At 35.8% G+C, this 57,671-nt stretch carries 60 protein-coding genes, 1 tRNA gene and 1 riboswitch (2 of these 62 cut by a window edge); of the genes, 39 read left to right on the plus strand and 22 right to left on the minus strand.

Going from position 1 to position 57,671, the window contains the following annotated elements; translation table 11 throughout:
- A protein-coding gene (locus tag P2Q73_RS03690) for a DUF1672 family protein (RefSeq protein ID WP_275784041.1) crosses the window boundary here: on the minus strand, positions 1–351 show its beginning. 525 nt of this gene lie to the left of the window's left edge; 351 of the gene's 876 nt are visible here — the first part of the coding sequence; it begins with the start codon at positions 349–351; its stop codon lies off the left edge, out of view.
- A gap of 370 nt (positions 352–721) precedes the next feature.
- On the opposite strand from P2Q73_RS03690, the gene P2Q73_RS03695 reads away from it, so the two are divergent.
- On the plus strand, positions 722–1,024 hold the full coding sequence (locus P2Q73_RS03695; protein WP_345798826.1) for a DUF1292 domain-containing protein: 303 nt from the start codon (positions 722–724) through the stop codon (positions 1,022–1,024).
- 362 nt (positions 1,025–1,386) lie between these two features.
- Here P2Q73_RS03695 and P2Q73_RS03700 read toward each other — a convergent pair whose 3' ends face one another.
- Positions 1,387–1,671 carry a hypothetical protein gene (locus P2Q73_RS03700; RefSeq protein ID WP_275784043.1) on the minus strand — a complete coding sequence of 95 codons (285 nt, stop codon included), beginning with the start codon at positions 1,669–1,671 and terminating at the stop codon, positions 1,387–1,389.
- Between the two features lie 115 nt (positions 1,672–1,786).
- On the opposite strand from P2Q73_RS03700, the gene P2Q73_RS03705 reads away from it, so the two are divergent.
- Positions 1,787–1,966, plus strand: coding sequence for an H-type small acid-soluble spore protein (locus P2Q73_RS03705; protein WP_275784046.1), 180 nt, complete (start codon positions 1,787–1,789; stop codon positions 1,964–1,966).
- A 415-nt stretch (positions 1,967–2,381) separates the two neighbouring features.
- The gene (locus tag P2Q73_RS03710; RefSeq protein WP_275784048.1) at positions 2,382–3,632 is read left to right on the plus strand and encodes an MFS transporter; all 1,251 of its coding nucleotides are present in this window, start codon (positions 2,382–2,384) and stop codon (positions 3,630–3,632) included.
- Between the two features lie 356 nt (positions 3,633–3,988).
- Here P2Q73_RS03710 and P2Q73_RS03715 read toward each other — a convergent pair whose 3' ends face one another.
- Together P2Q73_RS03715 and P2Q73_RS03720 are read right to left on the minus strand one after the other, a co-directional pair.
- Positions 3,989–4,210, minus strand: a complete 222-nt coding sequence (locus P2Q73_RS03715; RefSeq protein WP_053591798.1) for a TM2 domain-containing protein — start codon at positions 4,208–4,210, stop codon at positions 3,989–3,991.
- A gap of 145 nt (positions 4,211–4,355) precedes the next feature.
- Positions 4,356–4,652 (minus strand): DUF3915 family protein, encoded by a 297-nt coding sequence (locus P2Q73_RS03720; protein ID WP_056830511.1) that lies wholly within the window; start codon positions 4,650–4,652, stop codon positions 4,356–4,358.
- Between the two features lie 266 nt (positions 4,653–4,918).
- Between P2Q73_RS03720 and P2Q73_RS03725 the strand changes: the two genes are divergently transcribed.
- The 5 genes from P2Q73_RS03725 to P2Q73_RS03745 all read left to right on the plus strand — a co-directional run bounded on the left by P2Q73_RS03725 (position 4,919) and on the right by P2Q73_RS03745 (position 7,871).
- Positions 4,919–5,350 carry a GNAT family N-acetyltransferase gene (locus P2Q73_RS03725; RefSeq protein ID WP_056830513.1) on the plus strand — a complete coding sequence of 144 codons (432 nt, stop codon included), beginning with the start codon at positions 4,919–4,921 and terminating at the stop codon, positions 5,348–5,350.
- 62 nt (positions 5,351–5,412) lie between these two features.
- Positions 5,413–5,694, plus strand: a complete 282-nt coding sequence (locus tag P2Q73_RS03730) for a hypothetical protein (RefSeq protein WP_056830515.1) — start codon at positions 5,413–5,415, stop codon at positions 5,692–5,694.
- Positions 5,695–5,815: 121 nt separating this feature from the next.
- Entirely contained in the window at positions 5,816–6,157 is a 342-nt protein-coding gene (locus P2Q73_RS03735; protein ID WP_275784054.1) for a hypothetical protein, read from the plus strand.
- A gap of 306 nt (positions 6,158–6,463) precedes the next feature.
- The gene (locus P2Q73_RS03740; protein ID WP_275784056.1) at positions 6,464–6,877 is read left to right on the plus strand and encodes a hypothetical protein; all 414 of its coding nucleotides are present in this window, start codon (positions 6,464–6,466) and stop codon (positions 6,875–6,877) included.
- A 178-nt stretch (positions 6,878–7,055) separates the two neighbouring features.
- A complete protein-coding gene (locus P2Q73_RS03745) occupies positions 7,056–7,871 on the plus strand; it encodes an undecaprenyl-diphosphate phosphatase (protein WP_275784058.1) in 816 nt (271 codons plus the stop codon).
- A 199-nt stretch (positions 7,872–8,070) separates the two neighbouring features.
- Here the strand turns inward: P2Q73_RS03745 and P2Q73_RS03750 are convergent, their stop codons facing one another.
- The gene (locus tag P2Q73_RS03750) at positions 8,071–8,841 is read right to left on the minus strand and encodes an SDR family NAD(P)-dependent oxidoreductase (RefSeq protein ID WP_275784060.1); all 771 of its coding nucleotides are present in this window, start codon (positions 8,839–8,841) and stop codon (positions 8,071–8,073) included.
- Positions 8,842–8,955: 114 nt separating this feature from the next.
- Positions 8,956–9,720: an SDR family NAD(P)-dependent oxidoreductase gene (locus P2Q73_RS03755; RefSeq protein ID WP_275784061.1), complete on the minus strand. Its 765-nt coding sequence runs from the start codon at positions 9,718–9,720 to the stop codon at positions 8,956–8,958.
- 186 nt (positions 9,721–9,906) lie between these two features.
- Between P2Q73_RS03755 and P2Q73_RS03760 the strand changes: the two genes are divergently transcribed.
- Positions 9,907–10,509: a TetR/AcrR family transcriptional regulator gene (locus P2Q73_RS03760; protein ID WP_056830525.1), complete on the plus strand. Its 603-nt coding sequence runs from the start codon at positions 9,907–9,909 to the stop codon at positions 10,507–10,509.
- A gap of 522 nt (positions 10,510–11,031) precedes the next feature.
- Here the strand turns inward: P2Q73_RS03760 and P2Q73_RS03765 are convergent.
- Positions 11,032–11,172, minus strand: coding sequence for a hypothetical protein (locus P2Q73_RS03765; RefSeq protein WP_172794352.1), 141 nt, complete (start codon positions 11,170–11,172; stop codon positions 11,032–11,034).
- Positions 11,173–11,961: 789 nt separating this feature from the next.
- Between P2Q73_RS03765 and P2Q73_RS03770 the strand changes: the two genes are divergently transcribed.
- From P2Q73_RS03770 to P2Q73_RS03780, 3 genes are all read left to right on the plus strand, one after another.
- A complete protein-coding gene (locus tag P2Q73_RS03770; protein ID WP_056830527.1) occupies positions 11,962–12,669 on the plus strand; it encodes a DNA alkylation repair protein in 708 nt (235 codons plus the stop codon).
- A gap of 185 nt (positions 12,670–12,854) precedes the next feature.
- Positions 12,855–13,298, plus strand: coding sequence for a cell wall hydrolase (locus P2Q73_RS03775; RefSeq protein WP_275784065.1), 444 nt, complete (start codon positions 12,855–12,857; stop codon positions 13,296–13,298).
- Positions 13,299–13,988: 690 nt separating this feature from the next.
- On the plus strand, positions 13,989–16,010 hold the full coding sequence (locus tag P2Q73_RS03780) for a right-handed parallel beta-helix repeat-containing protein (RefSeq protein ID WP_275784067.1): 2,022 nt from the start codon (positions 13,989–13,991) through the stop codon (positions 16,008–16,010).
- 885 nt (positions 16,011–16,895) lie between these two features.
- Here the strand turns inward: P2Q73_RS03780 and P2Q73_RS03785 are convergent.
- The 3 genes from P2Q73_RS03785 to P2Q73_RS03795 form a co-directional block, all read right to left on the minus strand.
- On the minus strand, positions 16,896–17,597 hold the full coding sequence (locus tag P2Q73_RS03785; RefSeq protein ID WP_275784069.1) for a hypothetical protein: 702 nt from the start codon (positions 17,595–17,597) through the stop codon (positions 16,896–16,898).
- Between the two features lie 17 nt (positions 17,598–17,614).
- Positions 17,615–18,436, minus strand: a complete 822-nt coding sequence (locus tag P2Q73_RS03790; protein WP_275784071.1) for a hypothetical protein — start codon at positions 18,434–18,436, stop codon at positions 17,615–17,617.
- Between the two features lie 356 nt (positions 18,437–18,792).
- Positions 18,793–18,865, minus strand: a tRNA-Val gene (locus P2Q73_RS03795).
- A gap of 464 nt (positions 18,866–19,329) precedes the next feature.
- On the opposite strand from P2Q73_RS03795, the gene P2Q73_RS03800 reads away from it, so the two are divergent.
- The gene (locus tag P2Q73_RS03800; RefSeq protein WP_275784073.1) at positions 19,330–20,052 is read left to right on the plus strand and encodes an EcsC family protein; all 723 of its coding nucleotides are present in this window, start codon (positions 19,330–19,332) and stop codon (positions 20,050–20,052) included.
- Between the two features lie 50 nt (positions 20,053–20,102).
- Here P2Q73_RS03800 and P2Q73_RS03805 read toward each other — a convergent pair whose 3' ends face one another.
- Together P2Q73_RS03805 and phaQ are read right to left on the minus strand one after the other, a co-directional pair.
- Positions 20,103–20,606: a hypothetical protein gene (locus P2Q73_RS03805; protein WP_056830544.1), complete on the minus strand. Its 504-nt coding sequence runs from the start codon at positions 20,604–20,606 to the stop codon at positions 20,103–20,105.
- A 71-nt stretch (positions 20,607–20,677) separates the two neighbouring features.
- Positions 20,678–21,085 (minus strand): poly-beta-hydroxybutyrate-responsive repressor, encoded by a 408-nt coding sequence (phaQ, locus tag P2Q73_RS03810; RefSeq protein WP_275784243.1) that lies wholly within the window; start codon positions 21,083–21,085, stop codon positions 20,678–20,680.
- Between the two features lie 254 nt (positions 21,086–21,339).
- On the opposite strand from phaQ, the gene P2Q73_RS03815 reads away from it, so the two are divergent.
- The 7 genes from P2Q73_RS03815 to P2Q73_RS03845 all read left to right on the plus strand — a co-directional run bounded on the left by P2Q73_RS03815 (position 21,340) and on the right by P2Q73_RS03845 (position 26,285).
- Complete coding sequence (locus P2Q73_RS03815) at positions 21,340–21,714, plus strand: DUF4349 domain-containing protein (protein WP_053591822.1); 375 nt, start codon at positions 21,340–21,342, stop codon at positions 21,712–21,714.
- A gap of 44 nt (positions 21,715–21,758) precedes the next feature.
- Positions 21,759–22,535: a 3-oxoacyl-[acyl-carrier-protein] reductase gene (fabG, locus tag P2Q73_RS03820; RefSeq protein WP_056830681.1), complete on the plus strand. Its 777-nt coding sequence runs from the start codon at positions 21,759–21,761 to the stop codon at positions 22,533–22,535.
- Positions 22,536–22,617: 82 nt separating this feature from the next.
- Positions 22,618–23,691 (plus strand): class III poly(R)-hydroxyalkanoic acid synthase subunit PhaC, encoded by a 1,074-nt coding sequence (gene phaC / locus P2Q73_RS03825; protein WP_481747134.1) that lies wholly within the window; start codon positions 22,618–22,620, stop codon positions 23,689–23,691.
- Positions 23,692–24,056: 365 nt separating this feature from the next.
- Entirely contained in the window at positions 24,057–24,323 is a 267-nt protein-coding gene (locus P2Q73_RS03830; protein ID WP_275784247.1) for a DUF1292 domain-containing protein, read from the plus strand.
- Positions 24,324–24,655: 332 nt separating this feature from the next.
- Positions 24,656–24,931, plus strand: coding sequence for a DUF1292 domain-containing protein (locus P2Q73_RS03835; RefSeq protein WP_275784078.1), 276 nt, complete (start codon positions 24,656–24,658; stop codon positions 24,929–24,931).
- Positions 24,932–25,187: 256 nt separating this feature from the next.
- A complete protein-coding gene (locus P2Q73_RS03840) occupies positions 25,188–25,529 on the plus strand; it encodes an antibiotic biosynthesis monooxygenase family protein (protein ID WP_275784080.1) in 342 nt (113 codons plus the stop codon).
- Positions 25,530–25,763: 234 nt separating this feature from the next.
- Positions 25,764–26,285 carry an SRPBCC family protein gene (locus P2Q73_RS03845; RefSeq protein ID WP_275784083.1) on the plus strand — a complete coding sequence of 174 codons (522 nt, stop codon included), beginning with the start codon at positions 25,764–25,766 and terminating at the stop codon, positions 26,283–26,285.
- 114 nt (positions 26,286–26,399) lie between these two features.
- On the opposite strand, the gene P2Q73_RS03850 is transcribed toward P2Q73_RS03845, so the two are convergent.
- The gene (locus tag P2Q73_RS03850) at positions 26,400–27,740 is read right to left on the minus strand and encodes a M28 family peptidase (protein WP_275784085.1); all 1,341 of its coding nucleotides are present in this window, start codon (positions 27,738–27,740) and stop codon (positions 26,400–26,402) included.
- Positions 27,741–28,120: 380 nt separating this feature from the next.
- Positions 28,121–28,888 carry a protein kinase domain-containing protein gene (locus P2Q73_RS03855; RefSeq protein WP_275784087.1) on the minus strand — a complete coding sequence of 256 codons (768 nt, stop codon included), beginning with the start codon at positions 28,886–28,888 and terminating at the stop codon, positions 28,121–28,123.
- Between the two features lie 117 nt (positions 28,889–29,005).
- Here P2Q73_RS03855 and P2Q73_RS03860 point away from each other — a divergent pair, with 117 nt between their 5' ends.
- The 3 genes from P2Q73_RS03860 to P2Q73_RS03870 all read left to right on the plus strand — a co-directional run bounded on the left by P2Q73_RS03860 (position 29,006) and on the right by P2Q73_RS03870 (position 33,645).
- Positions 29,006–29,509 (plus strand): HXXEE domain-containing protein, encoded by a 504-nt coding sequence (locus P2Q73_RS03860; protein ID WP_275784090.1) that lies wholly within the window; start codon positions 29,006–29,008, stop codon positions 29,507–29,509.
- A 142-nt stretch (positions 29,510–29,651) separates the two neighbouring features.
- Positions 29,652–31,121, plus strand: coding sequence for a protein adenylyltransferase SelO (locus tag P2Q73_RS03865; RefSeq protein ID WP_275784093.1), 1,470 nt, complete (start codon positions 29,652–29,654; stop codon positions 31,119–31,121).
- A 295-nt stretch (positions 31,122–31,416) separates the two neighbouring features.
- Positions 31,417–33,645, plus strand: coding sequence for an S-layer homology domain-containing protein (locus P2Q73_RS03870; protein ID WP_275784096.1), 2,229 nt, complete (start codon positions 31,417–31,419; stop codon positions 33,643–33,645).
- 65 nt (positions 33,646–33,710) lie between these two features.
- Here P2Q73_RS03870 and P2Q73_RS03875 read toward each other — a convergent pair whose 3' ends face one another.
- A complete protein-coding gene (locus P2Q73_RS03875; RefSeq protein ID WP_275784099.1) occupies positions 33,711–34,457 on the minus strand; it encodes a hypothetical protein in 747 nt (248 codons plus the stop codon).
- 465 nt (positions 34,458–34,922) lie between these two features.
- Here P2Q73_RS03875 and P2Q73_RS03880 point away from each other — a divergent pair, with 465 nt between their 5' ends.
- The 6 genes from P2Q73_RS03880 (at position 34,923) to P2Q73_RS03905 (ending at position 39,239) form a co-directional block, all read left to right on the plus strand.
- Positions 34,923–35,402, plus strand: a complete 480-nt coding sequence (locus tag P2Q73_RS03880) for a PTS sugar transporter subunit IIA (protein ID WP_275784102.1) — start codon at positions 34,923–34,925, stop codon at positions 35,400–35,402.
- A 117-nt stretch (positions 35,403–35,519) separates the two neighbouring features.
- Positions 35,520–36,962, plus strand: a complete 1,443-nt coding sequence (gene nagE, locus P2Q73_RS03885) for an N-acetylglucosamine-specific PTS transporter subunit IIBC (protein ID WP_275784105.1) — start codon at positions 35,520–35,522, stop codon at positions 36,960–36,962.
- A gap of 110 nt (positions 36,963–37,072) precedes the next feature.
- Entirely contained in the window at positions 37,073–38,233 is a 1,161-nt protein-coding gene (nagA, locus tag P2Q73_RS03890) for an N-acetylglucosamine-6-phosphate deacetylase (protein WP_275784108.1), read from the plus strand.
- A 3-nt stretch (positions 38,234–38,236) separates the two neighbouring features.
- Positions 38,237–38,506: an HPr family phosphocarrier protein gene (locus P2Q73_RS03895; protein ID WP_275784111.1), complete on the plus strand. Its 270-nt coding sequence runs from the start codon at positions 38,237–38,239 to the stop codon at positions 38,504–38,506.
- Positions 38,507–38,641: 135 nt separating this feature from the next.
- Entirely contained in the window at positions 38,642–38,962 is a 321-nt protein-coding gene (locus tag P2Q73_RS03900) for a hypothetical protein (RefSeq protein WP_056830577.1), read from the plus strand.
- Between the two features lie 136 nt (positions 38,963–39,098).
- Positions 39,099–39,239 (plus strand): hypothetical protein, encoded by a 141-nt coding sequence (locus tag P2Q73_RS03905; protein ID WP_172794354.1) that lies wholly within the window; start codon positions 39,099–39,101, stop codon positions 39,237–39,239.
- A 76-nt stretch (positions 39,240–39,315) separates the two neighbouring features.
- Here the strand turns inward: P2Q73_RS03905 and P2Q73_RS03910 are convergent, their stop codons facing one another.
- From P2Q73_RS03910 to speD, 4 genes are all read right to left on the minus strand, one after another.
- Positions 39,316–40,236: an NAD(P)-dependent alcohol dehydrogenase gene (locus P2Q73_RS03910; protein WP_275784117.1), complete on the minus strand. Its 921-nt coding sequence runs from the start codon at positions 40,234–40,236 to the stop codon at positions 39,316–39,318.
- A 147-nt stretch (positions 40,237–40,383) separates the two neighbouring features.
- Entirely contained in the window at positions 40,384–40,623 is a 240-nt protein-coding gene (locus tag P2Q73_RS03915) for a helix-turn-helix transcriptional regulator (protein ID WP_275784120.1), read from the minus strand.
- A gap of 1 nt (position 40,624) precedes the next feature.
- A complete protein-coding gene (locus tag P2Q73_RS03920; RefSeq protein ID WP_056830582.1) occupies positions 40,625–41,071 on the minus strand; it encodes a hypothetical protein in 447 nt (148 codons plus the stop codon).
- 167 nt (positions 41,072–41,238) lie between these two features.
- On the minus strand, positions 41,239–42,054 hold the full coding sequence (gene speD / locus P2Q73_RS03925) for an adenosylmethionine decarboxylase (protein WP_053591838.1): 816 nt from the start codon (positions 42,052–42,054) through the stop codon (positions 41,239–41,241).
- Positions 42,055–42,337: 283 nt separating this feature from the next.
- Between speD and kynU the strand changes: the two genes are divergently transcribed.
- From kynU to P2Q73_RS03945, 4 genes are all read left to right on the plus strand, one after another.
- A complete protein-coding gene (gene kynU / locus P2Q73_RS03930; RefSeq protein ID WP_275784124.1) occupies positions 42,338–43,609 on the plus strand; it encodes a kynureninase in 1,272 nt (423 codons plus the stop codon).
- A 14-nt stretch (positions 43,610–43,623) separates the two neighbouring features.
- Complete coding sequence (kynA, locus tag P2Q73_RS03935) at positions 43,624–44,478, plus strand: tryptophan 2,3-dioxygenase (RefSeq protein WP_056830589.1); 855 nt, start codon at positions 43,624–43,626, stop codon at positions 44,476–44,478.
- A gap of 9 nt (positions 44,479–44,487) precedes the next feature.
- Positions 44,488–45,117, plus strand: coding sequence for an arylformamidase (kynB, locus tag P2Q73_RS03940; RefSeq protein ID WP_481747135.1), 630 nt, complete (start codon positions 44,488–44,490; stop codon positions 45,115–45,117).
- Between the two features lie 406 nt (positions 45,118–45,523).
- Positions 45,524–45,802 carry a P-loop NTPase family protein gene (locus P2Q73_RS03945; RefSeq protein ID WP_275784133.1) on the plus strand — a complete coding sequence of 93 codons (279 nt, stop codon included), beginning with the start codon at positions 45,524–45,526 and terminating at the stop codon, positions 45,800–45,802.
- A 13-nt stretch (positions 45,803–45,815) separates the two neighbouring features.
- Here the strand turns inward: P2Q73_RS03945 and P2Q73_RS03950 are convergent, their stop codons facing one another.
- Complete coding sequence (locus P2Q73_RS03950; protein ID WP_275784136.1) at positions 45,816–46,553, minus strand: class I SAM-dependent methyltransferase; 738 nt, start codon at positions 46,551–46,553, stop codon at positions 45,816–45,818.
- A 22-nt stretch (positions 46,554–46,575) separates the two neighbouring features.
- Positions 46,576–47,001, minus strand: a complete 426-nt coding sequence (fabZ, locus tag P2Q73_RS03955) for a 3-hydroxyacyl-ACP dehydratase FabZ (RefSeq protein WP_275784139.1) — start codon at positions 46,999–47,001, stop codon at positions 46,576–46,578.
- A gap of 192 nt (positions 47,002–47,193) precedes the next feature.
- Here fabZ and P2Q73_RS03960 point away from each other — a divergent pair, with 192 nt between their 5' ends.
- From P2Q73_RS03960 to metH, 4 genes are all read left to right on the plus strand, one after another.
- Entirely contained in the window at positions 47,194–48,579 is a 1,386-nt protein-coding gene (locus P2Q73_RS03960; protein ID WP_275784141.1) for a protoporphyrinogen oxidase, read from the plus strand.
- A 133-nt stretch (positions 48,580–48,712) separates the two neighbouring features.
- Positions 48,713–49,666, plus strand: a complete 954-nt coding sequence (locus tag P2Q73_RS03965; RefSeq protein WP_275784144.1) for a nuclease-related domain-containing protein — start codon at positions 48,713–48,715, stop codon at positions 49,664–49,666.
- 197 nt (positions 49,667–49,863) lie between these two features.
- Positions 49,864–49,970: riboswitch (SAM riboswitch) on the plus strand.
- 75 nt (positions 49,971–50,045) lie between these two features.
- Positions 50,046–51,905, plus strand: coding sequence for a bifunctional homocysteine S-methyltransferase/methylenetetrahydrofolate reductase (locus P2Q73_RS03970; protein ID WP_275784146.1), 1,860 nt, complete (start codon positions 50,046–50,048; stop codon positions 51,903–51,905).
- The gene (gene metH, locus P2Q73_RS03975) at positions 51,886–55,323 is read left to right on the plus strand and encodes a methionine synthase (RefSeq protein ID WP_275784149.1); all 3,438 of its coding nucleotides are present in this window, start codon (positions 51,886–51,888) and stop codon (positions 55,321–55,323) included. Before P2Q73_RS03970 ends, metH begins: the two co-directional genes overlap by 20 nt.
- A gap of 957 nt (positions 55,324–56,280) precedes the next feature.
- Here the strand turns inward: metH and P2Q73_RS03980 are convergent.
- Complete coding sequence (locus tag P2Q73_RS03980; RefSeq protein ID WP_056830610.1) at positions 56,281–57,045, minus strand: DUF817 domain-containing protein; 765 nt, start codon at positions 57,043–57,045, stop codon at positions 56,281–56,283.
- A 174-nt stretch (positions 57,046–57,219) separates the two neighbouring features.
- Between P2Q73_RS03980 and P2Q73_RS03985 the strand changes: the two genes are divergently transcribed.
- Together P2Q73_RS03985 and P2Q73_RS03990 are read left to right on the plus strand one after the other, a co-directional pair.
- Entirely contained in the window at positions 57,220–57,444 is a 225-nt protein-coding gene (locus P2Q73_RS03985; RefSeq protein ID WP_216598638.1) for a hypothetical protein, read from the plus strand.
- Between the two features lie 167 nt (positions 57,445–57,611).
- Positions 57,612–57,671: the beginning of a hypothetical protein gene (locus tag P2Q73_RS03990; protein WP_275784153.1), read on the plus strand. Its footprint extends 99 nt past the window's final position; only the first 60 of its 159 coding nucleotides appear in the window; the start codon lies at positions 57,612–57,614; its stop codon lies off the right edge, out of view.

Consider the following 57,671-nt stretch of genomic DNA (forward strand, 5'->3'; position numbering starts at 1 on the left):
GTCTGTTTTTACTGTTTTACTTTGTAAATCTATCGGAACAATAGCAAATGCATGAAAATGTGGTTCTCCCACTGATTCTACGAATACTGAAACACCATCAACCGCACCTAATAAGTTATGGACAATTACTTCTGTTTTATATTTTTCACTGAAGAACTTTTTTACTGCTACTTCAATTTCCTCGCGATTTGCTTCTGCGATTTTATCCGTTTCCTCACCATTCCTTAATGCATATCCTTCACCTGTAAACTCCTGAACGCTCACTAGGTTTTCTGTCTTTAAAGCAATTCCGTGACCTCCTGTTGCGGCTACTGTTTCTTTTTCAGAGTTTTTTGTATTCTCAGTATCCATGTTACATCCTCCTATTAAAACGGTTATGCCTAGTCCGAGTGCTAAGGCTTTGTTGTTGCTTCGCATATAATTACCTCCTAACGTGCAAATCTTTCGCTCAAAATATCCTATTTTTACTAATTGTATAAAAAATTTTAGATAACTGAAAACATATTTCTTATATTTTATTTGAATTTTGAAAAAACAGGTGAAAGGATATGACTTGTAAATAGCTAGCGAGGACTTTTGTTATATAGGTCAGTGGGATAAATATACTTATACTTTTTTCTTTCAAAGTGATATTTATAAAATATTAGCCTCTGTTGGGTTAATCGATTATTAACAGGGTACAATAATTGATGTGCTTTAACTATTGTTAGGAGGGATTTGAATGGACGATAAAATGGGTGGCATTGAAGTTGGAGAAATTCTTACAGTTCTCGATGAAGAAGACCGTGAACAAGAAATTGAAGTGATTGGTATGTTAACTATTGAAGAAAAGGAATATGCGGCAGTTGCATTTGCGGATGATGCGCAAGAAGAAACAGTCGAAGAAGTGGATGTGTTCTTTTTCCAAATTATTGATGGTGAGGAGCTAGCGGAAATAGAGACGGACGCTGAATTTGAGAAAGTATCCGCGGCATTTTTAGAAGCACAAGAAGAAGCAGAAGACTTTGATGAAGAAGATGAATAAACAGTTGTGAAGAGAGGATATACTCCTCTCTTCAGACTGTTGACAAACTCGGATTTATCTTTATATAGGATAGATTGCTTTTCCGAAGCTTACCGCTCGCTTTCCGCGGGCGAGCGACGAGTCTCCCCCGCAGCTCTCGCTTCGTGCGGGGTCTCGTCTGTCTCGCTTTTCCCGCAGGAGTCGAGCGGACGCTTCTCCAAACCAACTTAGGTAGAATAATCTTGACTTAAATGAAAATATGACAGAAAGTCAGAATAATGAACTAGACCAGTTAGCCAAATTTCTTTTGCCAACAATCTGAAGAGAGGATACATTCCTCTTTTTTTATTGCAACTTTTCTATTATTATCGAGAGGATGATGGCTATAATCCTTCGCGACAACCTGTGTTATCTTGAAACCGATTGTATTTTTTCATCTCATTTATTGTTTCTTCTACTTCCATTAGGTATTGGTCGAATACCGCATTGTTACCTGATTCGCTAAAATTCTGTTTATCAATAGAATTAAGCAACGCAAGGACCCCTTTAAACTTAATGTCATCAAATGAAGGGACCTCAGATTGGCCCTCGATTTCCCCTTTTAGTATGATTTGTCTTTGTTCATTCTCCATGTGAAATATAAACTTCTGTATTTCATTTATTTCCATTAACTATCTCTCCTAAATTTTACTCATTACTTTACATAATATATCCGAAAGTAACGGTATTAACCCCATCAATGGAGGAACACTAGGATTTATAGAAATTAAGGAGGTGACATCCATGAATGCTGAACGAGCTCAAGAAATAGCTTTTTCGAAAAGTATGTCTAATGTAACATTTAATGGAGAAAGGGTTTATATTGAACATGTGGACCGAGATAAGGATTTGGCAACCATTCATTTAATTAATGATCCAAATAAAAAGGAAAGTGTTTCAGTTACGAGCTTAGTTGAACAATAAGAAAATCATTATTGAACTGCACCAAAAAGAAGGTGCAGTTCTTTTCGTGTATATAAAGTAAAACGAAATCGGTACAATTAGTATTTATTGTATAATAAGAAAAGCTATGGTAAAATGAAATTCACTTTAAGAAATGGAGGTTTTCCTTTTGACAGCATCTATGAGACTAAGAAACCAAACTTTGAACCGTTAATTGAATATGGTCAAGGGCTCTGCCTAAGTGTGGAGTAAATGGGATTAGTCTGTCTCTTTAGGAAAACTTTATTTTACGTTTAACAAAAAAAGAGAGGGTGAATCTACCCTCTTTTTTTGTTGTCTAAAAATAGTAGTGTATGTAAACATTCGATTTGAGCAAAAAAGACCTTAACCATTTACTTTTCAATGCAGGAAATATATAGAAAAGGTCGTGAATAAGATGAATACGGAATATGAAAATTGGAAAAAGAATATTATTATCTTTTTAAGTAGCCAGACGATATCCCTTTTTGGTTCCTCACTGGTTCAATATGCGATTATGTGGCATATAACACTCACTACACAATCAGGAATGATGATGACACTATTTATATTATGTGGATTCATCCCTACATTTATTTTATCGCCTTTTGCTGGAGTGTGGGCAGATCGATACAATCGGAAGGTACTCATTATCTTATCAGATGGACTGATTGCTATAGCAACTCTCATAATGGCAATTGTCTTCTTAATGGGATATGAGGCTATTTGGCTATTGTTTGCCATGTCAGCTATTAGAGCGGTAGGAACAGGTATTCAAGGTCCAGCAGTAGGGGCTATTTTGCCGCAAATTGTTCCAGAGGATAAGCTGACGAAAGTAAGCGGAACTAACGGAAGTATACAGGCTATTATAATGTTCGTGTCTCCTATGGTGAGTGCGGCATTGCTTACGATGGCTACATTAGAAATCATTTTCTTTATAGATGTGGTAACTGCAGCTATAGCGATTGTAACTTTACTCGTGTTCTTAAAAATTAAGGTACATGCAAAGGCATCCGAGGCACAAACGACAAGCTATCTTAGTGATTTTAAAGCAGGTTTAACATATATTAACAACCATGCTTTTTTGAAAAAGTTCTTTTTGTTTTTCGCGTTGTTTTTTGTTTTGATGGCGCCAGCCGCATTTTTAACTCCTTTACAAGTGACTCGAAGCTTTGGCGATGATGTATGGCGATTAACTGCAATCGAAATTGCCTTTTCGGTTGGAATGATGGCAGGCGGAGGTATTATTGCTTCTTGGGGAGGTTTTGCAAACAAGGTGCATACGATGACACTTGCCAGTATTATAATGGGAATTTGTACGATTGCGCTTGGGATTATGCCAATATTTTGGGCATATTTACTCTTCATGGCGATATTCGGGGTCTCAATGCCAGTTTTCAATACACCTACAACTGTACTAATTCAAGAACGAGTTGAGGGTGATTACTTGGGTAGAATATTTGGTGTTTTTGGGATGATTGCTACTTCAATGATGCCAATAGGGATGCTCATATTCGGACCAATGGCAGATATTGTGAGAGTTGAATGGATTCTATTGGGTACGGGAGTGCTAATGTTATTACTTAGCCTATTGTTAGGAAGAGACAAAGTATTATTAAAAGCAGGTGAGCCTGTAGTTGTTCCAGATTCTTCTGATCTAACTTCATAATTTATAAACACCTTGAGATGGTTAAATCGCCGTTTCAAGGTGTTTTTGCTAGGTTTTTTCCAAAGAGGGAGCTACTCAGAAAAATACCGATATGTATAAGAATAATATTAATGACACGCACCACGGGACTGATAACGCCAAAATTTATCTCTACGTCCCATATTAAGTTTAAACTTCAATTCTTGTATACCTTAGAGCGTAATCATTGACCATTGTATTTTGCTATGTAGGCCGTCGTCTTAGGACATCATTCACTTTAGTAATAAATATTAGTATAATTTCAACTTAGATGTAATGACTATTTAGGTTTAAAACTATCATTCGGGAAGTAGAGATATGTATGGCAAATTTTATTATTAGGCTTTAATTAATTTCCCTTTACTATCTGTAAATTTCCCAATAGCAATTATAATAAAATCAATTATTGTCCAAATTCCTAGTCCACCTAGTGTAAGCAACATTAAAATTCCTGTTCCTACTTTACCAGCATAAAACCTATGAACACCTAATGAACCTAAAAAGAAACAAAGTAGTAAAGCTGCTACAAAATTCTTTTCTGAATTCGTGTTTTCTGACATAATATATTCCTCCTTTCACCTGTAATCGAATATTACAGTAACATAGTTTAAAATATATAAATATAAGTAATATTTAACAATTAATTGTACGAGCAAGGTTTAAAGGGACCTCTATCTTTACAGATGAGATCCCTTCCCTTATAACTTAGTTTCTTTCTATTCGAATCGCTTGAATGTCTTGGCAGTCTACGATAATTGTTGAACCATTATCAGTAAAGATTGCACAGCAAGTATCCCGATCAAAGTTAATGAAAAATACATTATTTAATCTTCGACCACCTTTTAAGAAAACATCAACCTCAGTCTGCATTCTTAATCGTCTTAATTGGTCACAAACACAACCTTCGCAGCGATTTCTGTTACGATCTCTGTTGCGATCTCTATCACGATCACGATCTCTTTCATTTTCAGATTCTCTTAATCTTCTACATTCAGAACACATATTCAATCCCTCCCTTCTGGCATTTAAAATCTAGCCTCATTTATAAACTATGATGATCGATAAAAAGAGATTGAACAATTTGTCCTATAATAATAAAATAGTTATCTTTCTGAGTCTTAAAAAGAAAATATGATGTAGAAGAAAATCTCTCCTTTAACTAAAGGGGTAGTTTAGGTAAACAAGAAAAGATTGTATTCAAAAAAAGGGTTATTTTATATATAATTCCAGTATAAGCCCAAAAAAGTATCCAAAAGGAGAAATGAATAATGAGTCTGCATATTACGAAAGAATTTAATAAAAAGGATAAACAATACATTCATGACGAGCTTTATAAGTTTAATTTAAAACATTTTCCAGAAGATTTAGCAGGCAGATACGAAGAAATCAATTTATTTATAAAGGACGAAAACAGCATTGTCCGTGGCGGAATACTTGCTGAAGCGTGTTGGAATTGGTTAGAAATTCAAACTTTTATGATAGATGAAGATATACGAAAGTCGGGTTTTGGAACTAAATTACTTTTAGAACTTGAGAAGATAGCTTTAGAAAAAGAATGTGATTTTATAAAGGTAGATACTTTGAGTTTTCAAGCATTGGATTTCTACGAAAAGAATGGTTATCAAGTTTACGGGAGCTTAGACAATGTAGGCAGAGACTATAAACATTACTATTTAAAAAAAGACTTAAAGAAATTTTAATGTTATAGACATGATTAATTTTTCGATATCTTGAATGATTTAAAAGAAGGAAGTGAATATTTGTGAAAACATTTAGTATTTGGTCATTTGTTTTTGTTGTTATCGGAATATTATCTTATTTAATGAGTTGGATGATAGACGGATACAGTGAACCTTTTATTTTTATAGGATTCATTTTATTAATTATAGGGGCAATAATAGGTTTTATCGCCATAGCTAAAAAGGAAAAAGGTGGTGCTAAATACATTCCACTTGTTACTTTTTTTGTTGTCTTATTTTTAGTCTCTCTGTATGAACCTTTTCAAATTCTTCGTGTGATTACCTGGCTGAAAAATATTACATAACTAAACGTTTTTTTTATCATTATTCTCTTTAACTAATGGGGTAGTTCACGAAGAAATTAAATGTCTATTTAGACATCCACAAAAGAGGTGAAAATATTAGAAAAATAGGAATAACATCTTAATGGCCATTTTATACTGTTTTCCATTTGTTTATTTTTCTATGTATCAAGATTTTGCCAACCGTTCAATGCTTGGGTATTTGATAATGATTGTTGTGACTTCACTTCTTGCATTTTTCGGGAAATTCTTTAGTAATTCAATCCCATTTATTATTGGTAATATATTATCTGTAATAACTTCATTTTATTTCATCCATGAGATGACGGGAAACGAAAGATGGAATGGTTATTTTAAGCCGTTAACAACCTATCAATTATTAATGTTGGTTAGTTTTTTGAACTTGATTCCTCAATTCTTCGCAATGAATTTAGCAAATAAATATAAAAATAAAGTTAATGATTAATTAAATTGTGGAGTAATATCCTTAGGGTTAGAAGTAGTAACAATATTGATTAACATAGTTAATTGAAAAGAGGTTTAAGGAAAAGCTGTTTATTATGATCGATCACTTACTTTGAGTTCGGTAAAGGTTAGTAAATATTCATCAGTTTATGAGAGCATTGGTCCAAGAAGGATTACTGCTCTTTTTTGTTGAACTAAAGTGGCAGGAATGTATTTTATCTAGGGAGGGGCTATTGTGAGGAAGCCAGGCTTATAACCGCTTTTGATTTTAGTTGTATCGATACTTGTTATAAGTAGTGCTTTTTTTATGAAGAATATTGAATTGAAAAAGGAGCTAGGTGAGCAATATCAAAGAGAAATGCTTCAGGCAAGTGGCTATTTAGAGGCTTTATCGAGGATGTCATCTAAAGAGCTACAGGCATTTGGAGAATCTAATCTTTTTCTATATCAGCCTTGCTTTTTATCGGATATTTCCTTTACTATTCAGCATCAAGAATTAGCTAGTCTATTAAGGGAAACCAACCATCAATTGTATACGGTAAATTCTCTAAATGAGGAGGGGCTAACAGCATTACATACAGATTTACGGAAGCTAGTCTTTACAGTGAATGACTTAATCGAAGAGGTAGGAGATAAAAGAATGGATTGGTACCAATTTTATCAAAGACTATCTAAAAGTGTGATGGAGCGAATTGATGAACGTCTAGCTTTGGAGTATTAGTAGGAAGGCAAAGAGCTGTTTTGTTATTGGTTTTTACTTTTAATTAAAGACACGGTGACGAAAATGTAACATTAGTACATCAAATTGTTAGATTAATCGATGGTTTATCTGAATTCAGTTTAATATATTTAAAATTAACAGACGTTGTTCTGGAATGAGTGTTTAAAGGGAGGTAAAAATGGGAGAACTAGACATTGTATTAATAACCAAAATGATAATAATTGGCTTAGTTCAAGGCTTTACAGAACCAATACCAGTGTCCTCTAGCGGCCACGTGATGATTGTCAGTGAGATTTTGGGGTTAGGTGAGCAAGGATTTACTTTTGCTATATTAACAAATACGGCGTCACTTTTTTCAATACTTTATATTTATAGACAAGATATCGTCAGGCTTGCAACCAATTCAATTCGTTATTTAATAACGAAAAATCGAAGCTATAAGAGTGACTTTCGGTTTGTTTGCTTTATCGTCATTGGTACTATACCAGCGGGTGTTCTTGGGATTTTTTTAAATGACTATATTGCAGAAAATGTAAGTATGACAACGATCGCGGTGATGCTCTTTATTACAGGGTTTGCCTTGTGGTTAATTCGCAATATAAAAGGTGTAAAAGACGAGCGGGATATTACGATGAAGGATGCGTTCATTGTTGGTTTAGGTCAGGCTGTCGCATTGACTCCAGGAATTAGCCGTTCGGGTGCGACGGTAATTTCAGCAATTGCTATTGGAATGAAACAAGATACAGCACTTCGATTTTCATTTATGTTGTATATTCCTGTAAGCATCGGAGGAGTTATTCTAGGTTTTTCTGATTTTTTGAATGAGCCGAATAAAATAGACTTAGCAATCCCCTATTTAGCTGCATTTATTGCAACCTTATTAATGACCTATTTTGCGATGAAGTGGTTTATGGGAATAATGAAAAATGGTAAGTTGGTTTATTTCACCTATTATTGTTTTATCGTTGGAACATTACTTTTAGTTTTCTTTTAAAGGGCTTTGATACATGTTATAGAGCTAACCAATTCGTTTCTGCATGCCTTTTAGGACATAAGGAATCACTCGGTAAAATGAGAATCGAGCAACATAATACTCAATAAAAATAGTAAGAAAGCGAAAGGCTAACTCAAAAAGGTAGTCATTCCATTTACCTTTGAGTTAGCCTCTTTCATGGTGAACCATTTAGTTTTGATTAACGACTAGTGTAACCAGCATCAGCATGAATAGTTGTTCCAGTCACATAAGATGACTGATCTGATGCTAACCAAAGACTAGCTTGAGCAATTTCTTCAGCTTGTCCAAATCGGTTTAAAAGACTAAGTTGAGGTGCGTATTGTTCTTCAGTATAGCCAAACTGTTCTAAAGCACCACGCAGCATTGGTGTATCGATCGCACCGGGAGCTACAGAATTAACTCGAATATTTTTGTCGCCATTTTCTAATGCGGCAACCTTTGTCATTCCTACTACACCATGTTTAGCGGCAACATAAGCAATATTGTTTGGCTGAGGTCGGAATCCACTAACAGATGAGATGTTAACAATAGATCCACCCTGACCTTGTTTAATCATTTGTTGAAGTTCATATTTTAAACATAGTGCTGTTCCTTTAAGATCAACAGAGATTAACTTGTCCCAATATTCTTCATCAAACTCTGCAACTGGTTTATCATCTGGTGTTAAAGCTGCGTTATTAACAGCTACATCAAGACGACCATATTTTTCTACGGCAGCATCAATCATACTTTTAACTTGATCGGCTTTAGATATATCAACTTTTACAAAATATGCAGTTCCTCCATTAGCTTCAATTTCAGAAACTGCTGCTTGTCCTTTTTCTTCGTTAAAGTCGGCAACTACTACTTTAGCTTTTGCTTCTGCAAAAAGTTTTGCTGTAGCAAGTCCCATACCCATTGCTGCACCTGTTACAATTGCTACTTTACCCTCTAGTACTGGAAACGTCATTTCAATCACTCATCCTCTCAGATTGTAGTTTTTCATCTATTTTTAGTTTGCGTGTTTTTGAAAATACTTTGTATATTTTCCTTCTATAATAAATAGTTTTACCTATTGGTATTCTTAGCGTGCTGTCCAAGCGCCATCAACTGTAACGACTTCACCATTGATGAATTTAGATTCGTCTGAACCTAGGAATAATGCGGTTGCTGCGATATCTTCAGCTTCCCCTCCATTAAATGGTCCAAGATCTGCAAATGTTTCTGCACCAAGTGGATCTAATTTTGTTATATTAGCTGTCATACCAGTTGCAATTGAACCTGGTGCAATTACATTCGCACGAATCTTACCGTTTTCTCGACCATAAAATGCTGCTATATTTTTTGTAAGACCGATTACAGCGTGTTTAGACATAGTGTAAACTGCACCACCACGAGCACCTAGGTAACCAGCAATTGATGCAACATTTACGATTGTTCCGCCAGATTCTTGTTCTTTAAATACTTTGATTGCAGAACGGCATGCATAAAATTGACCGTTTAAGTTAACACCCATTACACGTTCAAATAATTCGTTTGAAGTGTTTTCAACTGATGCCATGTTATCAAAAATTCCAGCAATATTTGCTAAAATATCTAATTTACCGTACTCATCTAATGCTTTTTGAATCATTGCATCTACATCTTCTTCTTTCGATACATCTGTTTTAATTACAACAGCTATACCCCCAGCTGCTTTAATTTCTTGTAGCGTCTCATTCATTGAATCTTCGTTAAACTCAGCTAAAACAACTTTAGCGCCTTCTTTTGCGTATAATTTTGCAGTCGCACGTCCCATACCAGAACCTGCACCTGTTACGATTGCTACTTTTCCTGCTAATCTTGTCATATTGATCTTCTCCTCCTAAAAATGGTTCATAATATAAGGGAATATATCTTGATATTGAGATATTTTAAAACATCTCAAGCATAAAGCATTCATGGAAGGGCTTCAATATGCAATAATGAGAGAAGTGTACGTTAATGAACAAATGAATGGATTTTGTAAGTTAAAAGTATAAGAAGGAGCATTTTTATGCCAATTAATTATCCTGATAAACGTGTAAAAAGAACAAAAGAGATTTTTAAAGCAGTCTTATTAACATTGATGGAAGAAAAATGCTTTCATAACATTACGATTACAGAAATCGTAAAAGCTGCGGATTACAATCGAGGAACTTTTTATGCCCACTATGAAAAAAAAGAAGATTTATTGGATGAGATAATTGAAGAGATGTTTGAAAAAATGACCGAAGCTTATAGGAAACCATATCTCAATTTATCAGTTGTAGATTTCAATGAAATCCCTTCTAATTCAATTGTCTTATTTGATCATTTCTTAGAAAATAAAAAATTTTATAAGCTGATGTTTAGTCCAACTACAAATTATAATTTTCATGAAAAAATGAGAAAAAGATTAGATCAGTTATTCAGAGAAGAGTTTGAATTTTCGTTTACAGAGATAGATCCTAATATTGACATAAACCTTTTTAGCACGTATCGGATACATGGCATTATTGGATTAATATTAGAATGGATTGACAATGATTTTATCCAATCATCTTCGTATATGGGAGATCAACTCATACATATATTGAGATTTTATACACCGAAAATCTATATAAAAGATAAAAAATAAATGGAATATCATCGGGCTACATTCAATTTATGAATTAAGAAAGGCTTAAACTAACGCAGCAGGTTAGTCCAAAAAGAAAATGATAAAATGACAGCGAATCATTCTAATAAAGGTGTTGTTATTAATGCTATATGACCCTATCTAAACAAAAGAGGTGGTTTTTTGTTATTAGTTCCTATTATAATCACGATACTTTTCATAATAGTTCAAGCGGAAATAAGTAAAAGGGGATTTATTAAGAGTAGTTTTATAATAGCCCTTCTTTATTCGTTTATAATAATAGCTTTTTTTCAAACATCCAACATATTAGTAATGATGTTATTAGTCTGTATAAGTTTATGGTTAATGTTTTTTGGGGCACTTGCAATGGGTTAATAAACATCACCAGGAGAGTATATCGGGTTGTGGAAATTTTCATCTCCATTACCGAACATACATAAGAAGAGGTTTAGTTGAGACTGTGAATTTTTTCGTGTACAACTTTGGGGCAGATTAGTTGAAAAAGGAATATCGTCAATGTAATCATTCTTCCTTTTCAACATAGAGAAGGTAAGCTTCTGATAAGAAAATAATGTCACTAATTATTTGTTCTTTTATTTGGAAATTATCACATTTGTAATAATCATCTACCAACCGATAAATTTCATGAACTATCAATTCCATGGGTACCGAACTCCTTCATATAGTTCTAAGATCTTTAATGACACTGTAAAATAATAAAGGCATATAATACTTGAATAAAGATATAGAGATTTGCAGTAACAATTATTCAATTAAGATAAAAAATAGATTTAAAGTAACAGGGGGGAACTGGGAGTAGAGGTTAAATTCTTCTCAGTTTCCCCTTCTATAGTTTATTCAAAATATTAATAGTGTAATAAGCACCTAAAAAAAAAAACCAAGATCAGACTTTCCCAACTGATCTTGGTACTGGTTTTACCAGTATAGACAAACTACAAGAAATGATACTATTAAGGGGTTATTCAACCAAAGATTGTCAATGGGAAAGTAACCTAGGGTTGTCTTATATAATATTCAACAAATAGATATGTTGTTAATGTTAACACCCCATATAAGTCTACATTTCGAACATTATTTACATTAAAAAAGAAGGTGCTTGCTCAACTAATGGGCAGTTTAGTGGGTTTTTATGTCCCATTTGACAAAAAACTATAAAAGAACAAGTAATGGAAAAAAATGAAGGTCATGATGGAATTTCTGCTAGAGACAAGCGAGTTATTAAAGATGGATGACGTCAAGTTATTGAAATTGCTTCCAATTTAAAATTAAGAGTTTAAAATTAAATGTATAAACCACTAACCCCTTGTGTTCTTTCATACATGCTGTACATGCCGGCTTTGCTGTAAAGGTTTGTTATAGGATAATTGTGATGGAATTGATGGGTAAAATATTTAGGCAGAAAAAACTACAATAAAAAAGGAAGGTTAAACGATGAATTTACAAATGGTTATGCAGGAACTTGAGGCCCTCGGCAAAGAGCGGACCAAAAAAATCTACCAATCAAATGGTGCAATCGAGCCTCTTTTTGGTGTTGCTACAGGTGCTATGAAGCCAATCGCTAAGAAAATAAAAGTAAATCAACCTTTAGCTGAACAGCTATACTCTACAGGGAACTACGACGCAATGTACTTTGCAGGTATAATCGCAGACCCAAAGGCAATGACTGAGACGGATTTTGAGCGTTGGATCGATGGAGCGTATTTTTATATGCTATCCGATTATGTAGTTGCAGTAACATTAGCAGAAGCAGATATTGCACAAGACGTTGCTGATAAATGGATTACAAGTGGGGAAGAATTGAAAATGTCTGCGGGATGGAGTTGCTACTGTTGGCTTTTGGGTAATCGAATGGACGTTGAATTTTCGGAAAGCAAGATTGCCAATATGCTTGAAATTGTGGAAAAAACGATTCATGATTCTCCAGAACGAACTAAATCCGCTATGAATAATTTCATATACACAGTGGGGATTTCATATTTGCCGCTCCATGAAAAGGCGGTAGAGACTGCAAAAGCAGTAGGTCCAGTAGAAGTAAAGCGGGACAAGAAAAAAAGCAGTTTCCTACTAGCTTCCGAAAATATTCAAAAGGAAGTTGATAAAGGTAGGATTGGTTTCAAACGAAAATATGTAAGATGTTAAACAATAGCCTTATTTCGAGAACAATCTTTTAACATCTGAGGGTTGATTGTTAAAGGTATAAAAAGAATGCGATATTTTTTTCATCCTACCTAAAAACTGCAAGCATTAAAAACTAAGCATTATATTTTTATTAAGAATGACATCAATAAAGGTATTTTTTCATACTATATATTTGAGGTGAAAAAATGCCAAGAGTAAATTACAAAAGTTCAGACGTGGACTTAATGGCAAGGATGATGAGAGCAGAAGCCGAAGGTGAAGGAAAACAAGGAATGTTATATGTTGGAAATGTAATTGTTAATCGTGCTAAAGCAGATTGTTCAGACTTTAAAGATGTAAGAACAATTGAAGATGTCATCTTTCAAATTCAAGGAGGAAATTATTCTTTTGAAGCTGTTCAAAAAGGTAATTTATTTTATCAAAGAGCGAGATCTGCTGAAAAAAGATTAGCAAAACAGGCTTTGGATTATTGGAGAGATCACCCAGGGAAATATGCACTTTGGTATTTTAATCCATATGCTCCATGTCCTCCAACATGGTACGATCAACCCCTTTCAGGTCAATATAAAAATCATTGTTATTATGAACCAGCACCTGGAACATGTGAAAGTGTTTATATTGGTGGTTAGGTTCTAGGAGCTATTATTAATTCTGGAGTGTTATTGCGATTTTTCCTATTTAGTTGTACTTTAGTTCGATGTAGATCCAGTAGGTAATGTAATAGTTGTCGATTTAAAAAATTTCAAAGTGTTATTTTGAAGTATCTCACGAAATAAAAAGGGAACTCCTGATGTTAGCAGGTGTTCCCTTTTTTATATATCGAATATAGATCATATAGTAGATAAATCTATAAAAATACAGGACTTCAAGGTGTGAAGTATACCAATGTAATGCAATAATAGTATGCAAAAGCAAATGCCATACATAATTTTCCCCATAAATTTGCCCAAATCCACTTATTGAGCCTTTTCACTTTCAGCTATTGTATTTTAACCAGAGAGTAGTGATGCTCCTTTTCCTCTTGACCCGATTTTCCTTATAGATTTAGCTAACGTAGCATGTAGTTAAAAATTTAGAGGGTCATAAATCCTGTTTTTTGAAAACTGGATAGGAATATACACATGGCATAAGATGGACTTTTTAACTGTATACAAAATATTCTAAAAATTGTAAAGGAAATACCGCTCTTCTAATCGAATTAGTTATTATTAATATGGATGTAGAGGAGGGTATTCGTTTTCTAGCATTTTTAATGAGTTAAAAGGTTTATCGAAAAAGTCTGCTGATTTTAGATAAATTTTGAAGGGGAGATATAAAAAATGACAAATTATACGCCCAAGAAAAAATATTATATTCCAACCAATATCGAGGACAAACTTTCAAAGGATTTCCTGCAGGGGATAACACGTAATTTTGAAATGTTAGATGAAATAGAAGGTGGAACGGCTAAGACTATAAAGGCGGACACAACTGGACAGACTAGAATACAGGATTTTATACAGGCAGCTTTTAATCATGCAAATGATGGTGATACATTAATTTTGCCACCAGGACGTTACTGGCTAGAGAAGAATACAAAGCTAGATGATTTTCCGAACAATGACCAGCCTTGTTTGCTCCTGAGAGGGAAGAAGCGAGTTCATTTGATAGGTTATGGAGCTGTTTTGTTCACTCGAACTCATGCTCAGGGAATATTAGAGCTTCAGCTTTGTGAGGATTGTATTATTGAAGGTATCAAATTTGAGGGGTATGGTGAGTTCCCAGAAATAGATCCCGTAACTGGTTATGGGGAAAAAGGTACCACTGCAGGGGGTTATCCAACATCTGGATTTTGGAATTACCGAAAAAACAATAGTTTCGATACGAGTGGGCGTGCTAGAAATGATGGTAAGCCATTTGGGATATTTGGGGGAGGATTTATAGGAAATGTAGGAAGCGGAGTTTTAGTGCATCGCGCCTGTAAAAATATTATCTTCAGAGCTTGTGAGAGCAGCGGATTTAATTACTCAGGATTTGCAGTAGGGCATTTAGGGGACTATTTACCAACCGATTTACAATACGAAGATAATGCGGACATTACTTTTATAGAATGTAATGCTCATGATAATTACTCTAGCAATTATGTATTTTCGGCAGTAGAAAGACCACGGGTAATTAATAGCATAAGCGATCGAGCTGGGCATCCAAATGCCTCCAAATATCATACTTATGTAGACCCTGGCTACGGGATCAATTCACTGGGGACTTTATTTCCAAAAGCCAATGACCTTTTAATTACCGGGTGCACGCTTAGAGGTAACAAACGTAAAGCTATAGATGGCCACGCAGGGGGTGGTTTAATAGCAACAGATAATTTTATATCTGACTCCATGGTTGGAGGGGTCTTTTATAAATGGACAAATGTAGAGCAATATACAAAAGATTGTATTGTAGCTAACAATAAAATCCTTAATTGTGGATATGCTAAAAATCCGTTGGGAGCAATATACATTGGAGGAGTTCAAAGGCAAACCAAGGTCAATCAAGAGACGAATGCAATAGTGACTAATAATCATGTTAAAAATTGCTTTGGTACAGACGGTGTTATTTTTATCGGTTCATTTGATCGATTGATTGTCGACGGGAATATTATTCACGGCGTTCCAGATGAGCTGGACATTGCTAACACGATTTTTGTGCCATATGTGATTTATGCTGGATATTCCATTCCTACTCAACCGAACTTTAGTGGAAATGTGTCCAATAATGTAATAGAGGTAGACCATCCAAGAATAGCAGGAGGAATATTAGTCCGTAATTTACAGGATGGATCGGTTCAAGGCAACACGATAAAAACCCCTAACCCTTTAACTCTATACGGGTTGAGATTATGGAATTGTATGGATGTTGGAGCTGTTGGAAATACGATTAAAATGGGGAGCGAAGGAGTACCACTCCATGCAGAAACAACTGGGGCAGTAGCACATAACACATTAGTAGGTGGTAATGCAGCATTCCAGCCTCTTCAGGGTCAACCTATTGTATTCAGCCTTGTAGCAAATAACGGAAATGGAAGCATTCAATTTAAGAGTGGGCAATCCTATGTTTCTTTAGTTGAAAGTAATCCAAAAGGGTTAGAGGTCAAGCTTCAAAATGTCTCTCCTGGTATTCATCCAATGGTAAAAATCACTCAAACAGGAGAAAATGGACTTATAGCAGATGGTCATACAATAGATTATTTATACAGTCATCAAGTAGCGCATGCAAGTGTCATTATAGGTATAAAGCCAACAAAGGAATTCGATCATGTTCCCTTTGCGAATATGACTCACGGTGGTTTGGAAATAGAAATTATTATTTAAACAATTGGCAGCTTTAGCTTGTTTAAAAACCTTTGAAACAATTGGTCTTTAACAAGCGAAAAGCTGCCTATTCTATTTACTGTTGAGATTATCACGAAGTTGCATTTGGGGTTTAATGTGGTCTTATATATTTAACTTACTGATAAAACTTTTTCAGGAGTGAGACTTTCGAGACTAATTATTGAACTCAATAATTTCAAATTATTAGGTTAGCAGAAGAAATAATTCTCATTTTCATATAATAATAGTGTGCAAAATGATTGATTAAACAATAATTTTCACTGAGAATTAAGTTAGAAAAAGTTAAAATTAAAATGCCCAACCACACAATAGTGGAAGGGCTTTGATTTTTACACATTATTGAAACAGAACATAAATGAATAATCGTCACTTAAGTTTAGGGTCCTAAATTGATTCCCTCCTATGGCGTACTTTTTTCTCACCGCAATTTCTCCCTAGCATTACCATGATTCGCACGATCGTTTATCCGTTCCATGGAAAATTGAGTACCCCAAAACCCTTATATAACAAGTATTCTTAGACCTCCTTTTTACTTGATCCGGCTTCAAATATAAGGGAAACATGGGTATGACGTAATTCATGAATAGTCTGTGAAGGTTGCTTAATAATAAAGTTGTTTTAACCTTGAAGTAGGTTCTCCTATTAGATTAGCATGTCTTAATGAAAAGCTTGATAAAGTTATTAAGATTGAACAGCGTGCTCGTATGTGATACTGAGATGTATAAATATTGAGAAAAAAGGCAATAAATAAAAAGTATTAACCAAAAAAAGTAATGGAGATTTCGCTCCATTACTTTTGGTGTACGCCCGGCATGTATGTAATCTAGAGGGTGAGAGTCCTGAGCTGAGAAGGCAGAAGTAATCTTAGGGGTAGACAATTCTTAAAATTCTTTCTGTTAACTCAAGATACTTACTATTTGTTAAGTTTTTTTTACAGTATAAAAAACCTCGTTTACTAAGTGAAATGATAATGTAGCCATTAGGAAAATCATTATCATATACAATGAGCTCCACGTTAGATAGTGAGGCCCCTTGGGTTTGTTTGAAACGTTGCCAATCAGCACCGCGGTTAACGTCATCACCTTGAAGCAAAGCGTTATTTAAATTAGGTAGATTTAGCTTGCTGAACCACCCGGAATTAATTAGGATACCGGAATTACTTTGAATGATTTGCTCCACAGCAAGGATTAAGTCAATTTCAACTGGGCTACACTTTACACTAGTTTGAATGTTTAGCCTTTTAAATGCGGCGCGAGCAAAATTTCCTTTTGAGTTACCAATAGTAACTGCAAAGTCAAATCCTGCTTTTTTATAAACGGAGATATTAAATGTCCTTAAGATCTCGCGAAATTCTCTATTCCAAACCTTTCCCTCAATTGCATACTTCTGGCTATGCTTTATTACATATTTTTGAAAGGATTCAACATCATTTACTTCTGCAGGATAAATCCTTGTTTCTGCTACTGCTTCTCCTCCTTCAATTAAAACAGATTCCTGGCCAACTGCGGTAGACTCAAATGTATCTGGAAATTCTGTAATTTCACTAATGGTTATGACTTTACCCAAAATTTCTTCCTCCAACCTTAACTAATTAGTATATTTCTTAGAGCATCCATAGCGTTAGAAAATTCGCCCTTGTTTCTTGAGGTTATTGATAAACCTGAAGTACTATTAATACTTATGGTTGTATTAGGGCTTGAAGTTATCTCAACGCTTGAATATCTTATTTTATATTTCCGGGGATTGATAAGGATTCCTTTGTCACTTAAGTTATATTCAGTATTCTCGTTTGATATAGTTAGATTGATTTTATCAAGAATTGCATTCTCGATAGACAGTTGTTCAAGGAAATTGTTCACAAAGAACTTAATATTCTTTTCCATTCTGTGAAAAACGTTCCCACCGTTAACTTCAATTTTCCAAAAATTATTTGAAGGTGTACTTTCGTCAGTTTGTTCTAAGATTTGAGATGGCACTGTCTTCTTAATGATAATATTAGCAGCCATACCTCTATGGTAGATACTATGAGTGAAATCTGTATTTTGATTGATATCCTTAGTGTTATGTTTAAATAAATTGCTATTAGATAGAGAAGTGGTCAAAGCTCTTTTAATGTCATCGATGTTTGTTTCTGCAGGCAAGATGATAATCGCTTCTGACCTATAATCAATTTGTGAATAATTGAGCCTTAGCAAAATCCAACCAATCCCTCTCTTTATTAAAGGGATTTTTATTGCAAGCATTGTAACAAGAGCAATTACTAATCCAAAAAATGTAAGGCCATCAGTACCAAATAATGATATCCATGTAAAATCGTCGTTTACAAAAATATATGCGTATATTGAGCCCCCAAGAAAAATCATCGAAATAATATAGAGGATTTTCTCGATAAATTTTGGATACATTCTGTGCCTCCTCCGAAAAACATTGTATATATATATTATACTCGAAAATAAGTATTAAAAACTATTATTTACTAAATATTTGTAGAAAAATGGTGAAATTTATTAAAGGAAAAAATCACCAATCACAGTGCGGGTGTTAAATAGTAAACAAATTATAAAGGAATATGGGCATAATGTGATAATGAACATGCCTTTTAATATTATTAACCAATTATTATTTATGATTTTTATTTTAAATTTCAACCCATATTGCAATCCACCTTTCATCCATAGTAAAAAGCACCACCTCTAAAGAGATGATGCTTTTATGGAAGAACCTCTTGTTTTTTAAGGGTTCTTGGGAGTTTGGCACCCAATGATCCCGACTGGGTTCGAACCAGCGACCTCCACCCTGTCAAGGTGGCGCTCTCCCAACTGAGCTACAAGATCGTTTTCCTATTTCTTCATTATTATATAAGTTAAATCGGAAGGATACAATTTTTATTTGGAATTGATCCAAAAGACACGAAAACTATAATTTTTTCTAAAAACAACACTTTTTAAGATAGTTGGATGTCTAATAGATAGTATCCAATATTCTAGGAGGAAACCTTGAAAAAATTATTAGTAATCTTCATACCATTTATATTATTAGTTGGTGGTAACGACGGTTACAAAAGAGCCAACTTATAGATCTAGAAAAACTAGAAAGTGATCTTACTACAGTGAATAAGTCGGAAGATATAGAGAATACATTAGAGGAAGACACAGATACTGCGAAAGAGATTGAACTTTCAATGGAAAAAACCTACGACTCTAGTCTTATATGCAAACACAGCTTACGTCCATTGGAATGAACCTTTAATACTTTATACTAGAATGTAATGAGGAATTGTTTAGAAAGGGAAGGGCATATGGTCGATTATATAACGGAAGTAGAAAGGGAACTTGATTTTTGGAAGCGCAAAATGACCAAACGATCTAGTCGTATCAGTCGTGTATCGAAGGCTGCTCAGACAAAGATAAACGGTCTTATTCCAGAAAAGTTTCATCAAGTAATGACTGATAGCATCAAAAATATGGTGAAAGCAACACTCGTAGGATCAAATATTACAACGAAAAAAAGATCAACATTGGACATTGGTCTTTTTGAAAAAGATGAACTACTTAGAGAGAAGCTTTCCACTTATCGAAAAACAGCAGTTGTGGAAGGGGCTGGTACTGGAGCAGGAGGTATACTTCTTGGTCTCGCTGACTTTCCATTGCTTTTATCCATTAAAATGAAGTTTTTGTTTGAGGCTGCTTCTATTTACGGATATGACACAAAGGATTATGAAGAACGCCTCTTTATCCTGCATATTTTCCTGTTGGCTTTTTCAAGTGAGGAAAAGCGAAAAGAGACTTTATTTATCATTGAAAACTGGGAACAACAAAAGCATGTGATTGCCGATATGGTTTGGCGTGATTTCCAACAGGAGTATCGGGACTATATAGATTTAGTGAAGATGTTTCAATTAGTTCCTGGTATTGGAGCAGTGGTTGGGGCATTTGCCAATTATAATTTACTTGACCAACTGGGAGAGACTGCAATGAATTCCTATAGGTTACGCATATTACAATCGAATGAAAGCAAGTAACACAAGAAGACTACCTTCCTAATGAAAATCGGAGGTAGTCTTTATGTTTTTTAAACTGTTGGTAGTAATACATGATGTGCTTGTTTTATATGCTCAGTAAGCAACTCAACTTTTTGGAAGACTTCTACACTGTTTTTTTGTTGTTGCTCAAGTGCCGCCTTCACATTGGTCTCCAATTGAACATGAGATTGTGCAAATAAGTCTAAAATAGCTTGATTAGGCAATCCAGAAATTTCTTTTATGGAACTGTTTATTTCTTCGATTTGGTTGACCCATGCAGATAATAATCGTTCAATTTGTTCATTATTGATTGACTTGATCGTATTTTGTAATACAGCTTTCCACTCTTCTTCAAATTTATTTTTATCTTCTTCTATTTTACTGAATGTCTCTCGAGTAGAATTTAGGATGTCTCTTTGAATATGAAGATGCTGTAATGATTTTTCTGCAATTTCCGTTTGAAAAGATTGAAATACTTTAAAGCTGTTCAACCATCCATCCAGTATTAAATCTAATCCGTTCGATTTTTGATTCTTCGATTCTACATTACTCATTCCATTTTCCTCCTTTTAATTTAACCGAATTACGTTATATGAGATGCACCAAAGCGCATTGGTACCATTATTTACTTTTCTGTATCTGTTTTTTTCGTGTTCTGCTGAAAGGGAAAAAAAGGTTGGTACAAATTAAAAAATTGATTGATCATATTTTGGTAGTTTGCAAGTGAACTTGCCCAAACCTCTAAGTATTGTTCACCTGCATCTGTAATCGTATAAATCCGTTTTGCTGGACCCTCTGATTCTGTATCCCACTCAGATGTTACCTTCCCATCCTTTTCTAGTTGTCGTAAAATCCGATAAAGATTTCCCTGATCCACTGCGTTGAAACCGAATTGCGTAATCTTTTGCATTAGCTCATAACCGTGGGAATTAAAATCTCGAAGATGTAAAAGCATGATTGGTACAAGGAAGTTTTTCGGAGTACCTAAATTAGTGTTTTTTTCATTATTATTGGACTCCTTGTTTGTTTCCAGCTGTTTTCACCACCAATCGAAAGAATGTTCATACATGTAATGTACACATAGGAGTAAAAAAATGTTCCAAAGCTAGGGCAATAAGGCGTATCCCATACATGTAATTTACACATAGGCAATAAAAAATATGACTTTAAAAATAAGAAAAAAAGATTATTTTTTTCATGCATTTGTTTGGGCATATGTTCATAGAGTAATAAAGTCGTTCAGAGAACTTCTTTTATGACTAAATTAATTGTAGGGAGATGAGATTTTTGACAAAAACATTGCCATTTGATCCATTCATCATGTGGAAAAACTTTTATGAACAAACGGAAGCGAACTGGTCAGGTGCAATTCAAGAAATGTTAAAAAAAGAATCTTTCTCCGAAGGGATGGGAGAGACATTAAACCAATACCTTCAAGCTCAAAAGCTGATGAATGAGAAAACGGAAACCTTTTTAAAAAGTGTCAATTTGCCAACCCGTAGTGAAATTGCAGATGTTGCATCACTTGTCATTAACGTAGAAAGCAAACTGGACGCACTTGATGAAATGGATGAGGAGATTAATCAATTAAAAATAGCGGTTTCTAGCTTAGATAAAAAAATCGATAAGCTTCTTATTGCTCTTGAAGTTACTGAAAAATAATGGAATAAAAAATATAAAGAGGATTGGAATGATAGTCTATGACAATGAGTCAGGCTGAATTAACTATATTAAACCCGATTAATAAACCGCTAGCAGGTAAGGTGGCGGTAGTAACAGGTGGCTCTCGTGGGATCGGGGCTGCAATCGCAAAAGAACTAGCAAAAAATGGTGCATATGTTGTCATTAATTATCAATTAAGAATGGACCGTGCAGAGGCGGTTGTGAAGGAAATTGAAGAGCAAGGCGGAGTTTCCTGTGCGATCCAGTCTGACGTATCAAAGCCGAACGACGTAAAGAATCTTATAGAAGAAGTGATTAATCGTTATGGTAAAATCGATATTCTTATTAATAATGCTGGAATTACAAGAGACCGAACGTTCCGGAAACTGTCCAATGAGGAATGGAGCGAGGTAATTGATGTTAACTTAAACAGTGTATTTTATACAACTTCCGAAGTGATCAACCACATGTTGGAACAGAATTATGGTCGAATTATTAATATAAGCTCAATTATCGGACAGGCGGGAGGATTCGGACAAACAAACTATGCAGCTTCTAAAGCTGGCATTATAGGTTTAACAAAATCCCTTGCTTTAGAAACAGCTAAAAACGGAATAACTGTCAATTCTGTGTGCCCAGGTTTCATAGAGACTGAAATGGTGGAAGAAATGCCTGAAAGTGTTAGAGAGAATATCGTTTCCAAAATACCTATGAAGCGTTTAGGACAAACGGATGAAATTGCCGAGGCTGTATTATTCCTTATTCACGCAAATTATATTACAGGTCAATCGATTAACGTAAATGGCGGCTTATATATGTAACCTGTAATTTCATATATAACGGGGGATCTCCAAAAGGAGTTCCCCTAAAAATAATAGGGGGTAAACCATCGTGTATTCCAACATAAATCAATTAGATAGCTGGTTAAATTCATTACCAGACGATGTGAAAAATAGTTATCGAAGATATAAAAGAGTAGTGGATGTTATTACAAAAGAACCAGATCCACAAGTTGGTCAAACTCCCAAAGAGGTCATCTGGACTAAGAACAAAGCTAAATTGTATCGCTATCAACCGCAAAGTAAGAAAACGAACCGTGTACCAATTCTGATGATCTATGCATTGATCAATAAGCCATATATTTTAGATTTGTCTCCTGGTAACAGCTTAATTGAATATCTAACTAATCAAGGCCACGACGTTTATTTACTTGACTGGGGAGCACCTGGTTATGAGGATAGGCATATGAAGCTAGATCATTATATTTTAGATTATATTCCGAAAGCCGTTAAAAAAGTTCTCAAAACGTCTAATGCTAGTGAAATCAGTTTGTTAGGTTATTGTATGGGCGGAACGATGACTACAATATTTGCGGCACTACACCCAGAATTACCTATTCGAAACATAGTATTATTGACGAGTCCTATTGATTTTTCTGATGCAGGATTATATACAAATTGGTTGGATGAACGTTATTTTAATGTGGATAAGTTAGTAGACACACTTGGTTTAATTCCTCCTGATATGATTGATTTTGGAAACAAATTATTGAACCCGATTGGCAATTATTACGGACCATATATTAGTCTTGTCGATCGTGGGGAAAATGAAAAGTTCGTTACAAATTGGAAGCTAATGCAAAAGTGGCTTGCGGATGGAATCCCTTTTGCTGGTGAAGCTTATAGACAATGGATTGGTGAATTATATCAACAAAATAAGTTAATAAACGACGATCTTTATATAAGAGGGCAGAATGTAGAATTAGGAAATATTACAGCAAACCTTTTAAATATTGCTGGGAAGAAGGATGTCATTGTTAATCCAAGGCAAGTCGAACCGCTCAATGATAAAGTCTCAAGTAAAAATAAGACATATCACTTAGTGAATACTGGCCATGTTTCTGTAGTCACGGGAAGTAAAGCGATTAATGAAATTCATCCTATGATTGGTAACTGGTTAGCCGAAAACTCAAACTAATTAAAGTGTCAGTGCCAAATCATCAAATTCATTTTTGACATGGCAACTGGCACTTTTTTGAATAGGAACAATGGCGAGTGTAATTCATTTTGTTTTTGTAAAGGATAAGAGAGTACACAATTGAATTGCTTTTTAGAAGATGCGCAGTAAAGGAATAATCGAGCGCTCAGCTATCTCGTTTACAGCATCGACGAAGAACTAGTGAACAGACTTGTTGGATATGCAGATACACTGTTATTTGTTCATGATGGAGAAAATTTCTATCATGCAGAATACATTAACAATGAGTAAAGCGGTAATCGAAAGGGTAGGACGATTATCGAAGTCTTAAATAATGTAAGGAGCTGAAAGAAATAGAAGAGAGAATAGATAATATTGAAGTTGGGGAAATTCTTACAGTGATGGATGAAAATAATCGAGAGCAAGAGATCGAGGTGCTGGATCTAATGACTGTCGATAATACAGAATACGCTGCTGTCCGAATTGCGGAAGATAACCAAGAGGATTCCGAAGAAGACTTAAAAGTATACCTTTTGAGAATTGAAGAGGATGAATTGTGTGTTATCGATAATGACGAGGAATTTGAAAAAGTATCTACTGCCTTTATTGAAGCAAGAGAAGGTTTAGAATAAACGGTACTAATGGGTTTGAACTCTGTTCGTCATAAACAGAATGACAGTTTTTAAAAAGGTATTTCAATGGGGATCAATTGAGATTTTTATATTGGTCCCCGACCTAATGAGGACAAGCTCAAGAAGAACATGTAAATCCTGCTATCTTTCGCATCTCTTATGGTCAAGACGGCACGGAAGAGCTAATAGAAGATTAAAAACAGGCGCTAGTATAAAATTTATTCATGAGAAAACTAAATAGATTTTCTTTTTGCTAATAATTCGTTTTTAACGGATAATTAGTTGTAATCGAAAGATTAATTTGAAAAAAATAGTTGAAGGAGGTTTTTAGAATGGAAGAAAATCAAGGGAAAATTGAAGTAGGTAATATCTTTACGGTGCTAGATGAAAATGATCAGGAGCAAGATATGGAAGTGCTAGGTCTGTTGACTGTTGAGGAAGTTGAATACGCTGCAGTCGGCTTTGTAGAAGATATTCAAGCAGAAACGGAAGATGACATTGATGTTTTCTTTTTCCGTATAGAAGACGAGGGAGAATTGACTTTTATTGAGGTTGACGAGGAATTCGAAAAAGTATCTGCTGCATTTGCTGAAGCTAGCAATAAATAAAAAATCAAAACCAAGAGGAAGAGCAAAATTAGCTCTTCTTTTTTGAATTCAATTTTTTTTTTGAAAGCGGCAACCCGTTTCCGAGAAGAACATCCAATCTTTCGAGTAGTAGAAAAAATCACTAGGCTGCCTGCCCCTGCCAATATAACCTTAGAGGAGAATTTTTTCTCCTCTGTTTTATTTTTATGTATCTAAATAGAGATTATTAATGTACCATCATACTTATAATTTCAAGAAATGTTGGGAGTGTCCAAAGATGAGTGGAATAGCAAAGCTTCCCCAACCTCCTTATTATGCAGCGATTTTTACATCGCAGCGTACAAATGTTGATAAGGGCTATGGAAGAATGGCAGAAAAAATGGAAGAATTGGCATCACAGCAGAAAGGCTTTTTAGGAATAGAGAGTGCTCGTGATCATGAATTGGGAATAACCATTTCCTACTGGGACTCTTTAGAAGCAATAAAAAGCTGGAAAGACAATTCTGCGCATAAAGTGGCGCAAGAAAAAGGTAAATCTGAATGGTATAAAAACTTCTCAGTAAGGATTTCTAAAGTAGAAAAAGCATACACTTTTGAAGTTGACGAGGATAATAATTAGATTAAAATCAATAATTATAGAAGGGCATTATTTCAATAGAAGTAATGCTTTTTATTATGAATAAATAATTCAAAAGATTATTTTGGGGACCAAAAGGATTTTCTGTTGCAACTATAGAAATTAGTATAAGACCAAGGCGGTATTCAGCGCTTTAATATGGAAGGGTCGGATGGAATTCATTATTCCAACAACATTACCACTGCAAAAATCTACGAAAAAGATGGAGGGATTAAAATGTCAGAGAATAAATCAACAAACGACTTAACGACGTTCACGGAAGGAAAAGTTCTTGTCATGGAGAGAATTTTTAACGCACCGCGTTCTCTTGTGTTTGAAGCATTTTCAGATTCAGAACGATTGGAGAGCTGGTGGGGACCAAAGGGATGGAAGACAATAAATCGCCAATTTGAGTTTAAGCCAGAAGGAGTATGGCATTATTGCATGACATGCGAAGATGAAAATCAAGGAGACTTTTATGGACAAGAATCTTGGGGGATGGCTATCTATCATGAGATAGTTGCTCCTGAAAAAATTGTTTACACAGACATGTTTGCAGATGATAAAGGAAATGCGATTGCTGGCATGCCTGAACTACTAGTTACAATGATTTTTACTGAAGATGGAGATAAGACAAAACTCATTACTCGGTCTGAATTCGCTACCTTAGAAAATCTTCAGCAAGTACTAGACATGGGGGTAGTCCAAGGAACCTCTTCGCAATACGAACGACTTGATGACCTTCTAAAAAATATTTAATAAAGAGATCTTTTAGGAAGGTTTTAATAAAATAAAAAGAAGGGTCATACTAGAGGTTAAGTATGACCCTTTCTTGATGCTTAAACTAAAATTTTTATCTTTCAGAGATATTGATTATTTTGAACTTTGGTTTTCAGAAACAATCTGATTTAGTATAGCCAAACCAACTATTTCAGCCACATCTTGTAACTTACTTTTGCTTATTTTATCTATTGTATCCTGTGGTGTATGATACCACTCCTCTGTTGGATGATGGATAAAGAGTGCTGCAGGAATACCAGCTTCAGCAAATGACACATGATCACTTCGTTCTCCTTGGTTAAATGGAGTTGGTTCTCCATTTAACTTTTCACTAGCCTCCTGGGAAAGGTCTGTAACAAGATTAGGTTTACCGTCTATCGTTTGAAGAATTAAATTACCTGCATTTTTACTTCCTACCATATCTAGGTTAAAATTTGCAACGATTCGATTTTTTTCATCTTCCGACAAACTTTCTACGTAGTGAGAAGAACCTAGTAAACCTAACTCTTCAGCACCAAACGTGACAAAACGAATCTCTGTATCGGAAGAAATATTTCTTAATACACGAGCGAGTTCCAATGTCATCGCAGTACCAGAAGCATCATCATTTGCACCAGGAGCTCCTGCAACGGAATCGTGATGTGCACCGATCACAATGATATTATTCGTTGAGTTGTTTAATTTCACTGGTTTTTTTATAGCGATGACATTATGAGAAGTATTTTGATTGAAACTTGCTCCTTTTATGTTAAGTTGCCCGATAGACCCAGGATTTTTTTTCAGATGACTTATTAAGTCGTCCCCTTCTTCTTTTGTTAAAAAAACAGCTGGAACGCTTGTCTTAGTTGTGTCCCCTAAACTTGCATTAATCGTATCTGACTCTTGGTTGTAAATGATGACACCTATTGCACCTTTGGCAGTGGCGTTTGATATTTTGTCAGCAAAGGTAATTTCTCCACGTTGGATGAGTGCAATTTTTCCTTTTAAGTCTAGTTTATTTATATCTTCCATTTTTCCAAGTCCAGCTGCCACAATTTCACCTGATATATCACCATTCACTGAATATTCAAATGCAATAGGCTGTAAACGTTGGGAGTAACCCTTTATAGATAAAGTTAGAGTCTGGGGTGGTGTATAGCTATTAAAATGGAAAGATTGAACTTCAGATTCGTAACCATATGATTCAAACTGTTTTTTTATATATGCAACTGCCTTATTCTCTTGAGCAGTACCAGCAACACGAGGAGTTTTTGATAAAACCTTAATATTGTTGTAAATATTATCAGCATCGATACCCCATAAAACTTGTGTCTCAAGTGCATTCATTTTTTCGAATTCAGTGGAAGCAAAGTGTGGACTAAACGCTACAATTGGGACTACTGTAGCAATACCAAGGATAATTGTCAGAATGATTTTATTGATAGATATTCGCATTTTACGCCTCCTATATCGTTATTGATTTAGGATGAGCAAAAATGAGCTATTTACTTGTTTCATTTCATATAATTTATTAAAAGAAGTGTTACAAGAAATTCAAAGGGCAAATTATTTAGGTTTCTCAATCCACTGTGCTAGACTGAAAACAATAAAAACATGAAAAGAGGGTAATATGTTTAAAAAAATATTAAAGCAAATCAAACAACTTTCTCAAGGTAGTAGCGAGCGTAGACATGGTCATTATCGTCGAGGTAGTAGCAGCGATCGAAGAAAAAGTTATTATAAGCGTGGAAGCAGTAGCAGTAATTATAGAAGAAATCCAATGAGTGGAAGTAACTACTACAAACGCAAGGGCCGAAGCAGTAGTTAATCTTTCACTATTTATTGGCGAGAAGGGCAGCTTGTAGATCCTTCAAGATGTCTTTAGTAGTTGTATAAGGTTCTTTTATTTGTAAAAGTCTTTTAAGTAAATAAATTGTTTCATTTTTTAAAGAAAGTTCTTCTGTCCAAGGAAGAGCTTTTTTATTTCTTGTAGGATAGGTTGTGTAAAGTAAATATAAGAGTATCTCACCTAAATCAAAGTAGTCCTGTTCTTTCATCTCACCACTGGAGGGATTCTGCTCAGACAGTCCAAAGTCGATTAAAAATAAATGGTTGTTATTCATCATAATGTTCGGAATACGCAAGTCTCCGTGATAGACGTTCTTATTATGTAAATCATCAACTAAAACAAGGAGGTCCGCTAGCAAATTTAAAGACTGTTCTTCATTAAAAGTAACCTTTTTATAAAAAATCAAGTCCTCTAAATTGTCTCCTTCTATATAGTTCATAACATAAAATAGTAGCTCGTTATGTGTAAAAGCCTCAAAAAATTTAGGCATGTTGTCATGGTTTAACTTTTGTAAAATGGAGATTTCATTTTCAAATAGTTTTATTTCTTTTTTAGAACGTTGCTTACTTAGTCTTAGCTGTTTCACTACTTTGTAATCGTTCGTTTTTAAGTCTTTACACCGATAAAGAATGCCGTAGCTTCCTGTTCCAATAACATTTAAAACCTCATATTGTTGGTTTAAGACTGTACCTGCTTTCAATGGTATATCTACAAAAAATTGATAGGCTTTTCGAATATAACGTAAAATGGACATGTTTCTCACCTCACTTGCTTATAGTTATCTCTTAAATATGACCTTATTGATATAATAAATATACAGTCAATTATAGAGAAGTATAGCTATTTGTTCGAAAGAATAATGGGGTGTATGATGGAACTATTAAAAATTAGATGGTTAATATGGTTGTTTCCAATTGTATTTTTTATTCATGACCTTGAAGAAATTTTAACTGTTGAATATTTTTCGATGGTTCTCCCTTTTAAAGTTACAACAGTAGAATTCATTTTGGCTTTTAGTATATTATGGTTGATTGTTTTTATTGGTTGTATGTTTGCAGCAACGAATAAAGACTTTATAGGGATAGGACCTATACAATACTTCTCGATCTTAGTAGCTGGTATTTTTTTAGCTAATGGTATTGGGCATATTTTGCAAAGTATTTTCTTTCAAAAATATGTACCTGGTGTCATTACTTCTATTTTTATTTTAGTCCCTTTTTGTTTGTTTAGTATTAAAAAGCTTCTCTTAGTAAATTTAATAACATGTAAGCAAATATTAATTTATTTGGCACTAGGTTTTATTTTACAAACTCCATTTGCAATGGGATCAATAATGTTTGCAAAATTCATTGTAAAAATAGTAGGAAACGGATAGTGGAAATACACAAGTCAAAACTTTTATTGGTGTCGGAAGGGTATAATAAAGTAGCAGCAGAGGACACTAAAATAGAAGTATTGTGAGCATATGAAAATTGATAAAACATAGACTTAATGACAGAAGAAGCAAAGGAGATAAGATGACAAACCGAGAAGAACTAATAGGATGGAACTTTGATAACAGTTATGCCCGTCTGCCAAACATATTTTTTACTAGCCTCTCCCTTAACCCTGTGAGCTCACCGAAATTGTCCATTCTTAATGATTCGTTGGCTAAATCCTTGGGGTTAGATATAGATTCTCTGAAAAGTGAAGAAGGTGTTGCACAACTTGCTGGAAACCGAAATCCAGAAGGTGCTTTCCCTCTTGCTCAGGCTTATGCCGGGCACCAATTCGGACATTTTAACATGTTAGGAGATGGCCGAGCTATTTTGCTTGGAGAACAAATTACATCTCAAAGTGAGCGATTTGATGTTCAACTGAAAGGTTCTGGTAGAACTCCTTATTCTCGTGGGGGAGATGGACGTGCGGCACTAGGGCCAATGCTAAGAGAATACATTATTAGCGAATCCATGCATGCGCTTGGTATACCTACTACACGGAGTTTAGCGGTGGTAACGACCGGTGAATCAATCATTCGTGAAACTAATCTACCTGGTGCAATTATGACCCGCGTGGCTGCAAGTCATCTGCGTGTTGGTACTTTTCAATTCGCAGCGAAATGGGGAACTTTTGAAGATCTTCGAGACCTGGCTGATTATACAATTGAACGACATTATCCAGGAGGGGAAACTTCCCCTAATCGTTATATTTTCCTTCTTCAGGAAGTGATTAAACGTCAGGCGTCGCTAATTGCAAAATGGCAACTGGTTGGCTTTATTCACGGAGTCATGAATACAGACAATATGGCCATTAGTGGAGAAACTATTGATTATGGTCCTTGCGCGTTTATGGATGCCTATGATCCATCAACTGTTTTTAGCTCTATAGATGTTAATGGCCGCTATGCTTATGGCAATCAACCGAATATTGCTGGATGGAATTTAGCACGATTTGCTGAAAGCCTATTACCGATACTCCATGAAGATGAAGAGGAAGCAATTAAACTAGCCCAGAATGCGATTGAAGATTTTCCTAAATTGTATTTCACTAATTGGCTATCAGGGATGAGAGTTAAGTTGGGGATATACAATGAGGAAAAAGAAGATGAGGCACTCGTGGATGAACTTCTCCGTATGATGCAAAAGAATGGTGCAGATTTTACCAATACTTTTCGTGCATTAACTTTCGATACGAATGAGGATACTAAATTATTTGGAGCACCTGAATTTACTCAGTGGAAAAAGAAGTGGCAGGAAAGGTTAAGTAGACAGCAGGAATCGAAAGAATCCTCTCATGACTTGATGCGAAACAGTAATCCTGCTGTAATTCCAAGAAACCATCGGGTAGAAGAGGCTCTGGATGCAGCTGTGGCACAAGGTGACTACAGTGTGATGGAGCGGCTACTAAACGCTTTATCAAGACCATACGCCCATACTCCTGAACAAGATGAATTCACTAAACTGCCTGACCAAGAAAACAGTTCTTATCGTACGTTTTGTGGAACATAAGAAATATCATCAACCTAAAAAAGATAGGGATAGCAAATACAATGCTATCCTATCTTTTTTATTTTTATATAAGTAAGGACAATATTTAGAAAGAAACTTTTTGCCTGCTTATAAAGTCTTATTAGTAATGTAAAAATAACTAATTTTAATCCTGATTTAATATTATAAGGCATTTTCCTCCTAAACTAAACATAGACTCTATAGAATTGTTTACAATTTCCAAATGGAATAATATTGTTCACAATTTACAGAATTTAGTGTACACTTTAACTATTACAATTTTAGGAGGATTATTTTGGCTAAATTAAAGAAATTTGGAATTGTATTAACTTCATCAGCTTTAACGTTAGGAATGTTTTCATCCATTGCAAGCGCTTCAACTACAGCAAATGAGCAACCACAAATTCAAATTCAAGTTGCGGAAACAGAAAAAGTTTTTTCAAAAGACGATTTAATCAAGAGATTTAAAGAACTATTCCCTAAGAAGTATGATTTTTTATCCAATAATGATTTTCACATGGGTAGTGGATATTATTATGCTACAGATAAGGAAGTCCGTTATAACTTATCTTTTTCCAAAGAGGTTAATGGAAAATATATGCATGGAAGCGTTGGATTTGTGGGAGAAAAATTAGAATTAGAGAACTTTTACTTCCAACCAACCAATGAAAAAGAGGCACTGTTTCCTGCTAAAGTATCTGAAGAGGAAGCAAGAAAAATTGCAGACGAATATTTGAAAAAGTTTGATGGTGTTGGAGAGTATCAATTAGAAAAAAACCCGTATAACTATTATCCTCAGCAAATATTAACAGAGCCTATTCGCTATAATTTTACTTTTACTCGCATCAAGGATAAAGTATCTATCTCGGATCAAAGGATTGAAGTGACTGTTTTAGGTAATGGAGAAGTGGTGCAATTTTATAAGACAAATACTCAAAAACCAGCTACTTTTGATGATATGAAACAAATATTAGATAAAGAAGAGCTGCTAAAAAAATATAAGGAAAATTTATCGATTAATCTGCAATATCAAATTGATTACGATTATAGAAATGGTGACCGTAATGTGAAGCTAGTATATCAACCATCAACTAAAGTACGGGGAGTTCATGCGTTAACAGGAAAATGGATGACTGCTAACGATTTCTCGGAAGAGTTTCCGGCTAAAACTAAAGTTGAGAAGATTTCATCTACTCCGCTTCCACCTAAACATAATGGGGTCACTCTAGAAGAAGCTAAAAAAATTGCAGAAAAATTTATTAAATCTAAATCAGACGACATAAAAGTAACGATACAATCAATAAATGAAGTTGAAAATTATAATGGTAATGGTCAGTCAGTGATTAGTGTTGACTATATGTACGAATATCGGAATGGCGGTCACGGAGCTGGTTTAGTAATTAATAAAGATACTGGCGAAATCATACAGTACTACAATATTGATCGAGACATCTCACGACAATTTGGAGAAAAACCTGTTGAGAACAAGCTAACTCAAAAAGATGCTCTCGCTCAAGCAGTTAAATATGCAAAAGATATGATACCTTCTTATCTACACAATTATGCAATGCCAATAGAAGAAGCTTATTATGATGAAATGTCAGAATCATATAATTTCTCATTCCCAAGAGTTGTAAATGGCATTCTTGTCATTGGAGATCAAATTCAAATTAGTATTGCAGGTGATGGTTCTTTAAGCAATTTATATATCAATTATTCAGAAATAGAAAAATGGCCAGCAGTCGATAAAGTCATCTCTGAAAAAGATGCTTTAACTAAATTAAATAACGCTCTAAACTTAAAATTAAATTATCTAAAACAAGGTAACGATAAAGAGAAAAATCACTATGACATCGTATATGTTCCAGTATTTAATGAAGACATGTATAGCTATTTAGATGCTACTACAGGTGAATGGAAAAGCATAGAAAATGGGAAAAGTCCTGTTGTTATTTCCCATCCGTGGGCAGAAGAGGAGTTAAATTACCTCATTAGCGCAAAAGTCCTGGAAGTTAAGGATGCTAAAAGCTTTAACGGGGATGCTTCAATTTCAAAAGGGGAAGCTCTAAAAGTATTATTAAATTCCATCACTTATTTTTATGATGGTATGTACAATCAAAATACCGAAAATATGAAACAAACTTTTGATAATATTGATCCTAAACATCCATTATATTCAGCAGTAGAACGTGCGGTAAGTATGGGAGTAATTCAACCATCTGGCAAGAACTTTGATGTAGATGCACCTATCAAAAGAGAAGAACTAGCAGCGTGGTATATTAGAGTGCTAGGTTTAGATCAAGCAGCTAAACATAGTAACATCTATAAACTAGACTTTGCAGATGCAAGTAAGGTGCAAAAAGAGTATATAGGATATGTAGCTTTAGCAAACTCCATGGGATTATTTAAAGTTGAAAAAAATCAATTCAATCCTGCTCAAGAAGTGACTTACGCAGAGTTGGCTGTTTCAACCATTCTTCTAGCTCACGAAATAGCTGAAAAAGGAAATGGCATGCGTTACTAAACCAAAACAAAACCCTCCCCCGTACAAAGACGGGAGAGGGTTTTGTTTTGGTGTATAAAATTAGTTTACTCAGCTGGTAGTACTTCATCTGCTATAATCCCTGGAAGAGAAATATTATATCCTGCTTGTGATTCATATGTATATTCTCCATATACTGTTCCATAAATCGTGACAATATCATTATCAACGAAATCTGTATATCCTACGTATTCGATAAATACAATGTCATTAAAACTATAACCATATGACTCTTTTGTTACAGATAATCGAATATTCGTCATACCGTCGCCTTCTAATATTTGTACGATTTCGCCCGTATATTTCACGTATTCATCGCTATAACGGTCTGGATTCTTTTTCAATTGAGCGTATTCAATTGTTTGGGCATTTGCTTTCTTTTCTGCAGCTTCTTTTGCGAGTTGTTCTTGTCTTGCTTTTTCTTCCGCTTCCTCTTTTGCTAACTGTTCCGCTTCTGCTTTAGCTTTTGCCTCTGCTTCTTGTTTTGCTTTTTCATCTGCAGCCGCTTTTTCTGCTGCTTCTTTTGCTTCACGAGTTGCTTTCTCTTCAGCAGTTTCTTTCTTAACTGGTTCAACCTCTTTTGCACTTTCCGTTTCGGCTGTTGTCGTCGTATCGGTAGTTAATCCAAAAGCAAAAAATGAAATAATCATAACTAATACAGAAATACCACTAAATATAAGCATTTTTTTACCTTTTGTCCCGTTTTTCTTAATAAACGAAACGAATGAAATTATTCCGAAAATAAAAATTGCAAACAGACTAACTATCGATATTACTAAAAATAAACTATCCACTTATATCCTCCTATCTCGTTTCACCTAATTGTACGATAGTTATTTCTGCTTTTGTCACGGGAATTAATGGTAATTCAAACATCGAAAGATAGATAAACAACAAGTCTATATAGTAAAGATATGTTAATAGATAAAAAACCTACTAACTTTTAAAGAGTTAGTAGGTTTTAATAGTAAAATATTATTTCGGAGTTACTATTCGAATCACTGTACCCCATTACTACCTATAACTAGTCCATATTGTTCACCATACGTAACTTTCAGCCTTTTATGTGTATTGGCTAAGCCAATATGATTGGAATAATAGAATATACCCAATGCTCGTTCTGGCATGGTGGAAAATTGAAAAGAATTTTTTATTCTTTTCGTTTGCCCTATGCTTTTTATGTTCTGCCTTTGAAGTTTGGACAATATATATTAGGAATACAATTTTTTTGAGTCTTCATAACAAAGGAGCCAATGCAAATGCTGTCCAAATTTTTTAAATCGAAACTACTAATTTATGCCCCGCTAAACGGTGAAATAATTCCAATCGAAGAAGTTCCAGACCCCGTCTTTAGTCAAAAGATGATGGGAGAAGGGCTTGCTATTATACCAATTGGAGGCAAGGTTCACTCTCCAATAGAAGGTACAGTCATTCTTCTATCTGATACCAAACATGCAATCGGCCTTCGTTCAAAAAATGGAACGGAGATTTTGATTCATATTGGATTGGAAACGGTTTCACTAGGTGGAAGTGGCTTTACGGTTTTAGTTTCATTGGGTGAATCCATTTCTGTCGGGCAACCATTAGTTGAAGTTGATTGGGATTTGCTTCGTGCTCAAAATAAAAAAATAGTCACACCAATAGTTATTACAAATAGTGTAGAAAGAGTTATACGATTCGAAGATTCAAAAGAAGGTATTGTGGGTGAAACATTATTGATGACAGTATTTTCAAAATAAAGCGAAAAAGGAGGTGTAATTTTAATAGATTAGGAGACTTTATTCTGTAGACTGCAATCATATTATTTTTTTTATATCTTAATTATCTTATAAATAAGAAAAGAGGATGGGCATATTATGATTAAATATCTTCAAAAGCTCGGACGCTCTTTAATGCTACCAGTAGCTGTTTTACCGGCAGCTGCAATTTTGATGGGTATTGGTTATTGGATTGACCCTACAGGTTGGGGTTCTGGAAATGTATTAGCTGCATTTCTAATTAAAGCAGGAGCTTCTATTCTTGACCATATTCCAATCCTATTTGCGGTAGGTGTTGCATTTGGAATGGCCAAAGAAAGAGACGGCTCTGCTGCAATAAGTGGTTTAGTTGCCTTTCTAGTTGTAACGACTATGTTATCCACTAATTCGGTTGCTTTGTTACAAGGTATAGATGCTGCTAATGTAAATGCAGCTTTCGCGAAGATTGATAATGCTTTTGTTGGTATCATTTCTGGACTTATTGCAGCTGCAATGTTTAATCGCTTCAGTCATGTAAAGCTACCTGATTTTTTAGCATTCTTTAGTGGAAAACGGCTTGTTCCGATTGTATCTGCGGTAGCGATGTTAGTTGTTTCCGTAGCATTATTCTTTATATGGCCAATCGTATATGGCTGGTTAGTTTCGTTTGGTGAGTCAATTAGCAGCCTAGGTGCAGCAGGTGCAGGTATATATGGATTCTTCAATCGTCTGTTAATACCAACTGGCTTGCATCATGCATTAAATGCAGTATTTTGGTTCGATACAATTGGTATAAACGATATCGGAAAGTTCTGGGATAGTTCAGGTGTTAAAGGTGTCACAGGGATGTACCAGGCTGGGTTCTTCCCAATAATGATGTTTGGATTACCAGCAGCTGCACTGGCGATGTATCATACAGCGAAGACGAAAAGAAAAAAACAAGTGGCTTCCCTAATGCTTGCAGCGGGCTTTGCGTCTTTTTTTACAGGGGTTACAGAGCCAATTGAGTTTGTATTTATGTTTTTAGCTCCAGCTTTATATGTAGTGCATGCTGCGTTAACTGGTCTATCATTGTTCATTGCTGCATCCTTCCAGTGGACAGCAGGATTCACTTTTAGTGCAGGGTTCATAGACTTTTTCTTAAGTCTTCGAATACCAATTGCAAATTTACCTTTAATGTTAGTTGTTCAAGGTTTAGTTTTTGCTGTTATTTACTACTTCTTATTCCGATTCTTAATCGTGAAATTTGACTTGAAAACACCAGGTAGAGAAGAGGATGAGGAAGAAATCGAGGAAGTTGTTGACAACTCATCTAGTAGTAAATTCTCCATCTTAGCATCTATTATTTACGATGGGTTAGGTGGGGATGCAAACGTCACTTCTGTAGACTATTGCGCTACTCGTTTACGTGTAGAGGTATTAGATATGGCTCTGGTAGATCAAAAGAAAATAAAAGATACTGGCGTTCCTGGTATCAACGTTGTCGGACCAACGAGTATTCAAGTAATTGTAGGAACTAGTGTGCAATTTGTGGCGGACGAAATCGAAAAAATTAGGAATTAGAAATAGTAGAAAAAGCTGTTTAAGGAGATGGTTCCTTTCATAAACAGCTTTTTTTCTACTAAACATTTATTATAATTGGTATACATATTAATACCAAGGAGAAGTGAATCATGCCAAAAACTATACTCATTTCCAACGTAACAATCGTAAATCATGATAAAGAAGTAGTTGCGGACTTATTTCTTAAAGATGGAAAGATTGAAAAAATAGGAACACAGTTATCGAACGAAGCAGATATTCATATAAACGGAGCTTCTAATGATTGGATTGTATTCCCGGGTTTTATAGATATGCATATTCACGGTTCCGCTGGTTTTGATACGATGGACGCAACAGAGGAAGCGCTAAGAGGGATGGCACGTTCTTTAGTTAAAGAAGGGACCACAAGTTTTTTACCTACTACGATGACACAAACAACTAATGCCATAGAGACTGCACTAAAGAATATCGCAAGTTTTGTTAGTAAGACCGATGAAGCGGAAGTTCTAGGAATACATGTGGAAGGCCCATATATTTCTCCTAAACGAGCTGGGGCACAACCGCTTGAGTATATAATAGAACCTACTCTGGAGCAGTTTGATCGTTGGCAGCATCTAAGTAATAACCGTATCAAGCAAATTACTATTGCTCCAGAAGTAACAGGGGGTCTTAAATTTGTAGAGACAGCTAGTAGTCAGGGGATCATTGTTTCCATAGGACATTCCGATGCTTCATCCGAAGAAGTAGAAATGGCTGTAAAGCTAGGTGTAAAACAAGCAACCCACTTATATAATCAAATGCGCCCATTTCACCACCGTGAACCTGGAGTGGTAGGAAGTGCATTAATTTTGGATGAAATAAAAACGGAGCTTATTATAGATTTTATTCATTGTCATCCGAATGCAGTTAAGTTGGCATATAGATTAAAGGGAGCTTCTGGAATAATTCTGATCACAGATGCTATGAGAGCAAAAGGGCTACCTAATGGAAGCTATGATTTAGGAGGACAAATGGTAAGTGTAACAGAGAAGGGAGCGCATCTTTCGAACGGAGCATTAGCTGGGAGTATGCTGACGATGGATCAAGCAATTCGTCATTTCCGACAGGTAACTAATTGTTCTTTTATGGAGTTAGTCTCCATGTCTTCCACAAATGCTGCGAAACAATTAAAGCTTCCCAATAAGGGATGTATTGCGGAAGGTTTAGATGCAGACTTAGTATTGCTTAACAAGGACTTACATGTTCAAATAACAATTTGCAGAGGTCAAATCGTATTCGAAAAGGAGACTTGATAAATGGAAAAAATCTTTAAGATTACAACTTCTGAAGGTCTACACGCAAGACCTTCCACGTTATTAGTTTCAGCGGTTACACCTTTTAATTCGGAGGTACAACTTACGTATAATGGAAAATCGGTAAACTTAAAATCCATTATGGGTGTAATGGCTCAATCTATTACTACCGGATCAGTTATCACTATTTCAGCCGAAGGAGAAGATGCTGAGGAACTGTTAAGTAAGGTGACAGAGGTTATTATCTCGAAAGGGCTTGGAGAGGAAGCTTAAAGTAAGAGAGATCTGTCTTTGTGACAGGTCTTTTATTGTATTTTAAAATTATAATGTAAACAGTTCCTAAATATGGGATAATTGTTAGAGGATGATAGTTTGCTTTGAATTCTACAATAATTTATCGGAGGAAGCATGAGAATTTTTATTGGTGTGATAACAATTATATTTGGTGTTTTCTTCGTAAGTTTATCTATTGATTCTTTCGGAAAAATAGGTAATGTTATATTGCATCTATATGGAATTGTTCTATGTATATTGAGTGCTTTAGTACTTAGTAACAAGAAAACTAAAGATGGTAAAATACATATAAGATTTTTAGGAATAGCAATTGCCATGACTTTTTTTGGTATTGCCTTTATATTAAATCCTGGAAGTGGAGCAAGAAGCTTTGGATTCTTTACTATTATAATGGGTGCCGTTTTTTACATAATTGACTATGTTGAAAGAATATAAGCGTTTTTAAATTTAATATTATTTTTAAATATATACAGTAGAAATCTCTTCATTCAGTTATGGTGAAAGGATACATTTTTGTATAATCGAATTCATCCAGGATAAACTATTTTTTAAAGAAAGGATGAATGATGAAATGAACGAGACCAAATTTGCAGAACTAGACCGTGAGCAGTTGCAGGAACTAAATGAGCTAGAAGAAAAACTTGGAGTTACGCTTATTGCGTATGACACCGCAACAACAAGTAGTTCCTCTTCAACTCAACAGTACAATTAAACTATGAATCTCAACCTCGAGCAGCTCGCAAGCTAGTTAATAATTTGCATAGCTGCTTGGAGGTTGGATGTTCTCTTTACATTGTAATGACTACTTTTCCTTGATTGTGACCTTCTTCAAAATACCTAAAAGCCTCGGGAACCTCATTCAGCTTATAACTTCTATCAATTACAGGTTTAACTTTACCGGCCTCTATTAGTTCTTTGATAAAAATCAAATCTTTTTGATTTGCTCTTTGTAAAAAGCTACCCATCTTTTTACCCCCAGTCATGGAAAAGAAAGGTCCTAAAACCATAGCTTGAGTTAATTGGGCTCCGGAACCTCCGACCATAACATAATTTCCTTTCGGACGAAGAGCACGTTTATAAGCCGAAATAGGTTGATACCCGTTCACAGCAAGAATTAGGTCATAACGTTGTGCAGTTTTGGTGAAGTCTTCCTTTGAATAATCAATGACAAAGTCTGCACCAATTGATTGGAGAATATTTAAATTTCTCGTACTACATACCCCAGTCACCTCCGCCCCGAATGATTTGGCAATCTGGACTGCAAAAGTCCCTACACCCCCAGATGCACCATTAATCAAAACTTTCTGTCCTGATTCAATCTTACCTTTATTCCTTAAACTCTGAAGGGCAGTGGTAGCTGCCATAGGCACTGCAGCAGCTTCCTCAAATGAAAGATTAGACGGTTTTAATACCAATACATGTTCAGGTACTACGACATATTCAGCAAAAGTTCCCCAACCACAACCGGATAAGTCTCCAAACACTTCATCACCTGGCTTAAAATGGTTAACATTTTTGCCGACTGATTCTATCCTCCCTGCAAAGTCACCTCCAGGTATGGAGTATTTTGGTTTCAATATACCAAACGCAAAGCGGGCAAGGTACGGTTCCCCTTTCAAAAGAACTAAGTTTCCGTAATTTAAAGATGCTGCATGAATTTTTACCAGAACTTGATTGTCATCCGGAATCGGTGTCTCTACCTCATTCACTTCTAGAATGTCAGGTGAACCATATTTGTTAGAAATTATTGCCTTCGTAACTATTCCTCCTTTATTAATATTATGAGAACACTGGATTTTTTAGGATTTTATTAAATAAAAGCCATATTGCTAGTGATTTTTCAGCTATACCATTAGTCAATTCAATTCCTCCAAATTATTATTCTTTAATTCAAAAGAGAATACTTCCTCCAACGGTAAGTTGAAGACAAAAGCAATGCGAAAAGCTAATTCCAAAGAAGGGGAGTAATTTCCTTTCTCGATTGCAAAGATGGTTTGTCGTGTAACACCTACATGATCTGCTAGTTGTTGTTGCGTCATTTCACCATGGTTAAAACGCAAGCTCCGAATGTTATTGCTTATTAAACATTTTCCCATCTTAGAATCCTCTCCGATAAAGATATATCTCCGTGACCATCCCAACCATTTCAGAGATAACCCCTGAAAAGATAAGTATGATGAACATGACATACGGTGAGACATTCAACACCAATGATCCCATTGCTAGAAAAAAGCCTCCTACAAAAACATAGTGCGAGATTGTTGTTGCTTTCATTTTTATTAATTTGTCTAGTTCATCAGAAAAAGTAGGCTCTTTTTCATTGGTAGTTATTCGATAGATGATATTGAAAATTATATAAATAATGATTTTTGCTACAATCGATATTGCTATCAAAATGACGATGAAGGTACCCCAAAAGCTGAAAACATCTGTTGTTTGAAATTTTCCTTCTTCGTACATATAAAACACATACAAGGAATAGAGCGAAAAAATTAATAAAGTGCTAATTAAAGATACGATATTTTTCTTTTCTTGATAGGACATCCACATTACCTCCTTTAACTGAAAATTTAAAAAAGTAAAATTTCTTATACACAGTGTATTGTTAACTTTACAATATGTCAATTATATTTTACATATGTAGATAAAAATTTTATTCAATCATTGGTAGCTGGAGCATAAAAAAAGGACCAAAAATTTGGTCCTCACATTTATTCTGTTCTTGCCATGTTTTTAGCGTAAAAAATCTCATCCATTTCTGTTTTTAACTTCTTCGTAATGGATATCTTTTCTTCATCGGTTAACTCGTCTTCTGTGTAACCGAATAGGTAGTTATTTAAATCAAATTTTTTAAGTTTACATTTTGTATGAAAAATATTTTCTTGGTATACATTAACATCGATCATTTGATAATACTCTTGTAAGCCGACTGGAATATAGTTTTGAATGGAATTAATGTCATGATCGATAAATAATTTATGTCCCGTTACGTCTCTAGTAAAGCCTCGTACACGATAGTCCATCACCATAACATCTGTCTCAAATGAATGAATCAAATAATTCAGCGCTTTCAAAGGAGAAATTTCTCCACAGGTGGAAATATCAATATCCGCCCGGAATGTACTAATTCCTTCATCCGGGTGATACTCAGGATAAGTATGAACGGTTATATGACTTTTATCCAGATGGCCGACTACTGATTCAGGTAGTGGACCTGGTGATTCTTTAAATGAATCCGCTGGAGAATCGTCAACAGGTCCTTCAGAAACCAAAATGGTTACACTTGCTCCTTGTGGTTCATAATCTTGCTGTGCAATATTTAAAATATTTGCCTCAATAATATCCGACACTTTCGTTAAAATTTTTGTCAAACGTTCCGCATTATATTGTTCGTCGATATAGTCAATATAAGCCTCTCGTTCTTCTCTCGTTCTTGTGTAGCAAATATCATACATATTAAAACTTAAGGTCTTTGTAAGGTTATTAAACCCATGTAACTCAATTCTTTGCTTAGGAGTTAAACTCATTTTTTGAACTCCTCTCTTTCACATAAATTTAAGGCTCTGTTGAAACGATATAATAAGTATGCGTTAAAACTAGTTTTAGATTCACCTTAGCTTTATTTTTCCACAAAAAACTTTTCTGAAACATACAATTTACACCATTGCTCTTTTAGATTTAGAAGTAGCAAGAATTCATTTTGTAAAATGGACGTGATAGTTTACCTTGTCTTATTGACACTACTTATCTTAATGCCTATGATTTATTTTAATAGAAAGAAAATTTAGATTAGGGACGGTGTCTCAACGAATGGATATTACATTTGAATATGCGAGGAAATTAGATAAACAGGATATATTAAAACACTATCGAGATGAATTTTATTTGCTGCCAGATATCATGTACATGGATGGGAATTCCTTGGGTTTATTGTCTAAGAGAGCGGAGCAGTCGCTGTTATCTATACTTGATTCATGGAAGAAATACGGAATAGATGGGTGGACACAAGGTGAGCATCCTTGGTTTTATTTTTCGGAAACGTTGAGTGAAATGTGTGCACCGCTTGTTGGAGTATTGAAAGAAGAAGTGATGATTACAGGTTCAACTACTACGAATTTACATCAGTTAGTTGCTAGTTTCTATCATCCCCATGGAAAACGGACTAAAATATTGGTGGATGAATTGAACTTCCCTTCTGATTTGTATGCCATTAGTAGTCAGTTATCGTTGCATGGATATAACCCCGAAGAACATATGAAGTTCGTGAAAAGCCGTGATGGGAATACTCTACTAGAAGAAGACATAATAGAATCGATGACAGACGATATAGCTCTAATCGTGTTACCAAGTGTGCTGTATCGGAGTGGACAAATATTAAATTTGAAAGCGCTTACTAAAGCTGCGCACGAACGAAATATTATCATTGGATTTGATCTATGTCACTCTATTGGATCTGTCCCTCACAATTTGGATGATTGGGATGTAGACTTTGCGTTTTGGTGTAATTATAAGCATTTAAATGGAGGACCAGGTGCAGTTGGGGGATTGTTCGTGAATCAGAAGCATTTTGGAAAGAGACCTGGACTAGCAGGTTGGTTCGGCTCCCATAAAGAGAAGCAGTTTGACCTGGCAATAGAAATGTCACCGGCATCAGATGCAGGTGCATATCAAATTGGGACACCGAATATATTAAGTGCTGCCCCATTATATGGTTCGTTACAAATGTTTGCGGAGGTCGGTATAGATGCTATTCGTAGCAAGTCATTAACTCTAACTGATTATATGATGTTTTTAATAAAGGAAGAGTTAAGGGATTTTCAATTTAACATTGCCAATCCAGTCGACCATGAGCGTAGAGGGGGACATATTTATCTTGTTCATGAAGAGGCAGCTCGCATTTGTAAGGCATTAAAAGATCATCGGGTTATTCCTGATTTCCGCTCGCCAAATGGCATCCGTCTAGCACCTGTTGCATTGTATAACTCATTTGAAGATGTGTGGAACACTGTACAGATTTTGAAGAAGATCATGACAGAAGAAACGTATAAAAAGTACGAAAACAAGCGAGATGTTGTTGCATAAAAAGGAGGACTTATATGCCGAAGGATATTTCGAAGCTGCATGAAAAGCTGGATGGTGAAAAAGGTATTCATACGGACTTTCGGGATGATATGACCTATGGAGATTATTTGCAGCTCGATACGATTTTATCCAGTCAAAAACGATTGTCCGGTCATCATGATGAAATGTTATTTATTATTATTCATCAAGTAAGTGAGCTTTGGATGAAGTTGATCTTACATGAATTGACTAGTGCCATTCAAGCGATACAAGAAGATAAGATGCAAGCCGCCTTTAAAATGCTGGCTCGAGTAACAAAGATTCAAACACAGATTATTCAAGCTTGGGATGTGCTCTCGACATTAACACCAGCTGAGTATTTAGAGTTTCGCGATAAACTCGGTAAAGCATCAGGTTTTCAATCCTTTCAGTACCGACAAATTGAATTTGCACTCGGTTATAAAACAAAGTTTATTCTAAAAATTTATGAGAAGGATTCAAAGTTATACAATGAGCTCGAAAAAGCATATCATTCACCTAGCATTTATGATGTGGCAATTCAAGCATTAGAAAAAGCTGGTTTCAATTTGAACCCAGCTGCTGTAAATCGAGATTATTCCGTTACATATGGAGGAGACGAGACAGTAGCAGAGGCATGGAAAGAAGTATATCAAAACGTGGACCAGTATTGGGATTTGTACCAATTAGCAGAAAAACTAGTGGATATAGAAGATTGGTTACAGCAATGGCGCTTCCGACATATGAAAACGGTAGAACGTATTATTGGTTTTAAAACTGGAACCGGTGGATCCTCGGGAGTAAATTATTTACGTAAAGTGTTAGATCATCGTTTTTTCCCAGAGCTCTGGGATTTAAGAACAAGTTTATAAGGGGTGATGGTGATGGTGAAACGCTGGATAGACATCTCACAGTCGTTTTCAAATAATATTGGTACTTGGCCAGGAGATACACCTTTTCAGTTTGAGCTAGCTTTCTCGAAGGAACAGACAGGTTCAGTTAATATTGGTCGTTTCACAACAAGTGTGCATACTGGGACACATGCGGATGCACCCTATCACTTTGACAATGACGCACCTACGATTGAGCAGTTAGACATCCATATTTATATTGGTCGTGCCAAAGTAGTTGACGTCACAGGATTGGAATCAATTGGTCGAGATGAATTGAAGTCATTTGAGTTAGAAGGGGTAGAACGCTTACTATTAAAAACTACCAAACAAGTTAATGTGGAGCAATTTCCGACTAGTATTTCGGTATTAAAAGAGGATATTGGTGCATTCTTGCAGGAGAAAGGAATTATTTTAATTGGCGTCGATTGTCCTTCTGTTGATGCATTAGACGATAAAGAATTACGAGCGCACCATGCACTTTATCGTCATGGTGTTCATATTCTAGAAAATTTATTTTTACAAGATGTCACTCCAGGAGATTATGAACTGATTGCCTTGCCTCTAAAGATTCAAGGAGCCGATGGCAGTCCAGTTCGAGCCGTGCTGAGACAGATATAATGGAAAGAAGGATAGAGATACTCTATCCTTTTCTATTTTACAAAATTGCGAATACCGAAAGAAAGACGCATATAATTGCTAAAATAAAAAGAATAGAAGAATTGAACTTACTTCTTCTCAATTTAAAACCGTAGGCTCCAAAAAAGATAGCAGCAGCTAATTTTGATAAGCTTTCGTAATAATAATTAGATGAAAAAAATGAACTGCTAAAGATAATCGTACTTAGCAATGTTATAGAGATTAATAGCTTAAACCACATAGGCTCGTTTAGGAATTGCTTAAAATAAAATTTAACCATTGTATACCCGCATGACTCCTCTCCAATATCTATTGTTCTAGTATATTAATGAAACAATTTACTTATCTCTCCGTATATAATATATAGATTTTAGAGGAGGCAATAGAAATGGCTTTAAGTTTTTTCTGGATAGGTGTAGGGCTTGCAGCACTAGGCTACTTTATAGGGGATGGATTAAAGAACTTTAAAAACCCGAAAGGATCCAGATACCCTACTCTCATAAATAAAAAGGATTTGCCGATATATTTTGGGTTGAGTAAAGAAGAAATGCAGGAATTGCTCAGAAAATATCCAAATGCACCAAAAATAGAGTTAAACGGAACTACGTATTTTCCCTATCATCAATTTTTAGAATGGCTATCTTCAAACGATATTTATAAGAACTAGAGTGTGTTGTTATTCAAACACACTCATATACATCAAACGTGCTACCAATTCCATAACCGTCTTTTACATCGTGTAGAATAATTTGATTAAATCCGTTTGACTTAAGAATATTTTCAAATTCTCCTAGTTCGTAAAGACGGATAGGGAAATCCATTAGTTCTGTTTTTTCTAATTGTTCATCTTTTACTAATTGGTACTTCAACTTAATTTTTAGGATCTTGCTATCTGAATCATAATGCTCCTGCTTATATTCCACAATGTCTCCGATGTCATACTGCTTTCGATTTGTTTCCCTCCATTCGGGGAGATCATTAAATTTCCCTCTGTTTGTCATAATCGTTAAAAGTAACTTACCGTCTTCTGTTAACATAGATTTCATATTTGCAAGACTATCAGCTACTAAATGATCAGGCAAAAGGGAAAACGAACCAAAAGGAATAATGATTAAATCATATTTGTTAGGACTTTGAAATTCCTCTATTTTTCCAATAGTTACTAGAGGATTCAGATTTAACTTTTTACCTTTTTCCTTACAAACCTTCAGCATTTCATCTGAAATATCAAATCCTTCAATATCGATTCCTCTTTGCAGAAAAGGAAGTAGCATTCTTCCATTACCACACATTGGTTCTAATACTTTCATGTTCTTATCCTTCACAAAAGATAGATAAAACTCGAGTTCTTTCCCGTCTGCAAATGACTTATCACTTTCGTAAATTTGTGTACACAGCTCTCCGTAATAATCGTTCATTTAATTTCCCCTTTATATATTGCTAATTCCCGAATGCAAAAATTAACTCTGATTCACATACCAATTCACCATCGACCGTAGCAATTCCTTTTCCTTTGCCAATAGGACCTTTTAGGCGAGTAATTTCAACTTCCAATCGTAGCTGATCTCCTGGTTTGACCTGCTTTTTAAAACGGCAATTATCAATGCCTGCTAAAAGCCCTAATCTTCCTTCATTCCCTTCTTTCGTTAGCATTACTACTGCACTTACTTGAGCTAAAGCTTCTACAATTAATACTCCTGGCATGACAGGGTAACTTGGAAAGTGGCCCTTGAAAAATTCTTCATTTGCTGTCACGTTTTTAATGCCCACTGCTCGTTTTCCTTCATCCAATTCCAATATCTTATCCACTAATAGAAAGGGATAGCGGTGTCTTATTATATCCATGATTTTTTGTGTGTCTAACATAAAAAAACCTCCAATCTAATTAAATTTTATCACTTGGTGTTAGTAGTTGATACTATAATTTTCTCCTGCAATTTTGACGAAACGGTAAACTTTTATTGGATTGGGGGAAGAATAGTGAGGTAAGTCATACCAGATATTTTTAAAAGCGATTATACTAGGAGTACGAGTAATTTCGAACTAGGAGTGAGTATCTTGAAAAAAGTAGTTGTGGTTGGTGGAGGAATTACAGGACTTTCTACGATGCATTATTTACAAAGACTTAAGATAGAAAAAGCATTAGATGTAGATTTGGTTTTAGTGGAAGCACATGATTATTTGGGTGGTAAAATTCATTCGGTAAGTGAAGATGGTTTTATAATGGAAACTGGTGCGGATTCAATCGTTGCACGTAACGAAGGGGTCTTACCTCTAGTAGAAGAGCTAAAACTGCAAGAAGAGCTCGTTTATAATGAAACAGGCATTTCCTATATATATACGAACAATGAATTACATGCAATCCCTGCAGATACGGTATTTGGAATTCCAATAAGTGAAGAATCTTTAGAAAGTAGTACGTTGGTTTCAGATGAAGGAAAGGAAGAAGCATTGAAAGATCTTGATTCCCCTAACGAAAACTTTACGAAAGAGAGTTCTGTTGGCTCATTTTTAGAGCATTTCTTAGGGAAAGAATTAGTGGAGAAACAAATTGCTCCCGTGTTGTCCGGAGTGTATTCGGGGAGATTAGATGATCTAACTATTTCTTCCACATTACCTTATTTGATTGACTATAAAAACGAATATGGCAGCATCATTAAAGGATTAGAAGCGCATAAAGAACAGTTCGCAGCAGCTGCAAATAAAAAATTCATCTCGTTTAAAGGTGGCCTTTCTACTTTAATCGATCGCTTGGAGGAAGAATTGAGCGAATGTACGATTTTAAAAGGACTACATACAGAGAAAGTAACGAAGAAAGAAGCGGGCTACGAGGTTTTATTAGAAAATGGAGAAACAATAGAAGCGGATTTTGTTGTTTTGACTACTCCGCATGATGTGACTCAGCGAATTTTGCAAGAACAAGATTTAGATGTGGATTTTAATAAATTGAAGAATTCCTCATTAATTAGTATTTATCTTGGTTTTGATATTCCAGATGAACAGCTACCAGCTGATGGAACTGGGTTTATCGTTTCGGAAAACAGTGACGTGAAATGTAATGCTTGTACTTGGACTAGCCGAAAATGGAAGCATACATCTGCAAACGGTAATTTACTTGTACGAATGTTTTACAAAAGCTCCAATCCAGTTTTTGAAAGCATGAAGCATATGAGTGAAGAAGAGCTAGTGGAAGTAGCTTTACAAGATATTGACAAGAGCCTGAAACTAAACGGCAAGCCTCAAGTTGTGGAAGTAACTAAATGGAACGATTTAATGCCAAACTATCATATGGAACATGGAGAAGCGATAAAATCATTGAATCAGAAATTATCATCTATGCTTCCAAATGTAGTGCTTGCTGGATGCTCGTATTATGGAGTTGGAATTGGCGCTTGCATTAAAAATGGAAAAGAAACAGCTCAATTAATTTCGAAGAGAATTTAATTTTAAGAAGGATGGTAGGACCAAAATTTAATTTTGGTCCTTTTTTTATTGTAGGAATGAAATTGATGGTGTTTTAGATTAATTTACAAATTTTGTATATATGATACGATGCGATTGGGGGTGTTTAAATTAAATGATTGTAAAAACTCGAGCGCATGAATTTAGCTATATTGCTTTGAAGTCATTAGATAGACGTTTACCGAAAATGCACGACATGAAAGAGCTGATTTACTCTAAAATGCACATGGCTAAGGCTGGAATATACGGGGAAGAAAGAATGGATGGGGTTTTTCAGAAGTATTCTTTTCCGTTCCAATACTTGGTGTTGCAAGATGTGAGCTTGGAATCGTACGGCAAGTTTCAAATAGATACGGTATTTTTGACACAATACTTTGCGGTAGTATTAGAGAGTAAGAATATAAGTGGAAGTTTGCGGTTTAAGCAAAATCCTTCCCAGCTTGAGCGAGAGAATGAAGAGGGTAAAGTCGATGTACTTGAGAGTCCAGAAGTACAGATTGAACGGAATATATATTTACTGGAAGATTGGTTAAGATTGCAAGGTGTGAGTATTCCTGTTCATGGTGTCATCGTGTTGACGAATTCAAGGGTGAAGGTGGTAGAGCCATCTATCAATTATCCAACGATACTTTATTCGACGATTCCCGTATTTTTGCGGAATATGACTCGAGAGAAAGTATGCCTGGAAGTGCCAGCAATGCATGAATTGGCAGAGAAAATGGTTGCGTGTCATCAAGTGTACTTTACATTTCCACTGTGCGGTCGATGGAGCATTAATCCAAATGATTTGTTGACCGGGGTCTATTGTGAAAAGTGTGAGACGCATGGGATGACGAAAAAGAAAAACGGCTGGAACTGTTTAAGGTGTGGTCACGTAGATCGCTTGGCGCATGAAAAGGCGATACGTGATTGGTTTATGCTAATCGGGGATAGTATTAATAATCGGCAATGTAGATATTTTCTTAAATTGGATTCTTATCAGGCCGCATCTCGCATATTAAATTCTATGGGGCTATCGAGAGAGGGTCCATCAAAACGTAACACAATTTATAAGTGGAATTGGTCTTAAATTGATGAATCGGATGATAAAGAGTGAAAATCGGATAATTAGTCGAGATAATCGGATAATAACACATGATAATCGGATAATAACCGCCAAATATCGGATAATAAAAACAATCTTAAGATGCAAGAAAATTCAATCTACGCCTTGACGCTTTAGTTGAATAAAGGTACGATAAGTCTAATAAAAAATTGAATATTGAATTCTTATCAAGAGAAGCTGAGGGACTGGCCCTGTGAAGCTTCAGCAACCAGCCGTTTGGTCAGGTGCTAATTCCAGCAGATGCGCTTATGTGTCTGATAGATGAGAAGGGACGAATTTTACATACTCGTAAAGCCTTCTTTTCATGGAAGGCTTTTTTTTATTTTAGAGAGGATGAATGTGAATGGGTTTATTAGAGAAGCTGCAAACGAATGTTTTGACTGCTGACGGAGCGATGGGGACACTGCTTTATTCATATGGAATTGATTATTGTAACGAAGAATTAAACATCCAGAAGCCAGAGATTATTGAGAAAATTCACCAGGACTATATAGTTGCAGGCGCGGATATCATTCAGACGAATACGTATGGTGCAAATGCGATTAAACTGGCGCGGTACGGACTAGAAAATCAAATGAAAGAAATCAATGAAGCGGCGATCCAAATCGCAAAAAGAGCAGCTGCCCCTGGTGGTCAATTTGTGCTTGGTACGATTGGTGGTATACGCGGTATTCGGAAGAGTGATGCGACTATTGATGAAATTATCGCAACGGTTAATCAACAAGCTACCCAACTACTATCAGGAAATCCAGATGGATTATTACTAGAAACGTACTATGATTTTGAAGAGCTTTCCGCAACGGTTACGCATCTAAGAAAGCTGACAGATACACCGATCATTGCACAAGTATCGATGCATGAGCCAGGTATCTTGCAAAACGGTTTATCGCTAAATGATGCATTACATCAACTAGAGGCATTAGGAGCAAGTATTGTAGGAGTCAATTGTCGACTTGGTCCTCATCATACAATTCAAGCGTTCGAAGGGGTGACTCTACCAGAAAAAGCATGTCTGTCTGCTTATCCAAATGCAAGTTTACTTGATGTAGAGGATGGCCGTATTGTTTACGAATCTGAGGCAGATTATTTTGGAAAAGCAGCGTTATACCTTCGCGAAGCAGGAGTTCGTTTAATAGGCGGTTGCTGTGGTACAACACCAAAACATATTGAAGCCGTGAAAAAAAGAATTGGAACTCTACCACCAATTACAAATAAAATCGTAACGCCTAGAAAGCCAATAATCATTCAGGAAGCAGAACCAACCGTCAATCAACCACTACATGAAAAAGCAAAAACCGAAAGAACAATCATCGTGGAACTAGATACGCCACGCCATTTAGACACTACTACTTTTATGGAAGGTGCAGAGAAGCTGAATGCAGCTGGAATTGATGCAGTAACGATGGCAGATAACTCACTTGCATCTCCTCGTATTAGCAATATGGCTATGGGCTCGATGTTAAAATTGCAAAATAATATTCGTCCTCTAGCTCATATTACATGTCGTGACCGCAATTTGATTGGCTTACAATCACATTTAATGGGTCTGGATGCACTTGGAATTCATGATATATTGGCTGTTACAGGTGATCCTACCAAAATAGGAGATTTTCCTGGAGCAACCAGTGTATATGACGTATCAAGTTTAGAGTTACTCCAATTAATAAAACAGCTAAATGAAGGTGTTTCATTCTCAGGAAAATCACTTCGAAAAAAAGCCAACTTCTCTGTGGCAGCTGCCTTTAATCCCAACGTTCGCGTACTGGATCGTGCTGTTAAAAGACTAGAGAAGAAAATAGAGTGTGGAGCTGATTATTTCATTACCCAGCCAGTTTATTCGAAAGAAAAAATGGAGGAAATCTATGAAGCGACGAAACACTTGTCCACTCCTATTTTCCTTGGGATTATGCCACTTACAAATAGTCGTAATTCTGAGTTCCTGCACAATGAAGTACCAGGTATTAAATTATCAGATGAAGTGTTAGAACGCATGCGTGCTTGTGGAGAAGATAAAGAGCGTTCTACTGCGGAAGGTATACAAATTGCAAAAGAGCTTATTGACACTGCAGCGGAGTTATTTAATGGTATTTACATCATTACGCCATTTTTCCGTGTGGATATGTCACTTGAATTGATTCGCCATATTAAAGAGATTGACGGAAAGAAAGCGAGAGAAAACAGTTATGTCCAAACATCTAATTGAACAGGAACTTCAAAAAAGAATTCTTATTATTGATGGCGCAATGGGAACGATGATCCAAAACGCGAATCTAACTCCAAAGGATTTCGGTGGAGAAGAATACGAGGGATGTAATGAGTATTTAAACGTTATCAATCCAACTGTCATTGAACAAATTCATCGGGAATATTTAGAGGCAGGTGCAGATATAATTTGTACCAATACGTTTGGGGGAACACCAGTCGTGTTAAATGAATATGATCTAGGTGACCAAGCGCATGAAATCAACCTTCGTGCAGTGCAGCTTGCGAAGAAGGTTGCAATTGAATTATCTACTCCCGACTGGCCGAGATTTGTGGCTGGTGCAATTGGACCGACAACAAAAACATTGTCTGTAACTGGTGGAATAACCTTCGATGAGTTAACAAATGACTTTTACATACAAGCAAAGGCATTAGTCGAAGGTGGCTCCGATGTTATCCTATTGGAAACAAGTCAGGATATGCTAAACGTGAAGGCCGCAACCATTGGTATACAACAAGCATTTACAGAAACGGGGAAAGAGCTTCCTATCATGATATCTGGAACAATCGAGCCAATGGGAACAACACTTGCGGGTCAAAGTATTGAAGCATTCTACATTTCAATTGAACATATTAAACCACTCTCTGTGGGACTCAACTGTGCAACAGGACCAGAATTTATGACGGATCATATTCGCTCCCTTTCTGAGTTATCAGATGGATATGTAAGCTGTTATCCAAATGCAGGATTACCGGATGAAGAAGGACATTACCATGAATCACCTGAATCGCTTTCGAAGAAGTTAAAAGGCTTTGCAGAAAAAGGATGGTTAAATGTTGTAGGTGGATGTTGCGGAACTACTCCAGCCCATATTCAAGCAGTTCGCGAAGCAGTGAAAGATATTGCACCTCGTAAGCCAGCTGAAACAGGCCATGGTCATGTAGTTTCAGGTATTGAACCGTTATTATATGACGAAACAATGCGTCCACTCTTAATAGGGGAAAGAACAAATGTGATTGGTTCGAGAAAATTTAAACGACTTATAGTAGAAGAAAAGTTTGAAGAAGCTTCCGAAATTGCTCGTGCACAAGTAAAAGGTGGTGCTCACGTCATCGATATTTGTCTTGCTAACCCTGACAGAGATGAATTATCTGACATGACTAATTTCATGAAGGAAGTTGTGAAAAAAGTGAAAGTGCCACTTGTCATTGATTCCACTGATGAAAATGTAATTGAAGAGGCATTGAAATATTCACAAGGTAAAACAATTATTAACTCGATCAATCTAGAGGATGGCGAAGAGCGTTTTGACGCTGTAATGCCACTTGTAAAAAAATATGGAGCAGCTGTAGTAGTTGGAACAATTGATGAAGTGGGAATGGCGGTTACACGTGAACGTAAGTTGGAGATTGCAGAACGTTCCTATGATTTGCTCGTAAATAAATGGGGACTTGCACCAGAAGATATCATTTTTGATCCACTAGTTTTCCCAGTAGGTACAGGAGATCAACAATATATTGGATCAGCTGTGGAAACAATAGAAGGAATTCGTTTAATAAAAGATAAGATGCCTCGCTCACTAACTATTTTAGGAGTAAGTAATGTTTCATTCGGTCTACCACCAGTTGGGCGAGAAGTGCTCAATGCTGTTTATTTGTATCATTGCACACAAGCAGGGCTTGATTATGCAATTGTAAACACAGAAAAACTAGAGCGATATGCATCTATTCCTGAACAGGAAATTGCGATGGCAAATGAACTGTTATTTACAACAACAGATAAAACTTTAGCTGATTTTACTGACTTTTATCGAGACAAAAAGAAAGAAAAGACAGAAGCAGATATCCCGAAAACAGTACCCGAACGTCTTGCTTATTATATTGTGGAAGGTACGAAGGAAGGGCTTATTCCAGATTTGGAAGAGGCGCTTAAAATGTATGAGACCCCTCTAGATGTTATAAATGGGCCATTGATGGAAGGTATGTCCGAAGTGGGGCGCCTTTTTAATGATAATCAATTAATTGTGGCGGAAGTTCTCCAAAGTGCTGGTGTAATGAAGGCTTCGGTTGCTTATTTGGAACAGTTTATGGAAAAGAAAGAAGATGACTCTGGTAAAGGGAAAATTGTTCTTGCGACTGTAAAAGGGGATGTACACGACATTGGAAAAAACTTGGTCGATATCATTTTAAGCAATAACGGATATAAAGTAATCGACGTTGGAATAAAAGTAACCCCTGCCACTTTAATAGAAGTTATTCGAAAAGAAAAGCCAGATATCGTAGGATTATCCGGGCTTCTCGTAAAGTCTGCTCAACAAATGGTTATTACCGCACAAGACTTTAAAGAAGCAGGTATTGAAGTACCTATGCTTGTAGGAGGAGCTGCTCTATCTCGTCGTTTTACAGAAACGAAAATTTCGGCTGAGTACGACGGACCTGTCCTATATGCAAAAGATGCGATGCAAGGATTGGAGCTAGCAAATCGTCTACAAAATGATGAAGATAAATCCGTTTTACTGGAGGAATTAATAACGCAACAAGAAAAACGGAAAGTAGCAGAAGCTGCACGGGCTTCCAAACAAGCTGTAGCTGTGTTAACGAAACCAGTCAAAACAGTACGTGAAGATGTCCAAGTATTTAAACCTAAAGACTTACGTCGACACGTTTTAAAAGATTATTCAGTTTCACACTTATATCCATACGTTAATATGCGAACGCTGATCGGGCATCACTTAGGCTTAAAGGGGTATAGTGATAAATTATTAGAACAAGGCGACGAGCGTGCGGTGGAGTTACATGAACTAGTAACCGAGTTTCTAGGAGCTGGCATTTTAAAACCATCTGGTATGTATCAATTTTTCCCTGCACAATCAGATGGCGATGATGTAGTAATCTATGATCCAACGGATGCCAAAACAGAAATAGAACGATATACGTTTCCTCGTCAATCTGTAGAACCATACCTTTGCTTAGCGGACTACTTGAAATCCGTTGAAAGTGGTGAAATGGATTATGTCGCATTCATGCTCGTTACTGCAGGACATGGTGTTCGGGAAGCGGCTAATAAACTAAAAGAACAAGGGAAGTTTTTAGAAAGTCATGCATTGCAGGCAACTGCACTGGAACTGGCAGAAGGATTTGCGGAACGTATTCACCAGGAAATCCGAGATCAATGGGGCTTCCCAGATGCAACTGATTTTACAATGCGTGACCGGTTCGCAGCAAAATACCAAGGACAACGCTTCTCTTTTGGCTACCCTGCTTGTCCAAATTTAGAAGATCAAGCAAAATTGTTTGGACTTCTTAAACCAGAGGACATCGGTGTGCAATTAACCGAAGAGTTCATGATGGAGCCGGAAGCATCAGTCTCTGCCATCGTATTCGCACATCCAGATGCGAGATATTTTGTAGTCGACTAAAATAAAACACCGCCAAATGATGGCGGTGTCAGACTGCAGAAAAGGAATTTGGCTAATTGTTCTCGTTTCATTAACTTGAGATTCTGTCTAAATTTCTTATTAACTCAGGATTCCTAAGTATATAGAAAATAATCAGGTAGCATTTTATTGTTTTAGAGAAGCGTCCGATCGAGATCGACTCCTGCGGGAAAAGCGAGACAAACCTGCAGGAGCGTAGCAAGTGCGCTGAAAAAGTCTATAGAATTTGAATTTACTTAATAATGTCATCCGATAAATAAGAAAATCGTTGAAACGGCTCCCTTTCCGTGGGCGTTGCCTTAGCCTCCTCGCTGCGCTGCGGGGTCTTCGGCTAACGCTATCCCCGCAGGAGTGTCGCCTTTTTCAACGATTTTCTATAAATACTAATTGAAAAATTTAAGTGATATAAATTTACTCTATTAATAGCATGATGGCTTTCTAATTGAAAAGCGGATAATAGTAGATTGGAGTGGAAGGTGGCGACTCCAGCCGGAATAGCAAATGTTTTCTGCACCGAAAGCGAAGCGGCAGGTGCATGAGCTGAAGACCCTGGACTGAGCGTAGCGAAATTAATTTTTGCGACGAGCTTGCGCAGGAGCAAGGGAAGCGGCTGAAACCATGCCGGCGGAAAGCGTCCGCCTGGAACGGAAATCAACGGGACCCTGACAAAAAGCGAACATGGGAACGAATGCAGTTCCCATACATGCTAAGAGATACCTTGAAAAGTTTTTCAGTGGACTCAGCCTAAGGAAGTAAGGCTATTGGCTCATGTCAAATGGATAGCAATCTAAGTTCGCGACGTCCTACGGCTACGATTGCATGACCCACATCCCATGGATCCAAGTGGCGCGGCGCTCGTCCGCGGAAAGCTTTCGGAAATCTTTGAACAAAAACACTCATTGATTGTTGTGAATCGATCAATCTCCTAATTACTTGCTTTTATTGAACAAGCTCCTTGTCACTTTTTACTCTCTTCAATTGTGCCACGATAATGACGCTTATAATGACAAGTAAAAACCAGGAGCTGATTTTACCGATGTGGACAAGGGACCATGCAGCTTCTTGGTTTGGATATTGCCATGCACCAAAGAATGTGGTGATATTTTCAGCAATCCAAATAAAGAAACCAATTAAAATGAAGGAGAGAATCATCGGCATTTTATAGATTTTATCGTTGATCTGGAAGGTGACGATTGTTCGGAAGAAAATAATAAAGAGTAATCCCTTCAACCACCAACGAATGTCATAGGTGAAGTGATGAGCAAAGAAATTAAGATAAATAAGAATGCTAATACTGACTGCCCAAAAGGACTTTGGCCAATGATAAATATGTAAATCTAAATGACGCCAACTTTGACAAATGTAACTCGCGACGCTCGCATACATGAAACCACTATACAGTGGGACACCAAAAACCTTACTATATGCTTCCTCTGGATAACTCCAAGAACCCATATGGACTTTATATAGTTCCAGGGCTAGACCAATTACATGAAATAAACATATGACTTTGAACTCATCGATTGTTTCTAATTTAGAGACAAGCATGAATACTTGAGCAGCAATACAAATTATTAAAATTAAATCATATCTTGGTAAAAATGGAGTATCTACATATTTCGAAAAGGCCAGAGCTGCAAATATGATTACCGGAAAAATACAAGAAATTGCTTGTAAATAAACAAATCGTAAAAAGTTTTTCATAAGCCAACCTCGGCTTTCTTCAAAAGTTTGTATTGCTTACCATATGGACGAAAAGCATATGCTCAGGTTTCTTGTTCAACCGTATATAGACAAATCGCTTATTCTTACCTAGACACTTTATCCCGACTTGCATAATTTATAGAGATTTTATTAAATCATTAGGAGTGAAGTGGAATGTTTTTGCCATTTGGAGATGGATATCGAGACGGAGGTCGGGACCGAGACCGAGACCGAGATTACCCAAGATACCCAAGATATCCTAGATATCCGCAGTATCCTTATCCAAGATATCCAAGATATCCGTATTATCCATACTATCCTTATTATCCGTACTTTCCATATTATCCTTATTATCCGGGATATGGCTATCCAGGATATCAAGGAAGATACGGTTATTGAGAAATTTTTTCGTGAATCTGATTTCCAGTTAAGAGGGGGGAAATTCCCCTTTCTTTTTAATAGCTTAATAAGAATGGACAACCTAGAAAATAATATAAAAGCAGGTATTTTAGGAAGGACGTCGAAGGTTTATAGGAATTAATTATTAGGAGGAATTTTTATTTTTAATGATACCAATAATTATCGTAATGATTGGTTTGTATTGTATTACATTAGCACTTTGGGAA

Source organism: Bacillus sp. Cr_A10, assembly GCF_029222665.1.
Lineage (GTDB): Bacteria > Bacillota > Bacilli > Bacillales_A > Planococcaceae > Psychrobacillus.

Coding starts and splice junctions, on each gene's coding strand:
- P2Q73_RS03985 (WP_216598638.1), top strand. CDS start 57,220: ATGTTTTTGCCATTTGGAGATGGATATCGAGACGGAGGTCGGGACCGA.
- P2Q73_RS03705 (WP_275784046.1), top strand. CDS start 1,787: ATGAATGCTGAACGAGCTCAAGAAATAGCTTTTTCGAAAAGTATGTCT.
- P2Q73_RS03765 (WP_172794352.1), bottom strand. CDS start 11,172: ATGGAATTGATAGTTCATGAAATTTATCGGTTGGTAGATGATTATTAC.
- P2Q73_RS03750 (WP_275784060.1), bottom strand. CDS start 8,841: ATGACGTTTCCAGTACTAGAGGGTAAAGTAGCAATTGTAACAGGTGCA.
- P2Q73_RS03780 (WP_275784067.1), top strand. CDS start 13,989: ATGACAAATTATACGCCCAAGAAAAAATATTATATTCCAACCAATATC.
- P2Q73_RS03855 (WP_275784087.1), bottom strand. CDS start 28,888: ATGTCCATTTTACGTTATATTCGAAAAGCCTATCAATTTTTTGTAGAT.
- P2Q73_RS03905 (WP_172794354.1), top strand. CDS start 39,099: ATGAACGAGACCAAATTTGCAGAACTAGACCGTGAGCAGTTGCAGGAA.
- fabZ (WP_275784139.1), bottom strand. CDS start 47,001: ATGTTAGACACACAAAAAATCATGGATATAATAAGACACCGCTATCCC.
- nagA (WP_275784108.1), top strand. CDS start 37,073: ATGCCAAAAACTATACTCATTTCCAACGTAACAATCGTAAATCATGAT.
- P2Q73_RS03835 (WP_275784078.1), top strand. CDS start 24,656: ATGGAAGAAAATCAAGGGAAAATTGAAGTAGGTAATATCTTTACGGTG.
- P2Q73_RS03695 (WP_345798826.1), top strand. CDS start 722: ATGGACGATAAAATGGGTGGCATTGAAGTTGGAGAAATTCTTACAGTT.
- P2Q73_RS03800 (WP_275784073.1), top strand. CDS start 19,330: ATGGTCGATTATATAACGGAAGTAGAAAGGGAACTTGATTTTTGGAAG.
- P2Q73_RS03950 (WP_275784136.1), bottom strand. CDS start 46,553: ATGAACGATTATTACGGAGAGCTGTGTACACAAATTTACGAAAGTGAT.
- metH (WP_275784149.1), top strand. CDS start 51,886: ATGTCCAAACATCTAATTGAACAGGAACTTCAAAAAAGAATTCTTATT.
- nagE (WP_275784105.1), top strand. CDS start 35,520: ATGATTAAATATCTTCAAAAGCTCGGACGCTCTTTAATGCTACCAGTA.
- P2Q73_RS03850 (WP_275784085.1), bottom strand. CDS start 27,740: ATGCGAATATCTATCAATAAAATCATTCTGACAATTATCCTTGGTATT.
- P2Q73_RS03845 (WP_275784083.1), top strand. CDS start 25,764: ATGTCAGAGAATAAATCAACAAACGACTTAACGACGTTCACGGAAGGA.
- P2Q73_RS03860 (WP_275784090.1), top strand. CDS start 29,006: ATGGAACTATTAAAAATTAGATGGTTAATATGGTTGTTTCCAATTGTA.
- P2Q73_RS03700 (WP_275784043.1), bottom strand. CDS start 1,671: ATGGAAATAAATGAAATACAGAAGTTTATATTTCACATGGAGAATGAA.
- P2Q73_RS03755 (WP_275784061.1), bottom strand. CDS start 9,720: ATGACAAGATTAGCAGGAAAAGTAGCAATCGTAACAGGTGCAGGTTCT.
- P2Q73_RS03710 (WP_275784048.1), top strand. CDS start 2,382: ATGAATACGGAATATGAAAATTGGAAAAAGAATATTATTATCTTTTTA.
- P2Q73_RS03865 (WP_275784093.1), top strand. CDS start 29,652: ATGACAAACCGAGAAGAACTAATAGGATGGAACTTTGATAACAGTTAT.
- P2Q73_RS03775 (WP_275784065.1), top strand. CDS start 12,855: ATGCCAAGAGTAAATTACAAAAGTTCAGACGTGGACTTAATGGCAAGG.
- P2Q73_RS03790 (WP_275784071.1), bottom strand. CDS start 18,436: ATGTATCCAAAATTTATCGAGAAAATCCTCTATATTATTTCGATGATT.
- P2Q73_RS03980 (WP_056830610.1), bottom strand. CDS start 57,045: ATGAAAAACTTTTTACGATTTGTTTATTTACAAGCAATTTCTTGTATT.
- P2Q73_RS03970 (WP_275784146.1), top strand. CDS start 50,046: ATGGGTTTATTAGAGAAGCTGCAAACGAATGTTTTGACTGCTGACGGA.
- kynU (WP_275784124.1), top strand. CDS start 42,338: ATGGATATTACATTTGAATATGCGAGGAAATTAGATAAACAGGATATA.
- P2Q73_RS03945 (WP_275784133.1), top strand. CDS start 45,524: ATGGCTTTAAGTTTTTTCTGGATAGGTGTAGGGCTTGCAGCACTAGGC.
- P2Q73_RS03740 (WP_275784056.1), top strand. CDS start 6,464: ATGAAGAATATTGAATTGAAAAAGGAGCTAGGTGAGCAATATCAAAGA.
- kynA (WP_056830589.1), top strand. CDS start 43,624: ATGCCGAAGGATATTTCGAAGCTGCATGAAAAGCTGGATGGTGAAAAA.
- fabG (WP_056830681.1), top strand. CDS start 21,759: ATGAGTCAGGCTGAATTAACTATATTAAACCCGATTAATAAACCGCTA.
- P2Q73_RS03760 (WP_056830525.1), top strand. CDS start 9,907: ATGCCAATTAATTATCCTGATAAACGTGTAAAAAGAACAAAAGAGATT.
- P2Q73_RS03770 (WP_056830527.1), top strand. CDS start 11,962: ATGAATTTACAAATGGTTATGCAGGAACTTGAGGCCCTCGGCAAAGAG.
- P2Q73_RS03880 (WP_275784102.1), top strand. CDS start 34,923: ATGCTGTCCAAATTTTTTAAATCGAAACTACTAATTTATGCCCCGCTA.
- P2Q73_RS03725 (WP_056830513.1), top strand. CDS start 4,919: ATGAGTCTGCATATTACGAAAGAATTTAATAAAAAGGATAAACAATAC.
- P2Q73_RS03900 (WP_056830577.1), top strand. CDS start 38,642: ATGAGAATTTTTATTGGTGTGATAACAATTATATTTGGTGTTTTCTTC.
- P2Q73_RS03745 (WP_275784058.1), top strand. CDS start 7,056: ATGGGAGAACTAGACATTGTATTAATAACCAAAATGATAATAATTGGC.
- P2Q73_RS03840 (WP_275784080.1), top strand. CDS start 25,188: ATGAGTGGAATAGCAAAGCTTCCCCAACCTCCTTATTATGCAGCGATT.
- P2Q73_RS03720 (WP_056830511.1), bottom strand. CDS start 4,652: ATGTGTTCTGAATGTAGAAGATTAAGAGAATCTGAAAATGAAAGAGAT.
- P2Q73_RS03915 (WP_275784120.1), bottom strand. CDS start 40,623: ATGGGAAAATGTTTAATAAGCAATAACATTCGGAGCTTGCGTTTTAAC.
- P2Q73_RS03895 (WP_275784111.1), top strand. CDS start 38,237: ATGGAAAAAATCTTTAAGATTACAACTTCTGAAGGTCTACACGCAAGA.
- P2Q73_RS03805 (WP_056830544.1), bottom strand. CDS start 20,606: ATGAGTAATGTAGAATCGAAGAATCAAAAATCGAACGGATTAGATTTA.
- P2Q73_RS03920 (WP_056830582.1), bottom strand. CDS start 41,071: ATGTCCTATCAAGAAAAGAAAAATATCGTATCTTTAATTAGCACTTTA.
- P2Q73_RS03735 (WP_275784054.1), top strand. CDS start 5,816: ATGGCCATTTTATACTGTTTTCCATTTGTTTATTTTTCTATGTATCAA.
- speD (WP_053591838.1), bottom strand. CDS start 42,054: ATGAGTTTAACTCCTAAGCAAAGAATTGAGTTACATGGGTTTAATAAC.
- P2Q73_RS03965 (WP_275784144.1), top strand. CDS start 48,713: ATGATTGTAAAAACTCGAGCGCATGAATTTAGCTATATTGCTTTGAAG.
- P2Q73_RS03715 (WP_053591798.1), bottom strand. CDS start 4,210: ATGTCAGAAAACACGAATTCAGAAAAGAATTTTGTAGCAGCTTTACTA.